The organism is Mycobacterium sp. NGS19, from assembly GCF_059813155.1.
In genome coordinates this window covers 56,028-112,939 of the sequence record NZ_JCALEB010000008.1, presented here as the reverse complement: position 1 = coordinate 112,939, position 56,912 = coordinate 56,028, and the positions used below count along the sequence as shown (strand labels likewise).

Here is a 56,912-nt window from a genome sequence, read left to right as displayed (position 1 = left end):
ATGTCGCCGCCACCGACCGCCGGGCCGCAAACGCCTGGGGGCGCTGAGCCCGAAGACCGCTGTGCGGGTCTCGATGGAGGGGAGCCGTCGGGACCCGCACAGGCATGGCTGCGGTCAGACGAGCGAGGCCAGCGCGGCAGCCTCGGTTCGGGCCGCCTCGACGGCCCGGTCGGAAAGTCCGCACACTCGCAGGCACGCCGCCCCGATCACACCGGCGTCGGACTGGTCGGGGTCGCGTGCCCGGCGAATTTGGATGACCACCTCGGTGAGCTGGATCAGCAGCTCGCCCAGCTGCGTCGCCGTGACGCCCGCGCGCACCGACGGGGTGGCCGCGAGCATTCCGAGCCGGGCATAGGCGTCCTGCAGCTGGCGTCGCTCGGCCCGGAAGCTGTCGTAGCGTTCGTGCTGAATCTCCGGCAGCAGGTAGAGGGTGCCGACGTTGTGGGGAATGCGGGTCAGCGTGCCGACGTCGACCGTGGCCAGCAGGTACAGCGCGGCCGCGGCGCTCGCCTGTTGCGGCACCAGCGCCTCGATCGCCTCCACCGCCTCCAGACTGGGCCTGACCGACGTGGTGAGCAGCTCGATCAGCAGCTCATCCTTGCCGGCGAAGTGGTAGTACAGCGACGCCTGCCGGATACCGACCCGTTCGGCGATCATGCGGGTGGAGGTCGCGGCGAAGCCGTGTTCGACGAACAGCGCGGCGGCAGCGTCGAGGATCTGCTGGCGCGGCGACGTGTCGGCGTCGGGCTCCTCCGGCGTGTGGCGGGGTCGTCCGAGCCGTGGCCGCGACACCATGTCGCTCATCTTCGCACGAACGTTCGGCGGGCCGGTCACGTCGCGGCGGCCGCGAGGTAGTTGCGCCAGCCACCGCAGTCGCTGATGTCGGGCGCACCGGCCACCGCGGCCGGTTCGACGAGAAAGCCGCTGACCTCGCCGCCGTCGGCCAGAGCCACTCTGCCGATCACCATCGGTGCCGGCACCGCGGCGACGAACATTCCGAACCCCGCGGCGGGCAGCCGCCACAGTTCCCCGGCCACGCTGACCCCGCCCCCGCCGACGCGCACCAGACCCGGCTTAGCGGGCACCGTGCGCAGCGCGTGCAGCCGGTACTGCGGGGCCGTCGCCGCCGGGCCGACCAGCGTGCCGCCGGCCTCGACCAGCTGACGGTTCAACGGTTGACCGCTCAGATGCGCACCCACGACGAACAGCTCGACCGCCGGATTGGCGAACCGCTGGGCCAGTTCGGCGAGCATCCGGTCGCTGAACGCGTCCCCGGTGAGCATCGCGCCGAACGGCAGACCGTCGACGAAGCCGGCGGGAATGGCCAGCGACGCGAAGTCGAGAAGGTTCGCGAAGTTGGTGAACCTGCCCATGCGGTCGTTGGCGCCGACGGGATCGGCGGCCACCTGAGCCAGCGTGGGATGCCACGTGGTGGTCGGGGTCAACAGTGCTGCGCAGCCGTCCAGGGCGGAGCGGGCCGCTGCGGCAAGGTACGCCAGCTTGGCGGTGTCGGCTGCCCAGTCGGCGGCGGTCTTGGTGCGGGCGGACAAGATGATCGCCGCCACGGTGGGGTCGAGCGTGGTGCCGACGAGGTCGGTGTGCTGCTCGATGTGTGCGCCGACCGCCGCGTAGCGCTCGGCGACGAATGCCCCGCGATACAGCAGCGCGGCGGCCTGCAGCAGCGCGGTGATGTCGGTCTCGACGATCTCGGCGCCGACTGCCGCGAACCGGTTCACCGCCGCGGTGAAGGCCTCTTGCCAGCCGTCGGCGAGCCCGTCCAGCTGGTGCGCCGCCGGAACCGCGATGCGCGGGCGTGCCGGCGCGGGCCGGATCGGGGATTCGGTGCGGCACAACGGGGAGCCGTCGGGACCGGTCATCGTCTCGGCCGCGGCGCGGGCCAGCGCCATATCGCGGGCGAAGACACTGACGCAGTCGAGCCGGTAGCAGGCCGGCACCACGCCGGTCACCGGAATGAGACCCCGTGTCGGCTTGACGCCGACGATGCCGTTGAGCGCGGCGGGCACCCGCCCCGACCCGGCGGTGTCGGTGCCGAGCGCGAAGTCCACCATGCCCAGCGCCACCGCGACCGCCGACCCCGACGACGAGCCGCCGGCGATGCGCGACGGGTCCCACGCGTTGCGCACCGCACCGTACGGGCTGCGGGTGCCCACCAGCCCGGTGGCGAACTGATCCAGGTTGGTCTTGCCGAGCACCACCGCCCCGGCCGCGCGCAGCCGGGCGACCGCCGTCGAATCGCGTTGTGGCACATAGCGAAACGACGGGGCGGCCGCCGTCGTCGGCAGCCCCGCGACGTCGATGTTGTCCTTCACCGCGAACACCCGCCCGGCCAGCGGCAGGCCCGGGTCGACGGCGCCGGCTTCCTCCAGTGCCTCGCCGCGGTCGCGCAGCGTAATCCACACCTCCGGGCGGTCCGCCGCGCGGATCCGCTCGAACGCCGCCGCGACGGCATCCCGGGGGTCCATCAGCGCACCGCGGCCAGCAGCTGGCCCGGCGCCACCTGTTCACCGGCCTTGACGTAGACCTCGACCAGCGTGCCGCTGGCCGGCGAGGTGACGTGGCTTTCCATCTTCATCGCCTCCAACGAGAACAGCAGGTCGCCCTCGGTCACCCGGCTGCCGACGTCGGCGCGCACCTGCCACACCGTCGCGGTGAACGGCGCGGTGACCGGGGCGGCACCGTCGGGAACCGAAACCTGTTGCGGCGCAGCGTCCGTCGGCTCGTCTCGGCGGTCGAACTCGCCGGACCGCCGCCAGCGCTGCTTTTCCGCCTCGAACGCGGCCGACTGCCGGGCCCGGAACTGCGCAATCGAGTCGGCGTTGTCGGCGAGGAACCGGGTGTAGTCGGCGAGGGCGAACACCGAATCGACGGTGTCGAATTCGGCGCGCCCGGCTGCAGTTTCGGCGCGCAGCTCCAGCAGTTCGTCGGCGCCGACGGGGTACCACTCGATGCGGTCGAAGAACCGCAGCGCCCACGGGTTGTCGCGGAACAGGCCGCCGGAGCGGAACCGGTTCCAGATCTGCACGGTGCGCCCCACGAACTGGTACCCGCCGGGTCCCTCCATACCGTAGATGCACAGGTACGCCCCGCCGATGCCGACCGAGTTCTCCGCGGTCCAGGTGCGCGCCGGGTTGTACTTCGTGGTGACCAGACGGTGGCGCGGATCCAGCGGCGTGGCCACCGGAGCGCCCAGGTACACGTCGCCCAGCCCCAACACCAGGTAGCTGGCGTCGAAGACGATGCGGTGCACGTCGTCGACCGACTCCAATCCGTTGATGCGCCTGATGAATTCGATGTTGTCCGGGCACCACGGTGCGTCGTCGCGCACGCCGGTCATGTACCGCTCGATCGCAAGCCGGGTCGCGGGGTCGTCCCAGCTCAGCGGTAGCCGCACTGTGCGGGACGGGACGACGAGCTCATGGGTGGGCGGCACCTCGTCCTCCAGCTCAGCGAGCAGCGCGGCGAGGGCGCGAGGCGACAAGAGGCTGGGATCGGTGTGGATCTGCAGCGACCGGATGCCGGGAGTGACGTCGACGATGCCGGCCGGGGCGTGCTCGGCCAGCGTCTCTTGCAGGGCGTGCACGCGCATCCGCAGCGACAGGTCGAGTTCCATCGGCCCGTACTCGACGAGCAGGTTCACGTCGCCGTCGCGCCGATACGTCACGGCGGGGCGGTCGTCGCTGGCGTCGAGACGGGCGATCACCCCGTCGTCGCCGTCGCCGCCACGGCTGCGTACCGTGGGTGAACCGCGTTGCGCGGCAAGCGAACTCGCATCGGACTCGCGGACGGCGACGAAGCGGACCGTGTCGCCGGGGCGCAGCTGGCCGAGTTTCCAGCGCTCCGCGCTTGCGACGACCGCCGGGCAGACAAAGCCGCCGAGCGACGGGCCGTCGGGGCCGAGGATGATCGGCGTGTCGCCGGTGAAGTCGATGGCGCCGACCGCGTACGCGGTGTCGTGAATGTTCGACGGGTGCAGGCCCGCATCGCCGCCGTCGCGGCGCGCCCACTCGGGTTTCGGCCCGATCAGGCGGATCCCGGTGCGCGCCGAGTTGTGGTGCACCACGTAGTCGGTGGTGAACAACACGTCGATGTCGGAGCGGGTGAAGAACTCCGGCGCGGCGTGCGGTCCTTCGAGAACCCCGATCTCCCAATGGTTCTGGATCGCCGGGCGCCGGTGCGCGGGGGTGGATCCGGCGATGCGGCCCAGCCCGCTGGCGTTCTCCGCCGAGTCGGCCGAGCGGGTGCGCAGCACGTCACCGGACACCAGCGCCCGGCCGGCATGCCCGCCGAACCCGCCGAGGGTGAACGTCGACGCGCTGCCCAGATACGACGGCACGTCGATGCCGCCGCGGATCGCCACGTACGTGCGCAGGCCCGGGCCCGCTGAGACGCCGAGCGCCAGCACGGCTCCGCCGGGAACGTCGAACGGCTCCCACATCGCGACCGGCTGGCCGTCGACACTCACCGGCACGGGTGCGCCGGCGACACACACCACCGACGGCGCCGAGAAACGCACGCGCAGACCGCCGGCGGTGACCTCGAGCCCGGCCGCGCCGGCGGAATTTCCGACGGCGAGGTTGGCCTCGGTGAACGAGACCGCGTCGAACGGGCCGCTCGGCGGCACGCCGACGTGCCAGTAGCCGAGCCGGCCGGGCAGGTCCTGAACCGTGGTCAGCGGGCCGGGATCGAGCACGTCGATGCGCGGGTCGGGATCACCGCTGCCCGCGAGGCTGCAGGTGCAGTGCGCCGCCGCGCGCAGCGCGGTGTCGTCGGTGAGCACGCGCAACAGCCCGAGGTTGGTCACGATGCCGTCCACGCGGCTGGCTGCCAGCGCCTCGCGCAGCAGGTCCAGCGCGTCGTCGCGGGTCGGCCCGGTGGCGACGAGCTTGGCCAGCATCGGATCGTAGAACGGCGAAACCTCAAGTCCCGCCTCGATGTAGCCGTCCACGCGCACACCCGGGATCGCGTCGGCGCCCTGCCCGGGAAAGACCGCCTGAGTGACCAGGCCCGACGACGGCAGTGAGTCCTTGGCCGGGTCCTCGGCGTAGACGCGCGCCTCGACCGCGAACCCGCTGGGAACCCAGGTGCGGGTGAACACGTCGTCGTCGACGCTGCCGTCGCGGGCCAGCGCCAGCATCAACTCCACCAGGTCAACTCCGAAGATCTCCTCGGTGACGGGATGCTCCACCTGCAGGCGGGTATTGACCTCCAGGAAGGCGGCTTCTTCGCGGATCGGGTCGTAGACGAACTCGACGGTGCCGGCGCTGCGGTAGCGCACCGACGCGAGCAGGTCGCGCGCCGAAGTGTGCAGCAGCTCCCGCACGTGGTCGGGCAGCGCCGGGGCAGGAGCCTCCTCGATCACCTTCTGGTTGCGCCGCTGCAAGGAGCAGTCCCGGTCGCCCAGCACGGCCACCCGTCCCGTTCCGTCACCGAACACCTGGACCTCGACGTGCCGGGCGGGCCGCACCAGGCGCTCGAGGAACACGCCCGCGGAGCCGAAGTTCGCCTCGGCCATCGCCGCGACCCGTGTGAACGCGGCCCGTACCTCGTCGGCGTCGGCGCAGGCCTGCAAGCCGATGCCGCCACCGCCACCGGTGGCCTTGACCATCACCGGGAAACCGATCGCCTCGGCGGCGGCCACCGCTTCGTCGGCGTCGCTGAGCAGTGAAGTTCCGGCCAGCAGCGGCACGTTGGCCGCGCTGGCGAGCGCGCGGGCGGTGTGCTTTTCGCCGAACGCGGCGATCTGGCGCGCCGTCGGCCCCGCGAACCGGATGCCCTGCGACTCCACGGCCTGGGCGAAAGCCGCGCTCTCCGAAAGGAATCCGTAACCGGGGTGGATGATCGTGGCGCCGCTGCCCAACGCGGCCTCGACGATCGCCTCACCGCGCAAGTACGAGTCGCGCGCCGGGGCCGGCCCCAGCCGCACCGCGTGGTCGGCTTCACGCACATGCGGCGCGGCGCGGTCGGCGTCGGAGTAGACAGCCACCGCCTGCATTCCCATGCGGTGCACTGTGCGGATGACGCGGCGGGCGATCTCACCGCGGTTGGCCACCAGGACGGTGCCGGAGTTCGTCGCACTCATGCCGATTCGACCACCAGCATCCGCAGCGGCGTCGGGTTGAAGTCGTTGCACGGGTTGTTCATCTGCGGGCAGTTCGAGACGATCACCAGCACGTCCATCTCGGCGCGCAGCGCGACCCGCTTGCCGGGCGCAGACATTCCGTCGACGATGCCCAGCGCACCGTCGGGCTCCACCGGAACGTTCATGAACCAGTTCAGGTTCGACACCAAATCCGCCAGCCCCAGACCGTGGCGGATCGCCTCGGAAAGGAAGTTCTCCCGGCAACCGTGATGGAACATCACGTGGTGGCCGTAGCGCAGGGTGTTCGACTCCTTGGAGCAGGCACCGCCGATCGTGTCCTGGCGGTCGATCTCGTTGCCGACCACGGTCATCAGGGCTGCGCCCTCGTTGCTGCGCAGCACCGTGCCGGTGCGGACGTAGGCGTTGCGCTGCCAGGCCAGTGTGTCGGGGACGCTGTAGCGCTCGGCGGTGTCTGCGGCGTTGTAGATCAGGCAGTCCGCCGACTGGTTGCCGCCGACGTCGACGATCGTGAGCACCTGCCCGGCGCGCACGACCGCCGACCACGGGCCGTTGGGAGGGACGCGGTCGTCGAGCACTATCCGTCCGGGGACCATGGGTTCGCCCCAGTCGAGCGCAGTGTCGTCGGCGCACGCCGCGCCGACGGGAACGGTCGAGTTGGTCACAGTCCTCGGGCCTCCGCATAGTCGATAGTGTTCAGATAGGCGCGGTTGAGTTCCGGTGTGGCACTGAATCTTTCGTCCTGCGGGCCGGTGGGCCGCCCCCGCCAGGCGTGCACCCGCAGCGGGCCTACCACGTAGTCCGGTCGCGGGTCGAGCGGGTGCGCGACGTTGGCGAGCAGCACCAGCAGAGGCAGCTCGGCGACCAGCTCGACGTGCGTGCCCGGCCCGGCAGAGCCGTGCCACACCAGCTCGCCGTCGGCGGCCACCCGCACGCCCTGGAAGAACGACACGCTCGGTGGTAGGTCGCGCCGGCCCAGCCCGTGTTTGGCTGCGGCCTTGACGAACAGCGCCCGGCCCGACGGGCAGGGGCCGTGGGCGCGGGCGTCGCCGTATTTGCGCAGGTTCCACGAGTCGGTGGAGGTGCCGCAGAACGCGTCGTGGCGACCCGAGGTGTCCGCGCTGATCGTCGCCAGCACTCGGCCGTCGCCGGAGAGCAGCGGGTGATCGGCGCCCAGGTAGGCCTGCCACGGGATCTTGGTGGTGTCGGCGACGTTGAGCCGCTCGACGGGCTCGAGCGCGTTGAACACCAGCAGGTGCGCGCAGGCGTCGCCGGTCGGGTCGTCCAGCCGCAGCCGGGTGCCGCGAGCCAGCACCTTGTGGGTGTATCCGCCCGGCGCAACGGTTTCGGCCCACACCAGATCTTCAGGCGTCACCCCCGGCGGGCAGTACGGGCTCGACGAGGCCGGCAGGTACGGCATCCACTGGCTGGTCTGGCCGGCCCGGGCGCGCGCGTCGGCCCGGGCGTTGCCGACGCTGTCGGTGCGGCGGGCCTGGTGTGCCGGAGGCTGGTGATGCGAGATCGTCATCGGTGTCCTCACGCGGTTTCCGGCACGTGGGCGGGCACGTGGGTGTGGGGGATGTGGGCCAGTTCGATGCGCCGGTGCAGGCGCCGCAGCACGAAATAGACGGCGCCGACGGCCAGCGACACGCCGAGGAAGAGCAGCGCGCTCCACTGCAGCCACCACGTGTCACCGGTCAGGTCGTAGATCTCCCGGCGCGGCCACATCAGGTTGACCACCATGCCGATCTGGTAGATCACGGCCGCGAATGTGACTGGCACACCCCACTTTCCGAGCGAGAACTGGGGCGCGCCGTCTTCGTCGACGCCGCTGGGGAACCGGTCGGTGTTGCGGTGCCTGATCCGCTGCACCAGCAGCGGCAGCGTGACACCCAGATACGCCAGGTACAGCATCGCGATGCACAGACTCGACAGCGCGGTGAAGATCGCGGCCTGCTTGATGTTGACCAGCAGTGCGATCGCGGCGCCGGCGCCCACCACGATCGTGGCCAGGATCGGTGTTCCGGTGCGGGGCGATACCCGGTTGAGGTAGCGGTGCAGCGGCAGCGCCCGCTCCCGGGCCATCGAGTAGATCATCCGGGTGCCCGAGGTCTGCACGGCCAGCGTGCACGCGAAGATCGCCACCGCGACACAGGACAGCAAGAGCCGGCCGGGGACCTCGCCGAGCCGGTCGGTGAGCACCCACGCCAGCCCGCCGGTGGCCAGCTTGCCGTCGGTGAGGCTGCTGGCCGACATCAGCGCCGCCAGGATCAGCAGCCCGCCGCCGATGCCCGAGATGACCAGAGCGCGAAGGATCGTGCGCGGAGTGGTCTTGCGGGGGCGGTGCGTCTCCTCTGCGAGCTCACCGGCCGAGTCGAAGCCGACCATCACGTACGCCGCCATCAGCGACGAGGCGAGGAACGCCGACAGGTAGCCGCCGCCGGACCAGCCCTCGTTGCTGAGAACGACGTCCGGGCCGCGCTCGGGCAGGAAGAACAGCAGCAGCACCAGCGCGATGACACCGGCGATCTCGATGACCACCCCCACGCTCGTCGACACCGCCATCCGCCGCACGCCAGAGACGTTCACCAGCGTGGCGATCACCAGCATGACCACGCCGAGCAGCACCGCGTTCTGCGCTCCGGTGGGCGACGTCAGCGCCGGGTCGGCCGCCGAGCCGCCGACGATCTGAAAGCCCGACCAGATGCTCGGCAGCACGGCCTGGGTGGCGATCGCGGCCGCCGCGACCGTGAGGATCTGGCCGATGATCATCGTCCAGCCGACGAACCAGCCCATCGTGGTGCCGGCGAGGCGACTCGACCACTGGAAGATGACGCCGGAGATCGGCCACCGCGCCGCCAGTTCGGCGAAACACAGGGCCACCAGCATTTGGCCCACCCACACCGCCGGCCAGGTCCAGAAGAACGCCGCGCCGCCGAGCCCGAAGCCGAGCCCGAACAGCTGGAACACAGTGGTCAGGATCGACACGAACGAGAAGCCGGCCGCAAACGAGGCGAACGATCCGACGCCGCGGCGCAGCTCCTGCTGGTAGCCCGTATGGACATGACCGCGGGCTGGGCTGCCATCCGGCCGGGACGGTGCGGTGAGTTCCGGTGCGCTCATCCGTGCTCCTGACGCGTGAGGAATACCTGTCGATTGACAGGTAAGAGCGTCGGACGTTTCTGTCGCGGTGGTGAGTCCTCGGCGTAAATTCCGTGTTTCGGCTCACCGGGAGCCGGGCGGCCCGCGCCGACGCGCGTTTTGACCAGCGATTACGCGCACAGGTAGGCTGCTCGGTTGGCGCGCGGTACGCCAACTGGGCCTCGGGTCAATGTCGGTCGCCGAGAGCATGCCCTGCCGCGACGCCGTGACCGGCGCCCGGGTCATCCGGGATCCACCCGAGTCGAGAGGTAAGCGCTGTGCCCACGTACACGCCGAAGGCCGGTGACACCACGCGCACGTGGTACGTCATCGACGCCACGGACGTCGTGCTCGGCCGCCTTGCCGCCGCAGCTGCCACATTGCTGCGCGGCAAGCACAAGCCGACGTTCACCCCCCACGTCGACGGCGGCGACTTCGTCATCGTCGTCAACGCCGACAAGGTCGCCATCAGCGGCAACAAGCTGCAGAACAAGTTCGCGTACCGCCACTCGGGATATCCCGGCGGCCTGCGGGCCCGTTCCGTCGGCGACCTGATGCAAAAGCACCCCGACCGCGTCGTCGAGAAGGCGATCGTCGGCATGCTGCCCAAGAACCGGCTGGGCCGCCAGATCAAGCGCAAGCTGCGCGTCTACGCCGGACCGGAGCATCCGCACACGGCCCAGCAGCCGGTTCCGTACGAGATCAAGCAGGTGAGCCAGTGACCCAGCCAGTTGACACGACCGTGGAGACCACCGAGGAGACGGCGGCGCGCGAGCCGGTTGTCATCGACCGCCCCATCCAAACCGTCGGCCGTCGGAAAGAGGCCGTGGTGCGCGTCCGGCTGGTGCCCGGCACCGGCAAGTTCAACCTGGACGGGCGCACCCTGGAGGACTACTTCCCCAACAAGGTGCACCAGCAGCTGATCAAGGCGCCGCTGGTGACCGTCGACCGGCTGGACAGCTTCGACATCTACGCCCACCTCGACGGCGGCGGCCCCTCCGGGCAGGCCGGGGCGCTGCGGCTGGCGATCGCCCGTGCGTTGATCCTGGTGCAGCCCGAAGACCGGCCTGCGCTGAAGAAGGCCGGGTTCCTTACTCGTGACCCGCGTGCGACCGAGCGCAAGAAGTACGGCCTCAAGAAGGCCCGCAAGGCGCCGCAGTACTCGAAGCGCTGATTTCCCAGCAGCTCTATCAGGCGCCGGACGTGTGACATCAATCACGCTCGGCGCCTGATTTTTTGGGGTAATTCCGCAATCGAGGTTTGGCTTCGCCGCCAAGTGTGGAAACCCCCTCTGCGGGAGCAGGGGGCGTTTCTTCGCGCCAGGCAGGCCGACCCTGCCACCGGTGCTACCAAGCACGACGGTGTCCGGATCGCTGCTTCCTGACGAAAAGGAGTTATCCATGCGAAACAACCTCAAGCGAGTTGGCGCGGGCGCGGTGCTCGCCGGATCGCTGGTGTGTACCGGCGGACTTGCGATCGCCACTGCGGCGCCCGGTGCCAACGTCATCAACGATCAGCTGGTCAACCTCGGTGTGGGCAACGACCAGAACTTCCTGCAGGACGTGAACGTCAACGTGGCGTCGCAGATCGCGGGACTGCTGTGCGGCACCGCCGAGAACGGTCCGAACGCGAACACGCCGACGGCGAACACGCCGAACTCGAACGGCGCGAACGTGACCGGCGTGGCCAACAACCAGTCCACGGTGAACGTCCGCGACATCACCGCACTGGCCAACCAGGTGGACGCGGGGCTGCTGCCCACGACCACCTGTGACAGTCCGCAGGGTGTCGTGACGATCGCGCAGAACAATGCGATGAGTTCGCCGAACGCCACCAACGCGCCGGCGGCGAACACGCCGAACGGCACCAACACGCCGGCGGGCAACCCGAACGGCAGCACTGAGCCGGCGGGCAATCCGAACGCCAACAACGCCCCGGCGGGCACGCCGAACGCGACCAACGCCGGCCCGAACACCGAGAACGTCTCGGAGCAGCCCAACGGGGCGCCGGCAGGCCAGCCGAACACGGCTCAGATGACGCCGACGTCGGGTGGCGTGACGCCGTCGAGCTAACCGGCAGAACCTCACCGCCCGCGCCCGCGAGGTGCGGGCGGTGAGTGCTGTCCGGGGTATCGCCGGGGTAGCGATCAGGCGGCAACATGGCTGACGACCTCATTGTTTGTGTCTTCCACGTCCGACTGTGAGAAGTTTGTGCGCATGGCTCGACTCTTCGGCACCGACGGTGTCCGCGGCGTGGCCAACCGTGAGCTGACCGCCGAGCTTGCCCTGGCCATCGGATCCGCGGCCGCGCGCCGGCTGGGCGCCGCCTCGCGCCACGGCCGCCGCGTCGCGGTGGTCGGCCGCGATCCGCGGGCCAGCGGCGAGATGCTCGAGGCCGCGGTGATCGCCGGTATCACCAGTGAGGGCGTCGATGCGCTGCGCGTCGGCGTGCTGCCCACCCCAGCGGTGGCTTATCTGACCAGCGCCTACGACGCCGAGTTCGGTGTGATGATCTCCGCGTCGCACAACCCCATGCCTGACAACGGCATCAAGATCTTCGGGCCGGGCGGCCACAAGCTCGACGACGCCACCGAGGACGACATCGAGCGCCTGGTCTCCACCAACCCTGCCGAGCGGCCGGTCGGCGCGGCCATCGGGCGGGTCGTCGACGCCGAAGACGCGCTCGAGCGGTACCTGCGCCACGTCGGCAAGGCCGTCACCACCCGGCTCGACGGGCTGACCGTGGTCGTCGACTGCGCTCACGGAGCTGCCTCGACGGCAGCGCCTCGCGCATACCAGGCCGCCGGCGCGCGCGTCCTCGCGATCAACGCCGCGCCGAACGGTCTGAACATCAACGACGGCTGTGGGTCCACCCACATCGATGCGCTGCGAGCCGCTGTCCTGCGCCATGGGGCCGACTTGGGGCTGGCCCACGACGGTGACGCCGACCGGTGCCTGGCCGTCGACGCGCACGGCGACGCGGTCGACGGGGACGCGATCATGGCGATCCTCGCGCTGGCGATGCGTGAGGCCGGTGAACTGACCTCCGACACGCTGGTGGCGACGGTGATGAGCAACATGGGATTGCACCTGGCGATGCGGGCGGCCGGAATCGAGGTCCGCACCACGGCCGTCGGCGACCGCTACGTCCTCGAGGAACTGCGCGCCGGCGGCTATGCGCTGGGCGGCGAGCAGTCCGGTCACATCGTGATGCCCGCGCTGGCGACCACCGGCGACGGGATCGTGACCGGTCTTCGGCTGATGTCGAGGATGGCGCAAACCGGCCGGCCGCTGCGCGAACTGGCGTCGGCCATGCACACGCTGCCGCAGGTGCTGATCAACGTCGAGGTCGCCGACAAGACCACAGTGGCGGCAGCGCCTTCCGTACAGGCGGCCGTCGCCGACGCAGAAGCCGAGCTCGGTGACACTGGACGAATCCTGTTGCGCCCCAGCGGAACCGAACAGCTCGTGCGCGTGATGGTGGAAGCTCCCGACGAAGACACCGCCAAACAGGTTGCGATTCGCGTGGCCACCTGCGTCAGCGAGCAGAACTAGCCGGAACCGCATCACCCTGCCGCGCGTCGTAGCCGGTATGGGATCAAACAGCGCGCGGGTCGACGCGGACGCGGTGCGTGACATCGCAGCGGAATTCGACGCGACGGCCGAGGATGTGCAGGCGGCGGTGCGAATGCATCTGTGGCGGTTGGGTTTCGGTGGTGCCACCGCGGGCCGAATGCATGCCGCGCGCGGTGACGCGCTGCGCGCGTCGCTCGACCCGGTGGCCGACGGGCTGACCGCGTGGGCGCGTGCGTCCTCGGAGATCGCGGCCGCACTGCGCGCGAGTGCCGACCGCTATGTGAGCGCCGACCAGCACAGCGCTGCCCGGTTCGACTAACCATGGGCGCCGAATTCGACGTCGCCGCCAGGCTGGCGGAAGCACGCCAAGCTGTCGACGACACCCAGACGTACGTGTGGGCATGCCACCTCGTGGACTATCAGAACCCCGACCTGACTTTGCATCCGGCGCAGATCCGCGACTGGTTCTCCAGTGAGGACGGCATGGATTTGCGGGTGCTCGACGCGGACCGGTCGGCTTTGCAGGAGGTGGCGACAACCGCCGAGGGCGCGCTGCGGCGGCAACGCGAACAGCTGAGCCGGCTCGCCGGGGCATGGCAGGGAGCCGGTGCTGCGTCCGCCGAGGACTTCGTGCGTGGGCATTGCGACGCGGCCGACAGCGTGGCAGCCATGACGCGCACGGCGGCGGATGCCCTTGGTGGCCTTCGGGACACGCTGTGGAAGCTGGTGGATTCCAAGGTGGCTGCGGTGGGTGCGATCGACGAGCGCCGCGGCGGCGACCGGCCGGCCTGGCTGGCCGCCGCGCAGACCGTGATCACCGGTGTCGGTGACCGCGCGGCGGCCAGTGAACTGCTCGACCGGCAGGTGAAACCCTTCGTGGACAACGACATTCGCGTCGACTGGCTGACAGCGGTGCGAACGGCGATGGCATCCGTCGACAGCAGTTACGACGCCGCGATCTCCGGGTTGACGTCGGCGGCGCCCGTGCGGTTCGACGTGCCGGGCGATTTGGGGCCGCAGCCGGCGCCGCCGCCGGCGGCGGATCCAGAAACCGACGACATGCACGCCCACGATGCCGCTCCCACCACCCAATCGGCGCAGGCCCCGCCCGCCGCGCCGGGACCACCGCCGCCAGCGTCGTACGCGGCGCCGTCGTATCCGGCCTCCGCGCCGTCGTATCCGCCGTCAGCCGTGATGCCCGCGAGCATGCCGGCGAGCATGCCGGCCTCGATGCCGGGCGCCATGCCGGCGGAGACTCCCGCGGCGCCGACCCCGACAGCGTCGCCGGCGACGGCACCATTGGCCGCGCCCGGCCTCGACGGGCTCGGCCAACGCTTCGCCGACGTTCTCGGCGGGCTCCTGCCATCGGCGGACGATGCGGGTCTGCCGGATCTGCCGGCGCTCGACGACGCGCCCGAGGCTGACGACCAGGGGTCCGACGACACCGAGGACCAAAAGCCGAACGACACACCACCGTCTCAGGAGGGCGTGGACAACGAAAACCCTTGCAGCGCAGAGGAAGACGATGAGCAAGGGAATCCGGAGCCGACAGCGGACAGCGCGGAGGAAACAGCGCCGGGTGAGCAGCCGGCGGAAGAAACGCCGCCGGGGGAGTCACCGCCTGCGTCGCCGGAGCCGCCGCCTGCTTCGCCGGAGCCGGGGCCGGAACCGCCGGAACCGCCGGCGCCTGAACCGCCAGCTCCCGAACCGCCGCAACCGCCGGCTCCGGCGCCTGCACCGCCCGGCACTGCCACACCGTGTGAGATTGCCGCCGACGAACTGCCGCAGGCCGGGCAGTGACCGACGTCAACGGCCGACTGGCCGACATCCTCGCCGAATACACCGACACGATCAGCCACCTCGAGCGGCCAGCAGAAACGCCGAGAACCGACACGCGCGACGGCCGGATCCTCAAACCCGCCGACCGGCAGCGGCGCTGCAGAGCGCCGACCTTCGGTGCTAGGGCTTGAGCAGCGCGACGACCTTGTCCTCGATCTCCACCGGATCGGCGTCGGGGTCGACAGGCTGGGTCTTCGGCAGCACCACGTCGGGGTCCGCGAACTCGCGGTACGTCTTGTCTCCCGCCAGCACGTGCAGCAGATATCCGGTCAGCAGCGCGCGCACCACCTTCTGCGTGCTGCGGTCGGCAGCCGGCAGCCCCACCACGCGCGCCAGCCGCCGTCCTTCGATCAGCCCGCCCGGCTTGGCCTTCTTGACGATCCGCAGCACAGCGCCGTCCCACGCCCGGGCCAGCTCCGCCGCGTTGGACCGCAGGGTCTGCGGATCCCCGGGCGCGGTAAGCACCAGCCCCGGGATCGTCAAACTCGTGGCCGCTTGCTCGGCGGCCGGCCGGGTGACCGTCGGAAACAGCGCGGCCACCGCCTTGGGTGTGAAACGCGATCCCTGCGAGCGGCCGGCGGCGGCCAGCACCGCTGCCGACCCGCCGAAACCATGTCCGACCAGCCCGAGCTTGTTGGGATGCACGCTGATCTTGCCGGCGCCGAGGCGCACCCCCGCGACGATGTCCAGCGCTGTGCGCAGGTCGTAGGCGAAGTTCAGTGCCGACGGTGCCATCCCCCGCTCGGTGGCGGGGGCCGCAGCGACGATTCCCCAGGACGCAAGGTGCTCCAGCGTGCCGTGGTAGCGGTCGGCGGATGTGAGCCAGTCGTGCCCGAACACCACCGCAGGCAAATTGAAGCCCGACTCAGGCGTGTAGACGATCCCCGGTAGCCCGGCAAACGCCAGGTCACCGCGCAGAACCCGATGGGGGCCGCGGCGGGTCAGCGCGCTGAAGAGTTTGCGGGTCCGGGCCATGGGTGAACGGTAGCGGACCCCGCCGGACCCCACGGTTCCACTACCCTGGTCACCTATGTGCGGGATCGTCGGCTACGTCGGGCAGCGTCCTGCCTGCGAGGTCGTCGTGCAGGCACTGCACCGCATGGAGTACCGCGGCTACGACTCGGCCGGCATCGCGATCCTCGACGGCAACGGCGGCATGGCCGTGCACCGGCGCGCGGGTCGGCTCGCCAACCTGGGCGAGGCGCTGGACTGCACCGACCCGGTCGCATTGCGAGGTCACGCCGGCCTGGGCCACACCCGCTGGGCCACGCACGGCCGGCCCACCGACCGCAACGCCCACCCGCACGTCGACGCCACCGGCAAAATCGCGGTCGTCCACAACGGGATCATCGAGAACTTCGCGACGCTGCGCCGTGAGTTGGAAGGCGCCGGCGTCGAATTCGCCAGCGACACCGACACTGAGGTCGCGGTGCACCTGGTGTCACGGCAGTACCACTTCGGCGACACCGCAGGCGATTTTGTCGCGTCGGTGCTGGCCGTGCTGCGCCGCCTCGAAGGCCATTTCACGCTGGTGTTCGCCAACGCCGACGAACCCGGCACCATCGTCGCCGCGCGCCGGTCCACGCCGTTGGTGCTCGGCATCGGTGACGGCGAGATGTTCATCGGCTCCGACGTCGCCGCGTTCATCGAATACACCCGCCACGCCGTCGAATTGGGCCAGGACCAGGCGGTGGTGATCACTGCCGACGGGTACCGCGTCACGGACTTCGCGGGCGAGGACGTGGGCGGCTACCGCGAGTTCCACATCGACTGGGACCTGTCGGCTGCCGAGAAGGGCGGCTATGAGTTCTTCATGCTCAAGGAGATCGCCGAGCAACCCGCCGCAGTGGCCGACACCCTTCTCGGGCACTTCGTCGACGGGCACATCGTGCTCGACGAGCAGCGGTTGAGCGACCAGGAACTGCGCGAGGTCGACAAGGTGTTCGTCGTCGCGTGCGGCACCGCCTACCACTCCGGGCTGCTGGCCAAGTACGCGATCGAACACTGGACGCGCCTGCCGGTGGAAGTGGAGCTGGCCAGCGAATTCCGCTATCGCGACCCGGTGCTGGACCGCAGCACGCTGGTCGTCGCGATCTCGCAATCCGGCGAGACCGCCGACACGTTGGAGGCGGTGCGGCACGCCAAAGAGCAGAAGGCCAAGGTGCTGGCGGTCTGCAACACCAACGGCAGCCAGATCCCGCGCGAATGCGATGCGGTGCTCTACACCCGCGCCGGACCGGAGATCGGGGTGGCGTCCACCAAGACGTTCCTCGCGCAGATCGCGGCGAACTACCTGGTCGGCTTGGCGCTGGCCCAGGCGCGCGGCACCAAATACGCCGATGAAGTCGCACGCGAGTACCACGAACTCGAGGCGATGCCCGAGCTGGTGTCGCGGGTGCTCGCCGGCGTCGAACCGTTCGCCGACGTCGCACGCCGGTTCGCGTCGTCGCCGACGGTGCTGTTCCTCGGCCGCCACGTCGGCTACCCGGTGGCGCTGGAAGGAGCGCTCAAGCTCAAGGAGCTGGCATACATGCACGCCGAGGGCTTCGCGGCCGGCGAGCTGAAGCACGGGCCGATCGCGCTGATCGAGGACGGTCTGCCGGTGATCGTCGTGATGCCGTCGCCGAAGGGCTCGGCGCAACTGCACGCCAAGCTGCTGAGCAACATCCGCGAGATTCAGGCGCGCGGTGCGATCACGATCGTGATCGCCGAGGAGGGCGACGACACCGTGCGGCCCTACGCTGACCATCTGTTCGAAATCCCAGCTGTCTCAACGCTTTACCAGCCACTGCTGTCCACCATTCCGCTGCAGGTTTTCGCGGCGTCAGTGGCGCAGGCCCGCGGCTACGACGTCGACAAGCCGCGAAACCTGGCCAAGTCCGTCACCGTCGAATAGCCGGCATCCGATCGCGCCGACTGTGCGGTTCTGTACGCGACACGCCGAGGTGACCGTACGAAACTGCACACTCGGGCGTCCGGCGTGAGCTGATCGACTAGAACGGGAGCTGATGCGGCACTACTACACCGTCGAGGCGATCCGCGCCGCCGAGGCCCCGTTGCTGGCCAGCCTGCCCGAGGGTGCGCTGATGCGCCGCGCCGCCTATCCGCTGTCGGTGGCGGTCGCTCGGGAGCTGCGGGCCCGTACCGGCGGCGTCGCGGGCCGAAAGATCTGCGCGGTCGTCGGCTCAGGAGACAACGGCGGCGACGCGCTGTGGGCGTCGACGTTTCTGCGCCGCCGAGGAGTCAGCGCCGCGGCGGTGCTGCTCAACCCCGACAAGGCGCACAGGAAGGGTTTAGCGGCCTTCCTGCGCGCCGGCGGTCGCATCGCCGAAACCGTCCCAGCCGCAACCGATCTCGTGATCGACGGGGTGGTCGGCATCTCCGGCTCCGGGCCGCTGCGGCCGGCGGCCGCCGAGGTGTTCGCCGCGGTCGACGACGCCGGCATCCCCGTGGTGGCCGTCGACATCCCCAGTGGCGTCGACGTCCACACCGGCGCAACAACCGGCCCGCACGTCCACGCGGCGCTGACCGTCACGTTCGGCGGACTCAAACCTGGGCACGCTCTGGGCGATTGCGGGCGTGTCGAACTCGTCGACATCGGACTGGATCTGCCGCCGACGGACGTGCTCGGCTTCGAGGCTGACGACGCGCGGACACGCTGGCCGGTGCCGCACCGCAATGACGACAAGTACACCCAGGGTGTCACCGGAATTCTTGCGGGGTCCGCCACGTATCCCGGTGCTGCCGTGCTGTGCACGGGCGCTGCCGTCGCTGCCACCTCAGGCATGGTCCGGTATGCGGGAAGTGCTGCGGCACAAGTGCTTTCGCACTGGCCGGAGGTGATCGCCACAGCCACCGCCGAAGCTGCCGGCCGGGTGCAGGCGTGGGTGGTCGGGCCGGGCATCGGCACCGGTGACGCCGGCGCCGGTGCGCTGTGGTTCGCGCTGAACACGGAGCTGCCCGTGATCGTCGACGCCGATGCGCTGACGATCCTGGCCGACCACCCCGAGGCCGTCACGAATCGTAAGGCGCCGACTGTCCTCACTCCTCACGCCGGCGAATTCGCCCGCCTCGCAGGCGAACCCCCCGGCGACGACCGTGTCGGCGCCACCCGCCGGCTCGCGGAGCGGTTCGGCGCCACCGTGCTGCTGAAGGGCTACGTCACCGTGATCGCCGAGCCGGGCGGCCCGGTCTACCTCAACTCGGCGGGCGCGGCATGGGCGGCCACCGCAGGCTCCGGCGACGTGTTGTCGGGGATGATCGGTGCGCTGCTGGCCCACGGGCTGCCCGCCGCCGAGGCCGCCGCCACGGCCGCGTTCGTCCACGCCCGCGCCGCGAACCTCTCGGCCGCCGACCCGGGTCCGGCGCCGGCGCCCACGTCGGCGTCGCGCATCCTGGCCCACATCCGCTCAGCCGTCGCCGCTTTGTAACGAAAGGTTCTGCCGTGCCGCGTGTTTCGCATCCCTCGCCGTCGATTGCCCCGGCTTACACCGGCCGGCTGGCATGCACGCCGATCCCGTCGCTGCGCTTGCCGGACGACCCGATGGACCCCGAAGCGGCGTACCGGTTCATCCACGACGAGCTGATGCTCGACGGCAGTTCGCGGCTGAACCTGGCGACGTTCGTCACGACGTGGATGGACCCGCAGGCCGAGAAGCTGATGGCCGAGACGTTCGACAAGAACATGATCGACAAGGACGAATATCCGGCGACCGCGGCGATCGAGCAGCGCTGCGTGTGTATGGTCGCCGACCTGTTCCATGCCGAGAACCTGCGCGACGACGACCCGTTCAGCGCGGTCGGCGTGTCGACGATCGGCTCGAGCGAGGCGGTGATGCTCGGCGGCCTGGCGCTGAAATGGCGGTGGAAACAACGCGCGGGAGATGGCTGGCGCACGCGCACCCCCAACCTGGTGATGGGCTCCAACGTGCAGGTGGTCTGGGAGAAGTTCTGCCGCTACTTCGAGGTCGAGCCGCGGTACCTACCGATGGCCGTGGGCCGCTACACCATCACCCCCGAGCAGGTGCTCGAGGCCGTCGACGAGGACACCATCGGCGTGGTCGCGATCCTGGGGACCACCTACACCGGCGAATTGGAGCCGATCGCCGAGATCTGCGCGGCGCTGGACGAGCTGGCAAAGGGCGGCGGTCACGATGTACCGGTGCACGTCGACGCGGCCAGCGGCGGCTTCGTCGTCCCGTTCCTGCACCCCGATCTCGAGTGGGATTTCCGGCTGCCCCGGGTGGTCTCGATCAACGTCAGCGGCCACAAGTACGGGCTGACCTACCCGGGGATCGGGTTCGTGGTGTGGCGCAACGCCGACTGCCTACCCGACGACCTGGTGTTCCGGGTCAACTACCTCGGTGGCGACATGCCGACCTTCACGCTGAACTTCTCCCGGCCGGGCAACCAGGTGGTCGGCCAGTATTACAACTTCCTGCGGCTGGGTCGCGGCGGCTACGGGCAGGTCATGGGTGCTCTGCAGACGACGGCGCGGTGGTTTGCCGACAGACTGGAGGCAACCAAGCACTTCGAGGTGATCTCCGACGGCTCGGCGACTCCGGTGGTGGCGTTCCGGCTGTCGGGCGACTTCGGGTACACCGAGTTCGACGTCTCCGCCGGGCTTCGCGCATACGGCTGGCAGGTACCCGCCTACACCATGCCGGAAGGCGCCGAGACCGTGTCCGTGCTGCGCGTCGTGGTCCGCGAAGGATTCTCGGCCGATCTGGCGCGTTCGCTGTACGAAGACCTGGCGAAGGTGATCGGCCACATGGACGAGCTGAAACCCGGCGGCGCGTTCGACGACCAGCAGCACTTCGCGCACTGAGCCTGAGCCCGCGCTCGCGGCGTCGACGTGCGCTCCCCGGATTCTGGGACAATCGGTGCCAGCATGCACACGATCCCGCCCAGCACGACGTCGACGCCAGCGCCCGAGGCCGTCGTCGACCTCGACGCGATCGCCAACAACGTGCGCGTCCTGTGTGAACACGCCGGCTCCGCTCAGGTCATGGCCGTGGTGAAAGCCGACGGCTACGGCCACGGCGCCACCCCCGTGGCCCGGGCGGCACTGGCCGCAGGTGCCGCCGAGCTGGGGGTTGCCACGATCGACGAGGCGCTGGCCCTGCGCGCCGACGGGATCACCGCGCCGATCCTGGCCTGGCTGCATGCCCCGGGCACCGATTTCGCCCCGGCGCTGGCCGCCGACGTCCAGATCGCGGTCTCATCGGTGCGGCAGCTTCGTGAGCTGCTCGACGCCGTCGAACGCACTGGGATCACGGCGGTGCTGACGGTCAAGATCGACACTGGGCTGAACCGCAACGGGGTGAGCGCCGCGGAGTATCCGGCGATGCTCGACGCGCTGCTGCGCGCGCAGGCCGACGAGTCGGTGCGGGTGCGAGGGCTGATGTCGCATCTGGTCCACGCCGACGACCCCGAACACCCCACCAATGACCTTCAAGCGCAACGTTTCTCGGACATGCTGGCGCAAGCGCGGTCGGCCGGCGTGCGCTACGAGATCGCGCACCTGTCGAACTCGCCGGCCGCGATGTCGCGACCCGACCTGGCCTACGACATGATCCGGCCGGGCATCGCGGTGTACGGGCTCAGTCCACTACCCGAGCGCGGGCAGATGGGTTTGGTTGCGGCGATGACGCTCAAATGCCCTGTCGCACTGGTGAAGCCGGTGCGCGCTGGAGAGGGTGTGTCGTACGGGCACACGTGGATCGCCGAGCGGGACACCACGCTGGCGCTGATTCCGATCGGCTACGCCGACGGCGTGTACCGCAGGCTCAGCGGCAGGTTCGACGTGCTGATCAACGGCCGGCGCCGACGCAGCGTCGGCCGAGTCTGCATGGACCAGTTCGTCGTCGATCTCGGTCCGGAGGAAACCAGCGTGCGGGAAGGTGACGTCGCGATCCTGTTCGGGCCGGGCACGTCGGGAGAGCCGACCGCTCAAGAGTGGGCTGACCTGCTGGACACCATCCACTACGAGGTGGTGACCAGCCCGCGTGGCCGCGTCGTCCGCGTCTACCGTGAGGGTGAAACCGTTGGCTGACAACGCTTCCGAGGGCCGCACCAAGCGCAGCCTCGACGAGCGGCTCGCGAAGACGGCTGCGAAGAACGCCGAGAAACTCGCCCGCTTGGCGAGCGGAGAACAGCCGCAGCGCAGACGCTTCAAGGATGCCCGGTGGCTGGCGGGTGTCACCGGACTGGCTGCCGTGGGCGCCGTCGCAGGGGTGTCGGCTGCCCGCTCGATGGGCAAGCACCTTCCGGTCGACGATCCGCACGCCGCTGAGGATTTCACGCTGCTCGACGCGGACCGCGGCAGCGTCGTCACCACGCTCGACGGGGTGCCGTTGGCGGTTCGAGAGGTGGGCCCGCCCGATGCACCGCTGACGGTGGTCTTCGCCCACGGCTTCTGTATGTGTATGGGCGCCTTTCACTTCCAGCGAGCCCGTCTCGAACAGGAGTGGGGCGATCAGGTTCGCATGGTGTTCTACGACCAGCGCGGGCACGGCCAGTCGGGGCGGGCGCCGGTGGAAACCTACTCCGTCGAGCAGTTGGGCCGGGACCTGGAGACCGTACTGAGCGTGACGGTTCCGAGTGGGCCCGTCGTGCTGGTCGGCCACTCCATGGGCGGAATGACGGTGCTGTCGCACGCGCGGCAGTTCCCGCAGCACTACGGCACCCGGGTGGTCGGCGTCGCGCTGATCTCCTCGGCGGCCGAGGGGGTGTCGCGGTCACCGCTGGGCGAGATCCTCAAGAACCCCGCGCTGGAAGCCGTGCGGTTCGCTGCCCGCTATTCGCCCAAACTCGTTCTGCGGGCCCGCGGCTCGGCGCGGGCACTGATCCGGCCCATCCTGCGTGCAGCCTCCTACGGCGACGAGCAGGTCAGCCCTACCGTGGTGGCGTTCTCCGAGAAGATGATCCACGACACCCCGATCGACACCATGGTCGAGTTCCTGCACGCGCTGGAAGTGCACGACGAAGCAGCCGCCCTGCGCGTGGTCGCGAAGGTCCCTACGCTGGTCGCGTGCGGCGACCGTGATCTGTTGACACCAGTGGGTAATTCGCGCGAGATAGCGGCGGCCTTGCCGAAGTGTGAGCTGGTGGTGGTGCCCGGTGCCGGCCACCTGGTGCAGCTGGAGCAGCCGGACATCATCGACGACGCGCTGGTGCGGCTGGTGGAGCGGGCCACGCCCTCCAAGTTGGTGAGGCTGGCCCGGAAGGTGCGCGAAAAGGTGCGCCGCAGTGGCTGATTCGGAGCGGCTGCCTACGGCAGAGGATACGTTCAAGCTGGGCGCTCGGCTGGGGGCTGAGTTGCACGCCGGCGACGTGGTGGTGCTCTCCGGGCCATTGGGGGCCGGAAAGACAATGCTGGCCAAGGGAATCGCGCACGCAATGGACGTCGACGGTGCGGTGATTTCGCCGACGTTCGTGCTGGCGCGGGTGCATCCGGCCCGGCGTGCGGGAGCGCCGGCGATGGTGCACGTGGACATGTACCGGCTGCTCGAAGACGCCACTGATTTGCTCGCCGAACTGGACTCACTCGATCTCGACACCGACCTCGCCGACGCGGTGGTCGTCGTCGAATGGGGTGAAGGGCTCGCCGAACGACTCACCGACCGCCACCTCGACGTCCGCCTTCACTACGACGACGACTCCGACGTACGGACCGCGACTTGGCAGTGGAGTCAGCCATGATCGCGCTGGCGATAGACACCGCGACCCCCGCGGTGACGGCCGGAGTGGTGCGGGACGGAAGTCTGCTGGCAGAGCGGGTGACCGTCGACGCGCGCGCGCACGCCGAGACGTTGACGCCCAATATCGTTGCGGTGCTTGCTGATTCAGCACTGTCTATGGCCGACCTCGACGCGGTGGTCGTCGGCTGCGGCCCGGGCCCGTTCACCGGCCTGCGGGTGGGCATGGCGACCGCTGCCGCGCTCGGACACGCGCTGGACATCCCGGTCTACGGCGTCTGCAGCCTCGACGCTGTGGGGGTCTGCACCACGGGCGACGTTCTGGTGGTCACCGATGCGCGTCGGCGCGAGGTGTACTGGGCGCGCTACCGCGACGGCGTTCGCACCCAAGGTCCCGCCGTCAGCGCGCCGTCCGACGTGCCATACCAGGGCGCTGCCGCGGTGGCGGGCTCGCCGGACCCCGCGGAGCTGTTCCCGCTGCCGCGGCTCGACGCGACGTATCCGACGCCGGTCGGGCTGGTGCGCGCGGTCGCCGACTTGACCGCGCAACCCCAACCTTTGGTGCCGTTGTACCTTCGGCGGCCCGACGCGAAGACTCTGGCTGAACGCGAAGCGGCGGTGCCGCGATGACGGTGACGATCGACGAACTGACCCCCGCGGACGCGGCCCGCTGCGCAGAGTTGGAGGCCCAGCTGTTCGAGGGCGATGACCCTTGGCCCGCAACAGCTTTCATCGCTGAGCTCAAGGGCCGGCACAACCGCTACGTCGCCGCGCGGTCTGCCGACAAACTGGTCGGCTACGCCGGTATTGCACGACTGGGCCTGCTTCCGCCGTACGAGTACGAGATCCACACCATCGGGGTCGATCCGGCGTTCCAGGGGCAGGGCATCGGTCGGCAGTTGCTCGACGCGCTGCTCGAGTACGCCCACGGCGGTGCCGTCTACCTCGAGGTGCGCACCGACAACACCCGCGCCATCGAGCTCTACCGCAGTGCCGGGTTCGTCGAAGTCGGACTGCGCAAACGCTATTACCGGGTCAGCGGCGCGGACGCGTACACCATGAAACGGGATCGTCACCCGACTTCAGTAGGGAGACAACCGAGATGACGACTGTTCTTGCCATCGAGACCTCCTGCGACGAGACCGGCGTCGGCATCGCCGAGGTCGGCCCCCACGGCGATGTCAGGCTGCTCGCCGACGAGGTGGCCTCCAGCGTCGACGAACACGCCCGCTTCGGCGGCGTGGTGCCCGAGGTGGCCTCACGCGCGCATCTGGAAGCGCTCGGGCCGACGATGCGCCGCGCACTCGCATCGGCCGGAATCGACAGGCCCGACGCCGTCGCCGCCACGATCGGCCCGGGACTGGCCGGCGCGCTTCTGGTCGGTGTCGCGGCGGCGAAGGCCTACGCCGCGGCGTGGGACGTGCCCTTCTACGCGGTCAACCACCTCGGCGGGCACCTCGCCGCCGACGTCTACGAGCACGGTCCGCTGCCGGAATGCGTGGGTCTGCTGGTGTCAGGCGGGCATACGAATCTGCTGCATCTGCGGTCGCTGGGGGAGCCGGTGATCGAGTTGGGGGCGACCGTCGACGACGCGGCGGGCGAGGCTTACGACAAGGTGGCCCGCCTGTTAGGGCTGGGTTATCCGGGTGGCCGGGTGCTCGACGAGCTGGCCCGCACCGGGAACCGGGAGGCGGTGGTGTTTCCGCGCGGCATGACGGGGCCGCGCGACGACCCCTACTCGTTCAGTTTCTCGGGCCTCAAGACCGCGGTGGCGCGGTATCTGCACCGCAATCCCGGCTACGTGGCCGCCGACGTGGCCGCCGGTTTCCAGGAGGCGGTGGCCGACGTGCTGACCGCGAAGGCGGTGCGTGCTGCGACCGACCTCGGCGTCGGCACGTTGCTGATCGCCGGTGGGGTGGCGGCAAATTCGCGACTGCGTGAGCTCGCCGAGTTGCGTTGTGCGGCAGCCGGACTGGTGCTTCGCGTGCCGCGACCGCGGCTCTGCACGGACAACGGTGCGATGATCGCTTCGCTGGCGGCGCATCTGATCGCCGCCGGGGCGCGCCCGTCGGCGCTGACCGCAGCCGCCGATCCGGGGCTGCCGGTGGTCACGTCGCAAGTGTTCTAGGACGTGCTTGAGTGCTAGCACTCTCATGTATAGAGTGCTAGGTGGCAGGCGCGCTGCTCTTTGGGTCGGCACCCGCGACGACGGCGCAACGGCGGTGGCGCATGCCGAAACCTGTAATGCCGAATGCCCGGAACAAGCCGGGCCGCACCCAGATAAGTGGAGGGCTCACATCGTGGCGAAGGTGAACATCAAGCCACTCGAGGACAAGATCCTCGTCCAGGCCAACGAGGCCGAGACCACGACCGCATCCGGTCTGGTCATTCCGGACACCGCGAAGGAGAAGCCGCAGGAAGGCACCGTCGTCGCCGTTGGTCCCGGCCGCTGGGATGAGGACGGCGAGAAGAGGATTCCGCTGGACGTCTCCGAGGGTGACACCGTGATCTACAGCAAGTACGGCGGCACCGAGATCAAGTACAACGGCGAGGAGTACCTGATCCTGTCGGCCCGCGACGTGCTGGCCGTCGTCAACAAGTAATCACCCGTGTCCGCCCCGGCGATCCACCGCACACCGCGGCGGATTACCGGGGCGGTGCGCGCTAGACAGGAACTCAGATGAGCAAACAGATTGAGTACAGCGAAACCGCGCGCCGGGCAATGGAATCCGGGGTCGACAAGCTCGCCGACGCCGTCCGGGTGACGCTCGGGCCCCGCGGCCGCCACGTGGTGCTCGCCAAGGCGTTCGGCGGCCCGACGGTCACCAACGACGGCGTGACCATCGCCCGCGAGATCGACCTGGAAGACCCGTTCGAAAACCTCGGCGCGCAGCTGGTCAAGTCAGTGGCCACCAAGACCAACGACGTCGCCGGCGACGGCACCACGACGGCGACCGTGCTGGCGCAGGCACTCGTGAAAGGCGGATTGCGACTGGTCGCGGCGGGCGCGAACCCGATCGCGCTGGGCGCCGGCATCGGCAAGGCGGCCGACGCGATCTCCGAGGCGCTGCTCGCGGCGGCCATTCCGGTGACCGAGAAGAACGCGATCGCGCAGGTGGCCACGGTCTCGTCGCGCGACGAGGAGATCGGCGAGATGGTCGCCGAGGCGATGACCACGGTCGGCCACGACGGCGTCGTCACCGTCGAAGAATCGTCGACGATGAGCACCGAGTTGGAGATCACCGACGGTGTGCAGTTCGACAAGGGTTTCCTGTCGGCCTACTTCATCACCGACTTCGACGCGATGGAAGCGGTGCTGGAAGACGCCTACGTGCTGTTGCACCGCGAGAAGATCAGCTCGCTGCCCGACCTGCTGCCGCTGCTGGAGAAGGTCGCGCAGGCCGGCAAGCCGCTGCTGATCATCGCCGAGGACGTCGAGGGTGAGGCGCTGTCGACGCTGGTGGTCAATGCGATCCGTAAGACGCTCAAGGCCGTCGCGGTCAAGGCGCCGTTCTTCGGCGACCGCCGCAAGGCGTTCCTCGAAGACCTCGCGATCGTGACCGGCGGCCAGGTGGTCAACCCCGACGTCGGCCTGCTGCTGCGTGAGGTCGGCCTGGAGGTGCTGGGGACCGCGCGGCGGATCGTCGTCACGAAGGACACCACGACGATCGTCGACGGGGGCGGCAGTCAAGAGGCCATCGAGGCGCGGGCCAAGCAGCTCAAGTCCGAGATCGAGACCACTGACTCCGACTGGGACCGCGAGAAGCTCCAAGAGCGGTTGGCCAAGCTGTCCGGCGGCGTGGCGGTGATCAAGGTCGGCGCCGCGACGGAGACCGCGCTCAAAGAGCGCAAGGAGAGCGTCGAGGACGCGGTCGCGGCGGCCAAGGCGGCCGTCGAGGAGGGCATCGTCGCCGGTGGCGGTTCTGCACTGGTGCAGTCGCGGGGCGCCCTCGACGAGCTGAGGTCCAGCCTGTCGGGTGACCAGGCGCTGGGTGTCGACGTGTTCGCCGACGCGCTGTCTGCGCCGCTGTACTGGATCGCGACGAACGCCGGCCTGGACGGCTCCGTAGTGGTGAACAAGGTTGCGGAGCTGCCGAAGGGCCAAGGCTTCAACGCCGCGACGCTGTCCTATGGCGACTTGGTCGCTGAAGGCGTCGTCGATCCGGTCAAGGTGACGCGCTCGGCGGTGCTCAACGCGGCATCGGTGGCACGCATGGTGCTGACGACCGAGACGGCGGTTGTCGAGAAGCCGGCCGAGGAGGCCGACGACCACGGCCACGGTCATCACCACCACTAGCGACTGACAGGAGCGCCCCCGGTCGTCTAGGCCGGGGGTGTTTCTCGTTTGGGCTGGGTTGATCCCGTGTCTCGTTAGGCAATAAGGGATTGCTGGGAGCGCTCCTTAGCTTGTCGGATGCTGTGGGTATGCTTTGCCCCGCCTGAAGATAGGGCAGCAAACCAAAAGGGGGGACTCTATGACGCAGCCAACCGCGGGTTGGTATCCCGATCCATCTGATCCGAGCCGCCAGCGGTACTTCGACGGCAAAGCGTGGACAGAGAACTACGCCCCGTTCGCTGCGCCGCCACATGGCAGCGGCCAACCCGCAAAGCGGGGCATGTCCACAGGACTGAAGATCGGCATAGGCGTAGGAGCGGCAGTCTTGGCGTTGATCGTCCTCGGCTCCATCGGCAACGGCGAGAAAACTTCGTCTTCTTCCACGAGTGCCACCACGACTAGGGCTGTGAACATCGCGCCCACGCCAGCTGAAACCCCAACCACCGCTAAGCCCGACTTCACTCCTGGTCAAAACAACGCAATTGCGAAGGCCAAGAGCTACCTGGGGTACACCGCGTTCTCCAAGCAAGGGCTGATCAAGCAACTAGAGTTCGACCATTTCAGCACGCAAGACGCTACGTTCGCCGTCGAACATCTCGAGGCAGATGGAAGCGTGAACTGGAATGAGCAGGCAGTCAAGAAGGCCAAGAGTTACCTCGGCTACACCTCGTTCTCCAAGCAAGGTCTGATTGACCAACTGCAGTTCGACGGTTTCACTCCTAGCGAGGCTCAGTACGGTGCCGACACGGCATACGGAGCCTGAAGTCGAGGCAATTGGGCTTGCTCGCTCTCTAACGCAGCCGCTGCTAGCGGGACAGCCGGTCCGCAGCCGCCGTCGCAAGTGCGAATGCGAACCGCTTCGTGCGCCGGGCGGCATCGTTTAGCAATCGCCGTGGCCGCGACGAAGCGACAGCGCGGACGGTGAATCGATCTCCCACTCTCACCGTGCCCGTGCGCTCGACACTGCAGTACACACCGAGGCACCGCTGAGCCCTCGCGGCTACCGCCCGGGTGACTTGCCGATTGACGTCGAGACCCGGTTGCGCGCGACTGGGAACGACGCAGCGCACCGTTGGCATCGAGACGTTCAAGATGACGTCGCCGAACACGAGGTGCGCCCCGACCCACTGCGTTTCGGGGAGATCGTCGTCCGAATCCTCTACCGCCACAAGCACATTAGGCCGGAAACGACGAACGTCGAGTTCGCCGCCGACCTCCGCGCCGATGGTTGCCAAGCTGGTCGTGGACAGCACATGGACCGGCGCCAGGTCGACGAACGTTCCCGGCGGCGTGGAGTAACGGCCGAGGGTGAGAAGGTCGGCCATCGGGATCATCGACAGGTCCGGGAGCTTGTCCCCGTCGGCAACGCCGAAGTCCGACCGCAGCGACGTAGCGGACAGGCCGTCCGTCCGGTGGTCGCGGTGCAGTCGATGCAAGCTCGTGTCGTCTGCCGGGGGCAGTGCCGTCAATCGCACCTCGCGGCCAGCCAACTCCGACAGCTTCGCGTGCACCTCGGAGTCGCTGCTGGACAGCACCGTACCGTCGGGGAAAGTGATGTCGACGTCGGGCACGTTGCCTGGGCCGGCGTCGGTCGGAACGTTGTGGGGATAGCGGGCCGTGGCGGTCAACAGCGCGGGCAGGCGGCGCGCCGACGCAGTGATGTCGCGTTGCAGGTCTCGCACAGCCCAGAGCCGATCGCCTCGCACTCCGCGAGGGCCGATCTCGGCTTGCGCGACCTGTTCACCGCCCAGAGACTTGACCGGATAACGCCAGAGTTGGGCCACCTCGCCGACCGTCATCCCCATACATTAGGCACTAAGCACTGGGATTTCGGCGCGCTGACGGTCGCTGAGGATACTTTTGCGCGCCCAGTCGCGTCACGGCCCGGGGGTGTTTCGTATCAACTGGATGACTGCGCCATCACGTAATCGACGTGTGTGGTCTGCCCGCGAACCATTTGCCGCAACCGCGAGTTACCGTTCACCCAGGACAAGGGGGTGGCTGGTGATCTCATCGACCGGCACAAGCCCAAGTGGGGCTGTCGAGTGCGCAGTTCCATGATGGTGAGCATGAGCAAGTGGGGCGTCCTAAGGGCCGTCGCGGGTGCCGCGCTGATCGTCGTATCCGTCGCGGGCTGCAACCCTCGGCTGATGCAGTCGTCGCGGCCGATGGCGCCCGGTGAAGCGTCGCGCGTCAAGGTCAACCTGGCCTACCAGCCGGGCGGCACGGCGGCGCTCAGCTGGGATCGGCAAAGCCGCAAAGTCACCGCCAGGCTTCAGATCGCCGGATTCGTGCCGAAGGCCTTGTACGCGGCCGAGATCCACAAAGGCACCTGCGCCGCGATCGGCGATGTGACAGTCCCGTTTCCGGCCGTGAGCGCCGACAGCGGCGGAACCCTCAGCACCACCGTCGTCGGTGAGAAGCCTGCCCCGGCAGGGCTGCTTCCCGGCACGACGTTCACTGTGCGCCCGGTGGCAGGTGCGGAGCCCGCCGGTCCCGCCGACGTGAGCGCCGCGCCGTTCGCCTGCGCAGACATCAACGCCGCCGTCGTGACGGCCGATCTCAACGTGGCGCCCGTGGGCCAACGGCCCGAGGGCTGGGCGAACCTGACGTACAACGCGGGCAACAAGACGTTGATCGTGGCCACGGCCCTGAGCGGCGTGGCGCCGGGCAGCGTCCACGCTCAGAGCATCGGGCAGGGCACGTGTGCGGCCCAGGGCGCGGTGAAGTACCCACTGACCGATTTGGTCGCCTCACCCAACGGCACCGCCTACCAGACCACGGTCGTGCAAGACGTCGACCAGCCGCCGCCTTCCTCAGGCGGGTGGTATCTCAAAGTGCAAGTCGGGTCGTCGGCTCAGATGCCGTCGACCAGCCCGCCGACGCCCTTGGTCGCACCGATTGCTTGCGGAGACATCGGCAAGTCGGTGTCGACGTCGTAGCTGGAGTGGCAACAGTGGTCGTCACGTGACGGTCCAGCTCCGCGTGGCTTGCTCGTCCGTCGGACTCCCAGCGCTGCAAGGCAATTCGGGACACGCCTGAGGGTTGATCAGTGGCTGATTCGGCGCACGGGTTGAGCTCACGCAGCGCTTTTAGGTTGCTATGTATGTCACGTTCCAGCGTGGCGTAAGTAGCCTCGGAACCGGTTGCCGGTACCGGACAACCGGACGGCTGCGCGTTGTCGTCCTGCGGCGGTATGCGTTCGGAGGATGAGATGGCTTGGGTGATCCTCGTGCTGTCCGGTGTGATGGAAGCGGTCTGGGCGGTCGCCCTGGACAAGTCGGAAGGATTCAGTCGCCTTGTGCCGTCCGTGGTATTCGTCGCGGCGTTGGTGTTGTCGATGGTCGGCCTCGCGACCGCGCTGCGCCAACTGCCACTGGGCACGAGTTACGCGATCTGGGTGGGGATCGGCGCATTACTCACCGTCGCCTACTCGATGCTGACGGGCGAAGAGCCGGCCTCGGTGATCAAGGTCGTTCTCATTCTCGCAATCATCGGCTGCGTCGTCGGCCTCAAAGTCGTCAGTCACTGATTAGCGCGATGATCTGTCCCGCAATTGAATTGTTGCGGCGCTTGGCAATTCACGACCGACCGCACCCGCGCTGAGGCGGCATGCTCCCGGTCACGAGTAGGCCAGTACCCGTGAGAGGCGGTCCTCGATAATCACCGCACCGCCGGTCGCATCGGCCCGACCGTCGGCGAGGGCGAACAAATTCGACGACGGCCCGGCCTCCGCTGTGTTCGTGCATGACGACGCTGCGCAATTCGGTGGACCGCGGTATCGGGCAGAACCGCAGGCGGGACCCCTAACCTCCGAGCACGTTGACCAGGCGGTCGAGCGTGACCAGACCAGCCCGGCGGACGGCGTCCACTCGCTGCCGAGAGCTCCGTTAGCGTGTCAGCGGAGGTGCATCATGCGAGTTGCTGTCGCCGGAGCAACCGGCAACATCGGTGCCCGGACTGCCGCGGTTCTCGAGCGGCAGGGGCACGAGGTCGTCCGGATCAGTCGCGCCCTTGGGGTCGACCTGATGACCGGTGAAGGGCTGGACTCGGCGCTCGAACGGGTCGATGCCGTGGTCGATGCCATCAGCGCCCCGCCGATGAGCATCGAGGAAACCCGCAATTACTTCGGCACGACCACGCGGAATCTTCTCGGCGCCGAAGAGCGGACAGGTGTGCGGCACCACGTCCTGCTGTCGATCGTCGGGATTCACCGAATCGAGGGCGGCAGTGCGCACTACGCGGGCAAGCGCGAGCAAGAGCGGTTGGTCGAAGAAGGGCCTGTGCCGTGGACCATCGTGCCGGCGACGCAGTTTCACGACTTTGCGGCGATGGTGTGTAGCTGGACCGAACACGACGGAGTGGCGACGATCGCTCCGCTTCTGGTGCAGCCGATCGCGCCCGACGACATCGCCGAGGTGTTGGCCGAGGTCGCCGTCGGCAGACCGCAGGGGCGCCACGTCGACGTCGCCGGTCCAGAGACCCAAGACCTCGTCGACATGGCGCGACGCACCAACGACGTTCGAGGCCGCGCGGTCAAGCTGGTACCCACCTGGGCCGGTCCGTTCGACGAGTCGATGGCCGGCAGTGTCCTGCTGCCGGGTGAGAACGCTCGCATCGCCCCGACGACATTCGACCAGTGGCTGGCAGCCGGCGCGCGCTAGCGGATCGTCAGGCGCTGCGGCGGATCCCGCGTTTCAGCAACAGTTCCCGCTCGGTTTCCGAAAGTCCGCCCCAAATGCCGTAGGGCTCTCCGACCGACAGCGCGTGCGCCCGGCACTGCGCGATCACGGGGCAGCGGCGGCACATCTCTTTCGCTCGCATTTCGCGTTGCGCCCGCGCGCGGCCACGTTCGCCGTCCGGGTGGAAGAACATCGACGAGTCAACGCCCCGGCACAGGCCGTGCATCTGCCAGTCCCAGATGTCTGCGTTGGGTCCGGGTAGCTGTTGCGGCTGCGGCATGGAAAACCCCTCTCGCCGAGTCCAATTCGCGAAGCTTCACTGGACGCTCGGGTGCGAAACGATCGAGACATGTCGCCGATGACCACTCGTGCTGACAAGGTAGGGGTGCTTACAAAAGCGCGTCAATAGCTACGTAGTGTGCGCAACTGCATAACAGCAGGCCCAGAATTTACATCACGTTCATCATTGCGACCCAACAACAACCATCGCCGTGCTATCCACGACAACGCAGGAAGTGCCCGTCGACAGATTTGTGCTGTTGGGCTCACGGCTGTGTCGCGGCGGCATTCCACTCGGCGGGCAGGCAGTTGACACGGTGTTAACACTTCGACCACAAACTGTTAACCACGCATGAGCGATCCCGTGCTGACCGCGGCGGCATTCGGCGACCACCCGAGTCGCTGGCCGCTGCCCGCTGCCACCACGCCCCACGACCGCTGGCTGCGTGCCGTCGCCTCCGGCGGCCAGGGCCACTACGGCAGCGCAACGGCTGACCTGGCGGCCCTGCGTCGTGACGTCTCGAGCGGTCCGCTGGCCTCGCTGGTGCACAGCACCCAGGCGTCGTTCATCCGCCAGCTCGGCGGGCACCGGGAGGCCCGGGCTTGGGATGGCCGGGCGCTGGCACTTGCCGGCAGCGATCCACAAGCGCGCGTCGACGCCCTGCTCGGGCTGGCCGCCGACGCATTGGGCGTCGGCCGGTTCGCCGCCTCGGCAGCGCTGCTCGACCGGGCCGCGGACGCGCTCAACGGACCGTCGCTGCCGGCCCGGTCGCCGTTGCGCTGGCAGTGGGTGGCCGCCGAGTTGGCGATGGCCCGCGGACACGGTGCGCAGGCCGTCGAGCACGCCCAGCACGCTGTCGAGTTGGCGTCCGCTCTACCGTCGGTGCGCCACCGCGTGAAGACCCAGATCGTGCATGCCGCCGCGCTCTGCAGCGCCGGCCGGATACCGCACGCGCGCACCGTCGCCGTCGAGGCCCTCACCGCGACAGGCGAACTCAAGCTCGTGCCGCTGCGGTGGGCGGTGGCAAGTTTGCTCGCGGATATCGGCGGCGATACCGTCCCACGGGCCGACATGGTCGCGATCCGCGACGACTGCGCTGCCTTCGTGCGCCGCGCCGGTGGGGTTTGGCGTCGCTGAAGCGGTCGAACGTTGTTGGATCGTTATTGTCGTTAAGTCGCCGAGAAGCGCTCGGCTCGTAACGTTGGGGACGCCGTCGTCGATGACAAATTCGGGAGATCGCCTCGAAGCTGTCGTTGCTGACGCGGTGGCAGGTAATCGTGGCGCACTCCGGGAAGTGCTGGAGATCGTTCGGCCGATCGTCGTGCGGTATTGCCGCGCAAGGTTGGGTGCGGCGGAGCGGAGCGGTCTGTCAGCAGACGATGTGGCTCAGGAGGTGTGCTTGGCCGCCATCACGGCGTTGCCTCGCTACAGGGACCAGGGGAGGCCCTTCTTGGCGTTCGTGTACGGCATCGCGGCTCACAAGGTGGCAGACGCCCACCGGGCTGTCGCGCGCAACCGTGCCGAACCCACCGACGTCATCCCCGAACGCCCCACCTTCGAGGCCGGTCCTGAGCAGATGGCCCTGGACGCCGAAGCGTCGGCCCGGATGAACGCGCTGTTGGCCGTCCTGCCCGAGAAGCAACGCGAGATCTTGATTCTGCGGGTGGTCGTCGGGCTGTCAGCTGAGGAGACCGCTGAAGCCGTCGGCAGCTCGCCGGGTGCCGTGCGGGTCGCGCAGCATCGGGCGTTGACACGGCTGCGCGAAGAGATGATCGGGGCGGGCTATGCCTGACTTCAATCGGCCCGCCGAGCCCGATTTCGAGGCCGTCGTGCGCACCGATCGCTTTGTCGACGCGCTGTCGTCCGGTGCGCGGATGTCGCCGGTCGATCCGCTGTCGGCGATGCTCGGCGCGTGGCGCGACGAGGTGCGCAGCCGGCCCGACGCGCATGTCGTGACACTTGACCAGGCCGTCGCGGCACTGGCCGGTACCCGAAAAGCGCCGCGCCGCAACCGCTTTGGGCTCGCCGTGGTAGGAGCAGCGGCGGCCGCGGTGCTGGGCGTCGGCGGCTTCGGCGCCGTGGTGTACGACGCCAAGCCCGGCGATTCGCTCTACGGCCTGCACACCATGCTGTTCGGCGAGTCGACCAAGACCCGCGACGACGCGGTGGTGCTGGCGGCGAAAACCGAGTTGGCACAGGTGCAGCAGCTGGTGCAGCAGGGCAAGTGGGACGAGGCGCAGGCGAAGCTGTCCACGCTGTCCTCCACCGTGCAGGGCGTCGACGACGTCGCGAGCAAGCAGCAGCTGGTCGAGCAATACAACGCGTTGACTGTCAAGGTGATTCAGCGTGATCCCGAGGCCGCACTGCCGCCGCCGGGACAACCGTTGCCGCCGCTGCCCTCATCGCCGCTGACCCTTCTGCCGGTGCCCGCGGTGGAGGTGCCCACGACGTCGTCGCTGCCGCCGACCACACCGGGCGAGTCCACGCCGCAGCCGACGCCGACGACTACAGTTCCGACGAGTCCGTCGCCGACGAGTTCGCAGGCGACGCCGACGTCCAGGCCGACGCCGACGTCCAGGCCGACGCCGACGTCCAGGCCGACGGGTCCGTCGTCCACCGCGACGTTGCCGGCACAGACGCCCACCGGTCCGCTGCCGACGCCGAGCGCACCGCTGCCCACGCCCACGGGTCCGGTGCCGACGTCGCAGCTGCCGCAGGTCGGCAACCCGCAACCCACCGCGACAGCGTCGGCGACCACGGCTCCGTCGCCCACCGCGAAGGCGACTCCGACGACAGCGGCACCGACGACCAACTCGACGTCAGCACGGTCGCTGCCCACGCCGTCCGAGGCGTCAGCGACCCCACAGTCCCAAGCGACGCCGACGACCTCTCCGCAAAGGTCGGAGGGTCCGATCGTCCGCTAGCGGCGGGTCAGCGGTAATTGTCGGAATCAGAAGTTGCCTCGTTCAGCGAGGCGTCCGCATACCCGCGGCAGTAATCCCAGGTGACGTACGCGTCGGGCTCCGGATCGTAAGCCGGCTCATGCGGCCGCACGGTGCCGTCGACAAGCAGCTGCAACAGGTTGGCGCGCAGCATGTCCCAGTCGTGGTAGTGATCCTGTTGGCATTCGTCGCACGACACCACCAGGCCGCGAATTCCCTTGTGCGCCAACAACGCCTCGTACACCGCGAGGTCGGCCAGGTCGGCTTCGACCGCGGTGCGCTCCTGGGGATCCAGCGGCTGACCGGGCTCGATGGCGTCCAGCGCGGCCGACGGGTCCAGCGGATCGTCGGCGAAGGGATCGGGCGGCAAACCCGGGGGAAGATGGTCGCGCACGTCTCTACATTACGGGGACTGTCCGATATTCCGCCAGCCGCGCCGCCCGCAGCGGTCGGGTCCGTACGGATAGGATGGGCGCCTAGCCCCCGGCGCCGATGGAGGCCTTTCCATGTCGATCACAGACGGCCGTACCACGGTGAGTTCGGCTGCTTCGCTTCAGGACGACACGCCGGTGTACACCGGCGGTGACGACCCGAACAAGATCGCCATGCTGGGGCTGACCTTCGACGACGTGCTGCTGCTGCCGGCCGCCTCCGACGTCGTCCCGGCTGCCGCCGACACCTCCAGTCAGCTCACCAAGAAGATCCGGCTCAAGGTGCCGCTGGTGAGCTCCGCGATGGACACCGTCACCGAAGCGCGCATGGCGATTGCGATGGCCCGCGCCGGCGGCATGGGTGTGCTGCATCGCAATCTCGCGGTCGCCGAACAGGCCGGTCAGGTGGAAATGGTCAAGCGGTCCGAGGCGGGCATGGTCACCGATCCGGTGACGTGCTCGCCGGACAATACGCTGGCCGAGGTCGACGCGATGTGCGCGCGGTTCCGGATCTCAGGCCTGCCCGTCGTCGACAACGACGGCGCGCTCGTCGGGATCATCACCAACCGCGACATGCGCTTCGAGGTGGACCAGAACAAGCGCGTGGCAGAGGTCATGACCCGCGCGCCGCTGATCACCGCCCGCGAAGGCGTCTCCGCCGACGCAGCGCTAGGCCTGTTGCGGCGCAACAAGATCGAAAAGCTTCCGATTGTCGACGGCCAGGGCCGGCTGACGGGGCTCATCACGGTCAAGGACTTCGTCAAGACCGAACAGCATCCGCTGGCCACCAAGGACAGCGACGGTCGGCTGCTGGTCGGCGCGGCCGTCGGCACCGGCGACGACGGCTGGGTGCGCGCGATGACGCTCGTCGACGCCGGCGTCGACGTGCTCGTGGTCGACACCGCCCACGCGCACAACCGCCTGGTGCTGGAAATGGTCGGCAAGCTCAAGGCCGAGGCCGGCGACAAGGTGGAGGTCATCGGCGGCAACGTCGCCACCCGCAGCGGGGCCGCCGCGCTGGTCGAGGCAGGCGCCGACGCGGTGAAGGTGGGGGTGGGACCCGGCTCGATCTGCACCACTCGCGTGGTCGCCGGCGTCGGGGCGCCGCAGATCACGGCGATCCTCGAAGCGGCCGCGGCCTGCGCGCCCGTCGGGGTACCCGTGATCGCCGACGGCGGCCTGCAGTACTCGGGTGACATCGCCAAGGCGCTGGCTGCCGGCGCATCCACCGCGATGCTGGGCTCGCTGCTGGCCGGCACCGCTGAAGCGCCCGGTGACCTCATCTTCGTCAACGGCAAGCAGTTCAAGAGCTACCGCGGCATGGGGTCGATCGCCGCGATGCGCGGGCGCGACGACAACAAGTCGTTCTCCAAGGACCGCTACTTCCAAGACGACGTGCTCTCCGAGGACAAGCTGGTGCCCGAGGGTATCGAGGGCCGGGTGCCGTTCCGCGGCCCGCTGGCCACGGTCATCCACCAGCTGACCGGCGGCTTGCGTGCGGCCATGGGCTACACCGGCTCGGCCACCATCGAGGACCTGCAGCACGCGCAGTTCGTGCGGATCACCGCGGCCGGCTTGAAGGAAAGCCATCCGCACGACATCACGATGACCGTCGAAGCGCCGAATTACTACAGCCGCTGAGGCACACTTTTCGATGAGCAACGCGCCGAGAGTGACGTTTTGCAGGCTGCTTCTCGCACGTTCTCTGCAATACGTCACTCTCGCCGAGACCCGGGACTAACGCATGCGAGACATGGTCGAGATCGGCATGGGCCGCACCGCCCGCCGCACCTACGAGCTCGACGACATCAACATCGTGCCGTCGCGGCGCACCCGCTCCAGCAAGGACGTCTCCACCGCCTGGCAACTGGATGCGTACCGGTTCGAGATCCCGGTGCTGTCGCATCCCACCGACGCGCTGGCCTCCCCGGAGTTCGCGATCGAGCTGGGCCGGCTCGGCGGATTGGGAATCCTCAACGGCGAAGGGCTCATTGGCCGGCACGCCGACGTCGAGGCCAAGATCGCGCAAGTCGTCGAGGCCGCAGAAAAGGAGCCGGAGCCTGGCGCCGCGATCCGGCTGCTGCAGCAGCTGCACGCCGCGCCGCTGGATCCGGATCTGCTGGGCGCGGCGGTCGCGCGGGTGCGCGACGCGGGCGTCACCACCGCAGTGCGGGTCAGCCCGCAGAACGCGCGCTCGCTGACCCCGGTGCTGCTGCAGGCCGGCATCGACCTGCTCGTCATCCAGGGCACGATCGTGTCCGCGGAGCGGGTCGCCCGCGACGGCGAGCCGCTGAACCTCAAGACGTTCATCGCCGAACTCGACGTGCCGGTGGTCGCCGGCGGCGTGCTCGACCACCGCACCGCGCTGCACCTGATGCGCACCGGCGCGGCGGGCGTCATCGTCGGCTACGGCTCGACCAGCGGAGTCACCACCAGCGACGAGGTGCTGGGCATCAGCGTGCCGATGGCCACCGCGATCGCCGACGCCGCCGCGGCCCGTCGCGAATACCTCGACGAAACCGGCGGCCGCTACGTACACGTGCTGGCCGACGGCGACATCCACACATCCGGGGATCTGGCGAAGGCGATCGCCTGCGGCGCCGACGCGGTGGTTCTCGGCACCCCGCTGGCGGTGGCAGCCGAGGCGTTGGGCGAGGGCTGGTTCTGGCCGGCGGCGGCCGCGCATCCGTCGCTGCCTCGAGGCGCGCTGCTGCAGGTCGCGGTGGGGGAGCGGCCGTCACTGGCGCAGGTGCTGGGCGGCCCCTCCGACGACCCGTTCGGGTCGCTGAATTTGGTCGGCGGGCTGCGCCGGTCGATGGCCAAGGCCGGCTACTGCGACCTCAAGGAGTTCCAGAAGGTGGGCCTGACCGTCGGCCGCTGACCCCTGCGCGAGCAGACGCGCAATCGCGTTAACCGAGGCCGGTCCGTGCGAGTTGGTGTCTGCTCGCGCAGATCAACCGCCAACCCGCTCTGGTTTGTTACCCATGGGTACGGCAATACTGGCTCTATGCAGCCTGACTTCGACGTTCTCATCATCGGCTCCGGTTTCGGCGGCAGCGTCACCGCCTTGCGATTGACGGAGAAGGGGTATCGCGTCGGCGTGCTCGAAGCCGGCCGGCGCTTCGCCGACCACGAGTTCGCCAAGACGTCCTGGCATCTTCGGCAATTCCTCTGGGCGCCGAAGCTGGGCATGTACGGCATCCAGCGCATCCACTTGCTGCGCAACGTGATGATCTTGGGTGGTGCCGGCGTCGGCGGCGGCTCGCTGAACTACGCCAACACGCTGTACGTGCCGCCGGAGCCGTTCTTCGCCGACCGCCAGTGGTCGCACATCACCGACTGGCGAGCCGAGCTGATGCCGCACTACGAGCAGGCGCAGCGAATGCTCGGCGTGGTCACCAACCCGACGTTCACCGACGCCGACCGCATCATGAAGGAGGTCGCCGACGAGATGGGCGTCGGCGATACGTTCACCCCGACGCCGGTGGGGGTGTTCTTCGGTCCCGACGGCAAAAAGGCACCCGGCAAGACCGTGGCCGATCCATACTTCGGTGGCGCCGGGCCAGACCGCACCGGTTGCATCGAATGCGGCTCGTGCATGACGGGCTGCCGCTACGGCGCCAAGAACACGTTGGTGAAGAACTACCTTGGCCTCGCGGAATCTGCTGGGGCGCAGGTGTTTCCGATGCGCACGGTCACCGGGTTCGAAGAACAGCCCGACGGCTCGTGGCGCGTCGACACCGTCGTCACCGGCCGGTGGGTGCGCCGTCAGCGAAAGTCGTTCACCGCGCGCCACCTCGTGCTGGCCGCAGGCACCTACGGCACCCAGCGACTGCTGTTCAAGATGCGCGACAAGGGCAAGCTGCCCAGGATTTCCGACCGGTTGGGCGTGCTCACCCGCACCAACTCCGAATCCATCGTGGGGGCCGGCCGCTACAAGGTCACCCCGGACCTGAACCTCACCCACGGCGTGGCGATCACCTCGTCGATCCACCCGACCCCCGACACCCACATCGAGCCGGTGCGTTACGGCAAGGGCTCCAACGCGATGGGTCTGCTGCAGACGCTGATGACGGACGGCGACGGGCCGGAGGGCACCGACGTGCCGCGCTGGAAGCAGTTCTTCCAGCAGGTCGCCGCAAACCCCCGCGGCACGATTCGGCTGCTCAACGCCCGGCGCTGGAGCGAGCGGACCATGATCATGCTGGTCATGCAGCACCTGGACAACTCGATCACGACGTTCACCAAGCGCACCAAGCTCGGCATCCGCCGCGTCACCAGCAAGCAGGGCCACGGCCAGCCCAACCCGACGTGGATCCCGGTCGGCAACGCCGTCACCCGGCGCGTCGCGGAGAAGATCGACGGCGTGGCCGGGGGCACCTGGGGAGAGTTGTTCAACATCCCGCTGACCGCCCACTACCTGGGTGGCGCCGCGATCGGCGACAGCCCGGAGACCGGCGTCATCGACCCGTACCACCGGGTGTACGGATATCCGACGCTGTCGGTGGTCGACGGCGCTGCGATCTCGGCGAATCTCGGTGTGAATCCGTCACTTTCGATCACCGCGCAGGCCGAGCGGGCGGCGTCGCTGTGGCCGAACAAGGGGGAAACCGACCTGCGGCCCGCGCAAGGTGAGCCGTATCGGCGCCTCGACCCGGTGCCGCCGAAACACCCGGTGGTTCCTGCGGACGCGCCGGCGGCGCTGCGGCGCTTGCCGATCGAGCCGGTCAGCTCGGCGGGCTGAGATCAGCCGCGGCGCCGACTCGGCTCCCGGCCCACCGGTTGCGGCGGAGGCGGCAGCAGCGCCTGGCGTTCCTTGATCGCGACGGTCGACGGGGAATCGGTGCTCAGCTTCAGCTCGTCGCCCGCGTGGCGGATGGTCAGTTCACCGTGGGGTCCGTCGCGCAACGCGTAGGTGACGTCGTCGTGGGTGACGCTGACCGTCAGCCGAAATCCCCTCCACCGCAATCGGAATCGCAGACCCGAGATGCCTTCGGGAAGGTGAGGGTCGAGCGATAGGACGCCCTCGTCGTCGCGCAGGCCGCCGAATCCGGCGACCAGCGCGGTCCACGCTCCCGCCAGCGAAGCCATGTGCAGGCCGTCGCGGGTGTTGGAGTGCAGATCGCGCAAGTCCACCATCGCGGCTTCATACGTGTAGTCGTGCGCGAGCTGCAGATGCCCTACTTCTGCGCACATCACCGCCTGCGTGCACGCCGACAGCGACGAGTCACGCACCGTGCGCCGCTCGTAGTAGTCGACGTTGCGGGCCTTCTGCTCAGGCGTGAACGCGTGGCTTTGCCAATGCATCGCCAGGATCAGGTCGGCCTGCTTGCACACCTGCGCGGGATACAGCCGCACGTACGGCGCGTGCATCAGCAGCGGGTAGGTGGTCTTGTCGGTGAAGTTCCACTCGGCCAGGGTGGTGAAGCCCTCGCACTGCTGATGCACGCCCAGCTCCTCGTCGTACGGGATGTGCGCGGCGTTTGCGGCGTCGCGCCAGGCCGCCATCTCTTCGGTGCTGACGCCCATCGCGCGGGCGGCGTCGGGGTGGCGCGCGCACGCCTCGGCCGCCGTGCGCAGGTTGTGGGCAGCCATCAGATTGGTGAACACGTTGTCGCGCACGATCGCGGTGTACTCGTCGGGACCGGTGACGCCGTCCAGATGCCACACGCCGTTGCGGTCGTGATGCCCGAGCGAGCGCCACAGCCGAGCGGTTTCGACGAGCACCGCCAGACCGCACTCCTTTTCCAGTGAGTCGTCGCCGGTGACGATGCGATACCGCTCGAAAGCCATTGCGACATCGGCCGTTACATGCCATGCCGCGGTGCCGGCGGGCCAGTAGGCTGAGCATTCCTGCCCGCGGATGGTGCGCCACGGGAAGCTGGCACCTTCGAGGTCCAGCTCGGCGGCGCGCTCCTGGGCCAAGTGCAGCGTCGAGGCGCGCCACCGCAGCGCGTCTGCGGCCGCGGACGGAGCGGTGTAGGTGAGCACCGGCAACACGAATCCCTCGGTGTCCCAGAACGCGTGGCCGTCATAACCGGTGCCGGTCAGTCCCTTGCCGGGAATTGCACGACGCTCGGCGCGCGCGCTGGCCTGCAGGACGTGGAAGAGCCCGAACCGCACCGCCTGTTGGCAGTCGGCATCGCCTTGGACCTCGACGTCGGCGGCGTCCCAGAACTCGTCGAGGTAGGTCCGCTGGCCGTCGAGCAATCCTTGCCACCCGCTGTAGCGGGCGCCGGCCAGCGCGGCAGCGGCCTGGTCGCGCAGTGCAGGCCGCGAGCGCAGGCTCGACCAGCCGTAGCCCAGATACTTGACGATCCGCAACTTCTGGCCCGGACGCAGCCCGCAGATCACGGTGGTTCGGGCCCAGTCTTCGGCGGCTTCGGTGTGCGACTCGACGCGCCCCGGCACTTCGATCTCGTGGTCCATGCCGGCCGCCATGACGAGCTCACTCATCCTGGTGCGGTGCAACAGGATTGCCCCGTTGTCGGTGGTCTCGTGCTGCACCGCCTCGAGCGGGTTCTTCAGGACCGCGGCCACCCGCGGATCGCGTGAGGTGCGTGGTTGGTCCTCGTTGGCGACGAGCTCGGATTGCACTGTGACGCGGACGAAGTCGTCGAGCGCCTCGACCACGTACTCGATGGCCGCCACACTGCGTTGGGCCAGCGACACCAACCTGGTGGACCGCAGCTTGATCTTCTTGCCGGCCGGTGACTCCCAGCGCGTGTTGCGGGTCAGCGTGCCGGCGCGCATGTCGAGAACCCGTTCGTGCGAGAGCAATTGGCCGTAGCGCACGTCGAACGGCTCGTCGTCCACCAGCAGCCGGATGATCTTGCCGTTGGTGACGTCGATGACGGTCTGGCCCGCTTCCGGATAGCCGAAACCCGCTTCGGCATAAGGCAGCGGGCGGCATTCGTAGAACGAGTTGAGGTACGTGCCGGGCAGCCCGTACGGTTCTCCTTCGTCGAGGTTGCCGCGTAATCCGATGTGTCCGTTCGACAATGCGAACAACGACTCCGACTGCGCCAGCCGCTCGAGATCGAGCCGCGTCTCGCGGACGTGCCACGGTTCGACCGGGAAGGCTTCGTGAGGAATCATGGGGACCCTAGAGCAGTTCGGCCAGATCGGTGACGACGACGTCGGCGCCGTTGCGCCGCAACGCTTCTGCTTGTCCGACGCGGTCGACGCCGACGACCAGGCCGAAGTTGCCGGCCCGTCCGGCAGCCACTCCCGAAAGCGCATCTTCGAACACGGCCGCTTCCGCCGGCGCCACGCCGAGTAGCTGGGCTGCTCGCAGGAACGAGTCAGGGGCGGGCTTGCCCGGAATGTGCTCCTCGCGCAACGTCACTCCGTCCACTCGCTGGTGCACGAATCTGTCCAGCCCCGTGACCTCGAGCACCTCGCGGGTGTTGGCGCTCGACGACACGACGGCGACCGACAGGCCGGCGGCATGCACCGCCTGCAGGTAGCGGCGCGATCCGTCGAACACCGTGACGCCGTCCTCGGCCAGAGTCTGCTGGAACATGGCGTTCTTGCGGTCGCCCAGCTCGATCACGGCGTCGTCGTCGAGATCGATGCCGCGGCTTTGAAGAAACGACCGCACGCCGTCCTCACGCTTCTTGCCGTCGACGTAGGTCTGGTAGTCGGCCGCCGCGTCGAACGGCACGAACGGCTCGCCCGTGCGGTCGGCCCGTTGGCGCAGGAATTCGTCGAACATCGCCTTCCACGCCTTGCGGTGCACGCTCGCGGTGTCCGTCAGCACACCGTCGAGGTCGAACAGACACGCCCGGATCGTGTCAGGCAGACCCAGCACACCGCCTCCTTCGTCCGCCAAGCATTCTCCGCTACCGGTACCCGCCCGAGCGGTTCTTTCACTCCCGCGCGCAGTGATTCGAACGTATGATCGATCGGGTGGGTGATCTTCGCGGGATCAGCTACAGCGGTCAACCGGTGCCCGAGGCGTTTCGTCCGGTGGAGCCGCCTGTTGCGGTGATGATCGACCTGGCCGCGCTGTTTCCCCGGGAGCCGCACCGTCGCGGCGGCTATCACCCGGCCGGGTTGCAGATGCACAAAGTCGTCGAGGGCCGATTGTGCTGCTGGGGGCTGTGCGAGCAGGGCCACTGGTGGGGGCTGGTGACATATCCGGTCAGCTACGGCGCCAACAGCCGTCCGGTGACGCATTGGGTGCCGGCCTGGATGCTGCGCCGCAAGGACTGAGGTCGCGGGCCGCCCATAGACTGGCCCGCGTGACAAAACCCCACGCACCCGGTCGACCCGTCTTGGTGGTCGACTTCGGGGCGCAGTACGCGCAGCTGATCGCCCGTCGCGTGCGTGAGGCAAGGGTCTACTCCGAGGTCATTCCACACACCGCGAGCGTCGAGGAGCTGAAGGCCAAAGAGCCGCAGGCGATCGTGCTGTCGGGCGGGCCGGCCAGCGTGTACGCCGACGGGGCGCCGCAGCTTGATCCCGCGCTGTTCGACCTCGGAGTGCCGGTGTTCGGGATCTGCTACGGATTTCAGGCGATGGCGCAGGCGCTGGGCGGCACCGTGGCCCGCACCGGCACCAGCGAGTACGGCCGCACGGAGCTGAAAGTCGTTGGGGGAGAACTACATTCGGGGTTGCCGGAGACGCAGCCGGTGTGGATGAGCCACGGCGATGCCGTCACCTCGCCGCCGCAGGGCTTCGACGTGGTGGCCAGCAGCGCCGGTGCGCCGGTGGCGGCGTTCGAGAACCGGGCTCGCGGGCTGGCCGGCGTGCAGTATCACCCCGAGGTCATGCACACCCCGCACGGCCAGCAGGTGCTGAGCCGGTTTCTGCACGAGTTCGCCGGCATCGACTCGGTGTGGACGCCGGCCAACATCGCCGAAACCCTGGTGGAGCAGGTGCGTGCGCAGATCGGCGAGGGGCGCGCCATCTGCGGGCTGTCCGGCGGGGTGGACTCCGCGGTGGCGGCCGCGTTGGTGCAGCGGGCGATCGGCGACCGGCTGACGTGCGTGTTCGTCGACCACGGCTTGTTGCGTGCAGGCGAGCGCGCCCAAGTGGAGCGCGATTTCGTGGCGGCGACGGGTGCGCGGCTGGTCACCGTCGACGCCGCGGAGCGCTTTCTCGAGGCGCTGACCGGAGTGCACGACCCCGAGGGCAAACGCAAGATCATCGGGCGGGAATTCATCCGCGCGTTCGACGGCGCGGTGGCTGACTTGGTGGCAGAGGGCGGTTCTGAGGTCAAGTTCCTGGTGCAGGGCACGCTGTACCCCGACGTCGTGGAGTCCGGCGGGGGAAGCGGCACCGCGAACATCAAGAGCCACCACAACGTCGGCGGGCTGCCGGCCGACCTGAAGTTCACGCTCGTCGAACCGCTGCGGCTGTTGTTCAAGGACGAGGTCCGCGCGGTCGGCCGGGAATTGGGGCTGCCTGAGGAAATCGTTGCGCGCCAACCATTTCCGGGTCCGGGTCTGGGCATCCGGATCGTCGGTGAAGTCACCGCGGCGCGGCTGGAGACGCTGCGGCGGGCCGACGCGATTGCCCGCGAGGAGCTGACCGCGGCCGGCCTGGACAACCTGATCTGGCAATGCCCGGTGGTATTGCTGGCCGAGGTGCGGTCGGTCGGCGTGCAGGGCGACGGACGCACGTACGGACATCCGATCGTGCTGCGGCCGGTGTCGAGCGAAGACGCGATGACCGCCGACTGGACGCGGGTGCCCTACGAGGTTCTGGAGCGCATTTCGACCCGGATCACCAACGAGGTGCCAGAGGTGAATCGGGTGGTGCTGGACGTCACCAGCAAGCCGCCGGGCACCATCGAATGGGAGTAGCGCAGCCGGCAATCGACAGTGTCAGTACTCCAGCCCCGCCCACGTTCCGTAGGGCACGAAGGGGTTGGTGCCGTACGGAACGAACGGGTTTGCGCCGCCGATGATGTGGTCACGCGGATAGACGGTTTCGGATCCGCCCGGGGGCAGCGCAACAGTACCGTCCGGACAAGCGCATGTGGTTGCCTGGGCGGCGCCATAGCTCGGCAGGAAGACGACGGCGCCGATTGCCCACGCCGTCGCCACCATGACGGTACCCACACGTTTGCCGATCATGTCATTCCTTTCGGTGCTGGATCAGGGATTTTTTCCGGCATGCCGGAAATGTCGGCGGCCGAATTCAGGATATATCGGTATGCGCTGAATTAAACGCGTCGGAGCCGAAAAGAGCTGGTGAGGCGGGTTTCTTCGCGATCCGGTTGGTGTTCTTACACGGCGCGATAACTGATCAGGTGGCGGATCTGTTGCCATGCTCGCAATTGTTGTGCCGAGCCACCGTGAAGTCACCTATTTCATGCTGAATTCATAATTGTTGCCCTTTGCGGAAGCATCAGGCAGCGTCGTGCGGGCAGTGCCGCGACCGGTCGCTTCGACACGTCCCGCCCTTGACGGTCCTCAGCCCTGAGGTGTTTACTCACTGTATCGAACATCAGTTCGAAACCAAGGAGTGACGGATGGTGCGGGAGGTGCTGCTGTGACAGCAGCGGCAAGCCTGGATCAGCGAGCGTTTGACCGCGCTGAACAGGTAGAACGCCTGCGCCGGCAGATCGCGGCGGTGTCCGGGAAGGTGGCCCGCGGTCACGCGGCACCGCCTCGGCCCGAGCGGGTGATGCCGGACGCAAAAAGTTTGCTGGCGATCCCTGGAGTGGGGGCTTTGCCGCGCGGTTCGGTGGTGGTGGCGTCAGGCGCGCGATCGCTGACGCTGCAAGTGGTCGCGGCGGTAACGGCGGCGGGCGGTCATGCCGCCGTGGTCGGGCAGCCCGATGTCGGCCTGCTGGCCGCCGTGGAGATGGGTGCGGACCTGAGCCGGCTGGCGTTGGTGCCCGATCCGGGCACCGATCCCGTCGAGGTGGCCGCGGTGCTGCTGGATGGAATGGATCTGGTGGTGCTCGGTCTCGGCGACCGGTCGGTGCCGCTGTCTCGGGCCCGAGCCGTGACGGCGCGGGCCCGCAACAAGGGCTGCACGCTTCTGGTCACCGGCGGCGACTGGCAGGGGGCAAAGGCGCGGCTGGAGGCACGGGTCAGCGGTTACGAGGTAGGCGGTCGCATCCGCAAGGTGCGGCTGGAGATCACCGCCGGCCGAGCGGCCTGGGGCCAGTCGGGCTGACGCGGTGTCATGTCCCGCGTGTTGGCAATCTGGTGCATGGACTGGCCCGCGGTCGCCGCCGCCAAGGCCGCCGGCCTGCCCGCCACCGCCCCGGTGGCGGTGACGCTGGCCAACCGCGTGGTCGCGTGCTCGGCGGCGGCTCGCGCGGCCGGCGTGCGTCGCGGGCTGCGCCGTCGCGAATCGCAGGCCCGCTGCCCGGATCTGCACGTGGTCACCGCCGATCCGGGTCGTGACGCGCGGTTCTTCGAACCGGTGACGGCCGCCGTCGACGACGTAGTGCCCCGCGCGGAGGTGCTGCGGCCCGGTCTGCTGGTGCTGCCCGTCCGCGGCGCGGCCCGTTACTTCGGCTCGGAATCCGCCGCCGCCGAGCGGCTGGTCGACACCGTGTCAGCGGCGGGTGCCGAGTGCCAGACCGGCATCGCCGACCAGCTGCCCACCGCGGTGTTCGCCGCCCGCGCCGGACGCATCGTCGAGCCCGGTGCTGACGCCGCATTCTTGGCCGGCCTGTCGATCCGCGAGCTGGCCACCGAACCGAGCCTATCCGGCGACGGCCGTGCCGACTTGGCAGACTTGTTGCGGCGGTTGGGTATTCGTACCATCGGCCAGTTCGCGACACTCTCGCGCACCGACGTGGCATCCCGGTTCGGCGCCGACGCGGTGGTGGCGCACCGGTTCGCTCGCGGCGAGCCGGAGCGCGGCCCGTCGGGACGCGAGCCGCCGGCCGAGCTCGACGCGGTGATGACCTGCGATCCGCCGATCGACCGCGTGGACGCCGCGGCGTTCGCCGGTCGATCGCTGGCCAGTCAGTTGCATCAGACGTTGATGTCCGCCGGCGTCGGTTGCACCCGGCTGGCCATCCACGCCGTTACCGCTAACGGCGAAGAGCTGCAACGTGTTTGGCGATGTGCGGAGCCGCTGACCGAGGACGCCACCGCAGACCGGGTGCGCTGGCAGCTGGACGGCTGGCTCAACAGCCGTACGGGTGACCGGCCCACGGCACCGGTGACGACACTGCGGCTGCAGCCCGTTGAGGTGGTCTCGGCCGAGGCGCTGCAGCTGCCGCTGTGGGGCGGTATCGGGGAAGAAGACCGGCTGCGAGCGCGACGGGCGCTGGTGCGGGTGCAGGGCCTGCTCGGACCGGAGGCGGTCCAGGTTCCGGTGCTGTCGGGTGGGCGCGGCCCGGCCGAGCGGATCACCCTGGTGCCGCTTGGCGACGAACTCGTCCCCCGAGCCGACCCGCGACAGCCGTGGCCTGGTCAACTACCGGAGCCGTCCCCGGCCGTGCTGCGCGACGATCCCGTCGAACTCCTTGACGCCCAAGGCAATCCAGTGCGAGTCACCAGTCGGGGGTTGTTCTCCGCCGACCCGGCGCGGCTGGTCGCACACGGCCGTGACGGGCCGCTGCGCTGGTGGGCCGGACCGTGGCCGGTCGACGAACGCTGGTGGGATCCCAGCGTCACAGCCGCCAGGACGGCCCGGGCCCAGGTGCTCGTCGACGGCGATCCCGGCGACGCGTTCTTGCTGTGCTACCGGCAGCGGCGCTGGTATTTGGAAGGGGTCTACGAGTAGAGCCGGCGTGCGAATGCCCCCACCCGCGAGATGAACCGGTCGAAGAACGCGCCGGGATCCACGTCGACACCCACCCGCGCATTCGGCTGCCGCCCCCAGCGCCCTGACCAGTCCGCGATCGTCATCCCTCGCGTCAGCGTGCCGGTCAGCTCCACATCGACTGTCGCCGTGCGCGTGAGCGCCACCGAGGGATCCAGCGCGACCGCGGCGGCCAGCGGATCGTGCAGATGCGCCAAATACCCTTCGCCCTGCTCGTAGTGGAACTCGAAGTAGAACCGCATGGCGTCCTCGAGCACCCGGATCAGTGGATTGGATGCCACCGACCGGGTACCGCGCGCGTCCAGCACGCTCATCGCCACCGTGGCCGAGTCGGCCGCTTCGGCCAGCCGCGTGAAGATCGCCGGAGTCATGACGATGTTCTCAGTGAGATTGAGCCCCAAGACAATCGGTAACTCCGGCGCCCCGCAGTAGGCAGCGAACACCTCGGCGGCCGCCTCCGGGTCGACGCTGACATTCCACTCCGCCACCACGTCGGTGTTGCCGCGATACTCGAACGAGCCACCCATGATCACCAGCCGGCGCAGCAGCCGCGGCAACTCCGGATCGGCCCGAAACGCCAACGCCAGGTTCGTCATCGGGCCGGTCACCAATCCGATCAACTCGCCGGGATGGGCGCGGGCGGCGCGCACCCACGCCTCGGCCGCGTCGTAGTCGGTGACCGGACGCCGACTCGTAGGCAGTTCTGCGTAGCCCAGGCCGAGCGGTCCGTGCGTGTCCTCCGCGGTGCGCAGCGGACAGCTCAGCGGCTGCTCAGTGCCCTTCGACACCGGAATGTCATCGGCCTTGCACAACTCCAGCAGACCGAGGTTGTTCTCGCAGACCTGGTGTACCGCAACGTTTCCCCCCGTCGAAGCGATGCCCACCAGCCGCGCCTCGGCGCTGGCGAGCAGGTACACCAGTGCCATCGCGTCGTCGACGCCGGTGTCGACGTCGGCGAAGATCGGCGCGGTCACCAGTGCACGCCGGGCACCAGACGCACTGCCCGCTTGACCGGCCGCGGCACCCGCAACCGGCGCACTGCCCGCGAGGGCGGCTTCGGATGGCGCGGCGGAGGCGGTGGATCGCGCTGCGGCTCGGCCACTCCGCGGGCTGCCGGCGAGTCGGGATATGCCAGATAGATCTGGTGCAGCACTCGCCGTGCGAGCTTGGGGGTGAAATAGTTGCCGGCCTCGGCGATCGTGCCGAACGGGTGGTCGATGCGTGGCGGCTTGTCCACCAACGCACGCACCACCATCGCCGCCGCCCGCTCAGGGCTGATCGGTTTCTGCGGATTCAGGCGCTGCGACGGTGCGATCATCGGCGTGCGCACCAGCGGCATGTGGATGTTGGTGAACGTGATGTGGTCGGAAAGCGTTTCGGACGCCACCACGTCGGAGAACGCATCCAGCGCGGCCTTGCTCGGGTTGTACGCGCTGTAGTTGGGGTTGCGTGCCTGCGCGCCCGCGCTGGACACATTGACCACGTGGCCGAAGCGCCGCTCGCGCCAGTGCGGAAGCAACGCCAGCACCATGCGGACAGCGCCGAAGTAGTTCACGGCCATGACCCGCTCGTAGTCGTGCAGGCGGTCCGTGGAGTTGACCACCGAGCGGCGTATCGACCGGCCGGCGCTGTTGACCAGATAGTCGACATGGCCGAACCGGCCGAGAATGTCCTTGACCGTGTGCTCCACCGACGACGAGTCGGTGACATCGCACGTGAAAGCATAAGCATGACCGTCGGATTCGCGGATCTCGGCCACGAGGTCGTCGAGCGCCGCCGCGTTGCGGCCCAGCGCGAACACCGTCGCACCCCGCTTCGCGACCGCAATTGCCGACGCCCGCCCGATGCCGCTGGACGCACCGGTGATGATGACGTGCCTGCCGACCAGGGGGCCGTCCGGGTGGTCGCGACGGGCCCGCTCGGGATCCAGATGCTCCGCCCAGTACCGCCACAGCACCGGCGCATAGGATGCGAACTCTGGCACCTCGATGCCGCTGCCGCGCAACGCTTCCCGAGTCGCATCGGAGGTGAACGTGGTGGGCAGGTCGGCGACGTCGAGCAGTTCTGCGGGTACACCCAGCTGCGTGACAGCGACATTGCGGACCGCCTTGGCTCGCCCGCGCAGCTTCATCACCGGCGCGGCCAGCGTGCCCGGCACACTGCCCACCAGTGGCGGCAACCCGGCAGCCCTCGCCACGCCGCGGTAAATACCTTGCAGTCCAATGGGTTCCGGCGATGTCAAGTGGAACGTCTGTCCGTCGCGATCTGCCAGGTGCATGAGATACACCAGCGCATCCACCACGTAGTCGACCGGCACGATGTTGGTGCGGCCGGTGTCCGGCAGCACGATCGGCGTGAACGACGGCAGCTTCGCGAGTTTGGCAAGCAGCCCGAACAGGTAGTACGGCCCGTCGATCTTGTCCATCTCACCGGTGCGGGAATCGCCGACCACCGCGCCGGGCCGGTAGATGCGGAAGCGCAGGCCGCGCTCGTCGCGGACGAGTTGTTCAGCCTCGAACTTGGTCCGGTGGTACGGCGACGGCAGCGTCTGGTCGACGTCGAAGTCGGCCTCGGTGTACTCGCCGCGGAAATCTCCCGCCACCGCGATCGACGACACGTGGTGCAACGTCGCGCCGAGCCGCTTGGCGAATGCGATCACCGAGCGGGTGCCCTCGACGTTGGCGGCGCGCTGCGCGGCCTCGGGCACGGTGATGTTGTAGATCGCGCCGCAGTGCACCACGTGCTCGACGTCGCTCAGGGTCGCCAGGGTCTCTTCGGTGAGCCCCAGACCCGGCGCGACGAGATCGCCCACCACGGGTTTCGCCCGCTCGCCCCAGTCCGCCGCGAGCCGTTCGAACCGCGACAGCGACGTGCGGCGCACGAGCACGCCCACCTCGTCGTCGGGTCGCGTCTCCAGCAGTTTCGACACCACACGGCGGCCTATGAACCCGGTACCGCCGGTAACGACATAGCGCATGGGAGCCATGGTCGTCTCCCGCGTCGGCAGGGTCAATGGTGTGTGACGGGCTCGGTCAAGCGCTTAGGCTCGCAGCCATGCCGCTCGACCCCAACGCCGTGGGCGCCAAGACGGATCCGACAGTCTTCGAATGGACCGACCGCGACACCCTGCTCTATGCGCTGGGCGTCGGCGCGGGCGTCGACGACTTGGCGTTCACCACGGAGAACAGTCACGGCATCGAGCAGCAGGTGCTGCCCACCTACGCGGTGATCGCGTGCCTACCGTTCGCCGCCGCAGCCAAGATCGGCACGTTCAACTTCGCGATGCTGCTGCATGGCTCGCAGCAGATCAGGCTGTTCGCGCCGCTGCCGCCGGCCGGAAAACTGAGCGTGGTTTCCGAGGTCGCCGACATGCAGGACAAGGGCGAGGGCAAGAACGCGATCGTCATGCTCAAGGCGACGGGCACCGACCCGGACACCAACACGGCTCTCGCCGAGACGCTGACCACCGCGGTGATCCGCGGCGCGGGCGGCTTCGGCGGGCAGCCCGGCCAGCGGCCGGTCGCGCCGCCGATTCCTGACCGGGAGCCGGACGCGAGGATCGCGCTGCCGACGCGTGAAGATCAGGCGTTGATCTACCGGCTCTCCGGCGACCGCAACCCGCTGCACAGCGACCCTTGGTTCGCCCGGGAAATGGCCGGGTTCCCGAAGCCGATCCTGCACGGGCTGTGCACGTACGGCTTCGCGGGCCGCGCGCTGGTCGCCGAGCTCGGAGGTGGCGACGCCCACAAGGTCACCGCCGTCGGTGCGCGCTTCACGAAGCCGGTGTTTCCCGGTGAGACGCTGACGACGTCGATCTGGCGGACCGACCCGGGACGCGCGGTGTTCCGCACCGAGGCCTCGAATCCCGACGGGTCAGACGCCCGGGTCGTCCTCGAGGACGGCACCGCCGAGTACGGCGGCTGAGCTCAGCGCCGGCCCAGGTATCCCTCTTGCACCACCGTGCAGACAAGCTGTCCGGCCCTGTTGTAGATCGCGCCGTTGGACAGCCCGCGTGCGCCGATGCCGCTGGGCGAATGTTGTTCGTAGAGCAGCCAATCCGAGAAGTCGGGCGTGCGGTGAAACCACATCGCGTGGTCCAGTGAGGCGATGCTGCCTGCCACCGGCGGACGTCGCGTCAGATACAGCACCGGATCGAGGATCGACCAGTCACTGATGTAGGCGAGCAGACCGTATGCGGTCAGGGGGTCGGCGGGCACGTCGCCCGGGGCACGAAACCACAGTCGGGCTTGCGGGCCCGGCGCGGCGGGGAGGTCCGCGGCCAGCAACGGCGGCGGGTCGACGTAGCGCATCTCCACCGGCCTCGGCTGCACCCAGAATCCGTCGAGCACGTCCGCGTAATCAGCGAGCTGAATCTCCAACGGCTGCAACGCTTCTGGCGGTGGCACGGCGGGCATCGGCTGCTGGTAGTCGATGCCGTCGACGGGCTCGCTGAACGACGTCAGCGCTTCGAGGATGACCCGGTCGTCGCCCTGGGTGACCGCAATCGCGCGAGCCGAGAATGTGCCGCCGTCACGAAGCCGGGTGACGGTGTACTGCAACGGTTTTCGCGGGTCACCTGGGCGCAGGAAATACAGATGCACGCTGTGCGGAACACGGTCGGGCGCGGTGCGCCCGGCCGCCATCAGCGCCTGCGCCGCCACCTGGCCCCCGAAGACTCGCGTGTTGCGGGTGTCGGCGGGCTGTGGGCCGATGAACGCGTCGTGACCGGCCGGTTGCAGGTCGAGCAGCGCCAGGATGTCGGTCAGCGTCTCGGCCACGGCAACGATCATCGCCGATCGCCGTCGGTGACGTTCGGTTAGCCCTGCCCGTAGCGCTGCGCGATCGTCGGGGAGTCCAGCCAGCCGGAGTACGTGGGTCTCTTCGGCCAGCCTTCGGGCCCTTGAAAGCGCCCATTTTCATCGCGATCTGCGGTGATTTCGGTGCGTTTTCCGGCGCTCAGCGCACGAAAACGCACCGTAATCGCCCGTGTGTGCTTGTGGTCGAACATCAGTTCGATACCATGGCTCGGTGGGATGGTTCACCGGGCCGAGCTGGGGCGAGATCGAGCGGGTGCTCAACAGCAAGCCCCGCCGCGCCGGCGCGCCGTTGGAGGATCCCCTTGACCTCGGTGGACCGGCCGCCTCTCGTAAACGCGGCGCCTACCTTCGGCCCGACGTCCAGCCGGCGTCATCTCAGGTGCCCTACGCCGAGTTGCATGCTCACTCCGCCTACAGCTTTCTCGACGGCGCCAGCACTCCCGAAGAGCTGGTCGAAGAAGCCGCCCGGCTGGACCTGCGCGCCATCGCGCTGACCGACCACGACGGCCTCTACGGTGTAGTGCGCTTCGCCGAAGCCGCCAAGGAACTGGGCATGCGCACGGTGTTCGGTGCGGAACTTTCGCTGTCGAACACCCCGCGCACCGAGCACCCGGACCCGCCCGGACCACACCTTCTGGTGCTGGCCCGCGGACCCGAAGGGTACCGGCGGCTGTCACGCCAACTGTCCAAAGCGCATCTGGCCGGCGGCGAGAAAGGCAAACCGCGGTATGACTTAGACGCGCTCACCGAGGCCGCGGGCGGGCACTGGCACATCCTCACCGGATGCCGCAAAGGCCATGTGCGCCAGGCACTTAGGGCCCATGGACCGGAGGCGGCCGAAAAGGCGCTGGCCGATCTGGTGGACCGGTTCGGGCAGAGGCGAGTCAGTATCGAGTTGACGACGCACGGTCAGCCGCTTGACGACGAACACAACGCGGCGCTGGCGGCGCTGGCACCCAAGTTCGGGCTTGGATGTCGCCGGCCAGGCGGCTCCGGGGTGGGCGTCGTCGCCACCACCGGCGCACACTTCGCCGAACCGTCCCGCGCGCGGCTGGCCATGGCGATGGGCGCGATCCGGGCTCGGCGCTCACTCGACGAGGCTGCCGGATACCTTGCGCCGCTAGGAGGTTCGCATCTGCGTTCCGGTACGGAGATGGCCCGGCTGTTTCCCGTAGAGGTGGTGACGGCCGCCGCCGACCTGGGCGAGCAGTGTGCGTTCGCGCTGGAGCTCATCGCACCGCAACTGCCGCCGTTCGACGTACCCGACGGGCACACCGAGGACAGCTGGCTGCGGCATCTGACCATGGCAGGAGCACGTGAGCGGTATGGACCGCCGGAGCGGGCATCGCGGGCCTACGCGCAGATCGAACATGAGCTCGAGGTGATCAAGGCGCTGAAGTTCCCGGGGTATTTCCTTGTGGTGCATGACATCACACGGTTCTGCCGCCAGAATGGCATCCTGTGTCAGGGCCGGGGATCGGCGGCCAACTCCGCGGTCTGCTATGCGCTCGGGGTCACCGCCGTCGACCCGGTGGCCAACGAGTTGCTGTTCGAGCGGTTCCTGTCACCCGAACGCGACGGGCCGCCCGACATCGACATCGACATCGAGTCGGACCTGCGTGAGAAGGCGATCCAGTACGTCTACGACCGCTACGGCCGTGACTACGCCGCGCAGGTGGCCAACGTCATCACCTACCGCGGCCGCAGTGCGGTACGGGATATGGCTCGCGCGCTTGGGTTTTCGCAAGGGCAGCAGGATGCGTGGAGCAAGCAGATCAGCCGGTGGAACGGGGTTCGCCCAGAAAATGGGGCACAGTCCCCCGATGTGGCAGACATTCCTGAGCCGGTGATCGACCTTGCGCTGCAGATCTCCAACCTGCCCCGGCACATGGGCATCCACTCGGGCGGCATGGTGATCTGCGACCGGCCCATCGCCGACGTGTGCCCGGTGGAATGGGCCCGCATGGAGAACCGCAGTGTACTGCAATGGGACAAAGACGACTGTGCGGCAATCGGTTTGGTGAAATTCGACATGCTCGGCCTCGGCATGCTCTCGGCGCTTCACTACGCGATCGATCTGGTGCGCGAGCACAAGGGTATCGACGTGGACCTGGCCAAGCTCGATCTATCCGAACCCGCCGTTTACGAGATGCTGCAGAAGGCCGACTCGGTCGGTGTGTTCCAGGTGGAGTCGCGCGCGCAGATGGCCACGCTGCCGCGCCTGCGGCCCCGGATGTTCTACGACCTCGTGGTCGAGGTGGCGCTGATCCGGCCCGGCCCGATCCAGGGCGGCTCGGTGCACCCGTACATCAAACGCCGCAACGGCGAAGAGCCCGTCACCTACGACCACCCGTCGATGGAGCCGGCGCTGCGAAAGACGTTGGGAGTGCCGCTGTTCCAGGAACAGCTGATGCAGCTGGCGGTCGACTGCGCCGGGTTCACCGCTGCCGAGGCCGACCAGCTGCGACGTGCGATGGGCTCCAAACGCTCCACCCAAAAGATGCAGCGGCTCAAGGGCCGGTTCTACGACGGCATGCGCCAGCGCCACGGCATCACCGGCGAGGTCGCCGACCGGATTTACGAAAAACTGGAGGCGTTCGCCAACTTCGGCTTCCCGGAAAGCCATTCGCTGAGCTTCGCATCGCTGGTGTTCTACTCGTCGTGGTTCAAGCTGCACCACCCGGCGGCGTTCTGCGCGGCGCTGCTGCGCGCGCAGCCGATGGGCTTCTACTCCCCGCAGTCACTGGTCGCCGACGCCCGTCGGCACGGGGTCGTCGTCCACTCACCCGACGTCAACGCCAGCCTCGCGCACGCCACGCTGGAAAACCGCGGCACCGAGGTGCGGCTGGGGCTGGGGGCGGTCCGCCATATCGGTGACGAGCTGGCGCAGGCGATCGTCGACGAGCGAAAAGCCAACGGGCCGTTCGCTTCTCTTCTCGACCTGACGTCGCGCGTGCAGCTGAGTGTGCCGCAGACCGAGGCGCTGGCCACGGCCGGCGCGCTGGGCTGTTTCGGGGTCAGCCGCCGAGAAGCGCTGTGGGCGGCCGGAGCGGCGGCCACCCAACGGCCCGATCGGCTACCGGGCGTCGGGTCGTCGTCGCACATCCCGTCGCTGCCGGGCATGACGGAACTGGAGCTGTCGGCGGCCGACGTGTGGGCCACCGGGATATCCCCGGACAGCTATCCGACGCAGTTCCTGCGTGAGCATCTCGACGCGCTCGGGGTCATTCCCGCCGACCAGTTGTTGAATGTGCCCGACGGCACCCGGGTGCTGATCGCCGGGGCTGTGACGCATCGTCAGCGGCCCG

The 56,912-nt window shown here is 68.8% G+C and carries 51 protein-coding genes and 2 pseudogenes (2 of these 53 cut by a window edge); 35 read left to right on the top strand and 18 right to left on the bottom strand.

Annotation, left to right across the window (positions count from 1 at the left end; genetic code table 11):
- Positions 1-47: the 3' end of a WXG100 family type VII secretion target gene (locus AC5Y4N_RS20650; RefSeq protein WP_499911343.1), read on the top strand. It extends 250 nt beyond the left edge of the window; only the last 47 of its 297 coding nucleotides appear in the window; the start codon falls outside the window, past its left edge; it ends in the stop codon at positions 45-47.
- 67 nt (positions 48-114) lie between these two features.
- On the opposite strand, the gene AC5Y4N_RS20645 is transcribed toward AC5Y4N_RS20650, so the two are convergent.
- The 6 genes from AC5Y4N_RS20645 to AC5Y4N_RS20620 form a co-directional block, all read right to left on the bottom strand.
- Entirely contained in the window at positions 115-804 is a 690-nt protein-coding gene (locus tag AC5Y4N_RS20645) for a TetR/AcrR family transcriptional regulator (protein WP_499911346.1), read from the bottom strand.
- A gap of 26 nt (positions 805-830) precedes the next feature.
- The gene (locus tag AC5Y4N_RS20640; RefSeq protein WP_499911349.1) at positions 831-2,483 is read right to left on the bottom strand and encodes an allophanate hydrolase; all 1,653 of its coding nucleotides are present in this window, start codon (positions 2,481-2,483) and stop codon (positions 831-833) included.
- Positions 2,483-6,100 carry an urea carboxylase gene (gene uca, locus AC5Y4N_RS20635; RefSeq protein ID WP_499911352.1) on the bottom strand — a complete coding sequence of 1,206 codons (3,618 nt, stop codon included), beginning with the start codon at positions 6,098-6,100 and terminating at the stop codon, positions 2,483-2,485. The genes AC5Y4N_RS20640 and uca overlap by 1 nt, the downstream gene beginning before the upstream one ends.
- Positions 6,097-6,714 carry an urea amidolyase associated protein UAAP2 gene (locus AC5Y4N_RS20630; RefSeq protein ID WP_499911535.1) on the bottom strand — a complete coding sequence of 206 codons (618 nt, stop codon included), beginning with the start codon at positions 6,712-6,714 and terminating at the stop codon, positions 6,097-6,099. The genes uca and AC5Y4N_RS20630 overlap by 4 nt, the downstream gene beginning before the upstream one ends.
- A gap of 65 nt (positions 6,715-6,779) precedes the next feature.
- Positions 6,780-7,646, bottom strand: a complete 867-nt coding sequence (locus AC5Y4N_RS20625; RefSeq protein WP_499911354.1) for an urea amidolyase associated protein UAAP1 — start codon at positions 7,644-7,646, stop codon at positions 6,780-6,782.
- A gap of 8 nt (positions 7,647-7,654) precedes the next feature.
- Positions 7,655-9,241 (bottom strand): APC family permease, encoded by a 1,587-nt coding sequence (locus tag AC5Y4N_RS20620; RefSeq protein WP_499911356.1) that lies wholly within the window; start codon positions 9,239-9,241, stop codon positions 7,655-7,657.
- Positions 9,242-9,537: 296 nt separating this feature from the next.
- Here AC5Y4N_RS20620 and rplM point away from each other — a divergent pair, with 296 nt between their 5' ends.
- From rplM to AC5Y4N_RS20585, 7 genes are all read left to right on the top strand, one after another.
- Positions 9,538-9,981, top strand: a complete 444-nt coding sequence (gene rplM, locus AC5Y4N_RS20615) for a 50S ribosomal protein L13 (RefSeq protein WP_499911358.1) — start codon at positions 9,538-9,540, stop codon at positions 9,979-9,981.
- 20 nt (positions 9,982-10,001) lie between these two features.
- The gene (rpsI, locus tag AC5Y4N_RS20610) at positions 10,002-10,433 is read left to right on the top strand and encodes a 30S ribosomal protein S9 (protein WP_499911536.1); all 432 of its coding nucleotides are present in this window, start codon (positions 10,002-10,004) and stop codon (positions 10,431-10,433) included.
- 226 nt (positions 10,434-10,659) lie between these two features.
- Positions 10,660-11,331 carry a hypothetical protein gene (locus tag AC5Y4N_RS20605; protein ID WP_499911360.1) on the top strand — a complete coding sequence of 224 codons (672 nt, stop codon included), beginning with the start codon at positions 10,660-10,662 and terminating at the stop codon, positions 11,329-11,331.
- Positions 11,332-11,475: 144 nt separating this feature from the next.
- Positions 11,476-12,813, top strand: a complete 1,338-nt coding sequence (gene glmM, locus AC5Y4N_RS20600) for a phosphoglucosamine mutase (RefSeq protein WP_499911365.1) — start codon at positions 11,476-11,478, stop codon at positions 12,811-12,813.
- A gap of 37 nt (positions 12,814-12,850) precedes the next feature.
- The gene (locus tag AC5Y4N_RS20595) at positions 12,851-13,153 is read left to right on the top strand and encodes a type VII secretion target (RefSeq protein WP_499911367.1); all 303 of its coding nucleotides are present in this window, start codon (positions 12,851-12,853) and stop codon (positions 13,151-13,153) included.
- A 2-nt stretch (positions 13,154-13,155) separates the two neighbouring features.
- On the top strand, positions 13,156-14,634 hold the full coding sequence (locus AC5Y4N_RS20590) for a hypothetical protein (RefSeq protein ID WP_499911369.1): 1,479 nt from the start codon (positions 13,156-13,158) through the stop codon (positions 14,632-14,634).
- Entirely contained in the window at positions 14,631-14,804 is a 174-nt protein-coding gene (locus AC5Y4N_RS20585) for a hypothetical protein (protein ID WP_499911372.1), read from the top strand. Before AC5Y4N_RS20590 ends, AC5Y4N_RS20585 begins: the two co-directional genes overlap by 4 nt.
- On the opposite strand, the gene AC5Y4N_RS20580 is transcribed toward AC5Y4N_RS20585, so the two are convergent.
- Positions 14,794-15,648: a dienelactone hydrolase family protein gene (locus AC5Y4N_RS20580; RefSeq protein WP_499911374.1), complete on the bottom strand. Its 855-nt coding sequence runs from the start codon at positions 15,646-15,648 to the stop codon at positions 14,794-14,796. The genes AC5Y4N_RS20585 and AC5Y4N_RS20580 overlap by 11 nt on opposite strands.
- A 55-nt stretch (positions 15,649-15,703) precedes the next feature.
- Here AC5Y4N_RS20580 and glmS point away from each other — a divergent pair, with 55 nt between their 5' ends.
- From glmS to AC5Y4N_RS20520, 12 genes are all read left to right on the top strand, one after another.
- Positions 15,704-17,569 carry a glutamine--fructose-6-phosphate transaminase (isomerizing) gene (glmS, locus tag AC5Y4N_RS20575; RefSeq protein WP_499911376.1) on the top strand — a complete coding sequence of 622 codons (1,866 nt, stop codon included), beginning with the start codon at positions 15,704-15,706 and terminating at the stop codon, positions 17,567-17,569.
- Between the two features lie 112 nt (positions 17,570-17,681).
- Entirely contained in the window at positions 17,682-19,103 is a 1,422-nt protein-coding gene (locus tag AC5Y4N_RS20570; protein ID WP_499911377.1) for an NAD(P)H-hydrate dehydratase, read from the top strand.
- Between the two features lie 14 nt (positions 19,104-19,117).
- Positions 19,118-20,500, top strand: a complete 1,383-nt coding sequence (gad, locus tag AC5Y4N_RS20565; RefSeq protein ID WP_499911378.1) for a glutamate decarboxylase — start codon at positions 19,118-19,120, stop codon at positions 20,498-20,500.
- A gap of 63 nt (positions 20,501-20,563) precedes the next feature.
- Positions 20,564-21,727 carry an alanine racemase gene (gene alr, locus AC5Y4N_RS20560; RefSeq protein ID WP_499911379.1) on the top strand — a complete coding sequence of 388 codons (1,164 nt, stop codon included), beginning with the start codon at positions 20,564-20,566 and terminating at the stop codon, positions 21,725-21,727.
- Positions 21,720-22,931, top strand: coding sequence for an alpha/beta fold hydrolase (locus AC5Y4N_RS20555; protein ID WP_499911381.1), 1,212 nt, complete (start codon positions 21,720-21,722; stop codon positions 22,929-22,931). Before alr ends, AC5Y4N_RS20555 begins: the two co-directional genes overlap by 8 nt.
- Positions 22,924-23,376, top strand: coding sequence for a tRNA (adenosine(37)-N6)-threonylcarbamoyltransferase complex ATPase subunit type 1 TsaE (gene tsaE / locus AC5Y4N_RS20550; RefSeq protein ID WP_499911383.1), 453 nt, complete (start codon positions 22,924-22,926; stop codon positions 23,374-23,376). The genes AC5Y4N_RS20555 and tsaE overlap by 8 nt, the downstream gene beginning before the upstream one ends.
- Positions 23,373-24,002, top strand: coding sequence for a tRNA (adenosine(37)-N6)-threonylcarbamoyltransferase complex dimerization subunit type 1 TsaB (tsaB, locus tag AC5Y4N_RS20545; RefSeq protein WP_499911386.1), 630 nt, complete (start codon positions 23,373-23,375; stop codon positions 24,000-24,002). Before tsaE ends, tsaB begins: the two co-directional genes overlap by 4 nt.
- Positions 23,999-24,478: a ribosomal protein S18-alanine N-acetyltransferase gene (gene rimI, locus AC5Y4N_RS20540; RefSeq protein WP_499911388.1), complete on the top strand. Its 480-nt coding sequence runs from the start codon at positions 23,999-24,001 to the stop codon at positions 24,476-24,478. The genes tsaB and rimI overlap by 4 nt, the downstream gene beginning before the upstream one ends.
- Positions 24,475-25,500, top strand: a complete 1,026-nt coding sequence (gene tsaD / locus AC5Y4N_RS20535; RefSeq protein ID WP_499911390.1) for a tRNA (adenosine(37)-N6)-threonylcarbamoyltransferase complex transferase subunit TsaD — start codon at positions 24,475-24,477, stop codon at positions 25,498-25,500. The genes rimI and tsaD overlap by 4 nt, the downstream gene beginning before the upstream one ends.
- A gap of 172 nt (positions 25,501-25,672) precedes the next feature.
- Complete coding sequence (gene groES, locus AC5Y4N_RS20530; protein WP_156687331.1) at positions 25,673-25,975, top strand: co-chaperone GroES; 303 nt, start codon at positions 25,673-25,675, stop codon at positions 25,973-25,975.
- 77 nt (positions 25,976-26,052) lie between these two features.
- On the top strand, positions 26,053-27,669 hold the full coding sequence (gene groL / locus AC5Y4N_RS20525; protein ID WP_499911393.1) for a chaperonin GroEL: 1,617 nt from the start codon (positions 26,053-26,055) through the stop codon (positions 27,667-27,669).
- A gap of 178 nt (positions 27,670-27,847) precedes the next feature.
- The gene (locus AC5Y4N_RS20520) at positions 27,848-28,471 is read left to right on the top strand and encodes an Ltp family lipoprotein (RefSeq protein WP_499911395.1); all 624 of its coding nucleotides are present in this window, start codon (positions 27,848-27,850) and stop codon (positions 28,469-28,471) included.
- 43 nt (positions 28,472-28,514) lie between these two features.
- Here AC5Y4N_RS20520 and AC5Y4N_RS20515 read toward each other — a convergent pair whose 3' ends face one another.
- Positions 28,515-29,507, bottom strand: coding sequence for an MOSC domain-containing protein (locus AC5Y4N_RS20515; protein ID WP_499911397.1), 993 nt, complete (start codon positions 29,505-29,507; stop codon positions 28,515-28,517).
- Positions 29,508-29,777: 270 nt separating this feature from the next.
- Between AC5Y4N_RS20515 and AC5Y4N_RS20510 the strand changes: the two genes are divergently transcribed.
- Together AC5Y4N_RS20510 and AC5Y4N_RS20505 are read left to right on the top strand one after the other, a co-directional pair.
- Positions 29,778-30,650 carry a hypothetical protein gene (locus AC5Y4N_RS20510; RefSeq protein WP_499911399.1) on the top strand — a complete coding sequence of 291 codons (873 nt, stop codon included), beginning with the start codon at positions 29,778-29,780 and terminating at the stop codon, positions 30,648-30,650.
- Between the two features lie 272 nt (positions 30,651-30,922).
- Positions 30,923-31,240 carry a DMT family transporter gene (locus tag AC5Y4N_RS20505; RefSeq protein ID WP_499911402.1) on the top strand — a complete coding sequence of 106 codons (318 nt, stop codon included), beginning with the start codon at positions 30,923-30,925 and terminating at the stop codon, positions 31,238-31,240.
- A gap of 29 nt (positions 31,241-31,269) precedes the next feature.
- On the opposite strand, the pseudogene AC5Y4N_RS20500 reads toward AC5Y4N_RS20505, so the two are convergent.
- Positions 31,270-31,505 (bottom strand): annotated as a pseudogene (locus AC5Y4N_RS20500) (hypothetical protein); the annotation flags it as partial.
- Between the two features lie 117 nt (positions 31,506-31,622).
- On the opposite strand from AC5Y4N_RS20500, the gene AC5Y4N_RS20495 reads away from it, so the two are divergent.
- Positions 31,623-32,372: an SDR family oxidoreductase gene (locus tag AC5Y4N_RS20495; RefSeq protein ID WP_499911404.1), complete on the top strand. Its 750-nt coding sequence runs from the start codon at positions 31,623-31,625 to the stop codon at positions 32,370-32,372.
- 7 nt (positions 32,373-32,379) lie between these two features.
- Here AC5Y4N_RS20495 and AC5Y4N_RS20490 read toward each other — a convergent pair whose 3' ends face one another.
- Positions 32,380-32,670, bottom strand: a complete 291-nt coding sequence (locus tag AC5Y4N_RS20490; RefSeq protein ID WP_499911406.1) for a WhiB family transcriptional regulator — start codon at positions 32,668-32,670, stop codon at positions 32,380-32,382.
- A gap of 351 nt (positions 32,671-33,021) precedes the next feature.
- Between AC5Y4N_RS20490 and AC5Y4N_RS20485 the strand changes: the two genes are divergently transcribed.
- The 3 genes from AC5Y4N_RS20485 to AC5Y4N_RS20475 all read left to right on the top strand — a co-directional run bounded on the left by AC5Y4N_RS20485 (position 33,022) and on the right by AC5Y4N_RS20475 (position 35,594).
- Positions 33,022-33,807, top strand: coding sequence for a hypothetical protein (locus AC5Y4N_RS20485; protein WP_499911408.1), 786 nt, complete (start codon positions 33,022-33,024; stop codon positions 33,805-33,807).
- Positions 33,808-33,889: 82 nt separating this feature from the next.
- Positions 33,890-34,462 (top strand): sigma-70 family RNA polymerase sigma factor, encoded by a 573-nt coding sequence (locus AC5Y4N_RS20480; protein WP_499911410.1) that lies wholly within the window; start codon positions 33,890-33,892, stop codon positions 34,460-34,462.
- Positions 34,455-35,594 carry an anti-sigma-D factor RsdA gene (locus AC5Y4N_RS20475; protein ID WP_499911412.1) on the top strand — a complete coding sequence of 380 codons (1,140 nt, stop codon included), beginning with the start codon at positions 34,455-34,457 and terminating at the stop codon, positions 35,592-35,594. Before AC5Y4N_RS20480 ends, AC5Y4N_RS20475 begins: the two co-directional genes overlap by 8 nt.
- 7 nt (positions 35,595-35,601) lie before the next feature.
- Here AC5Y4N_RS20475 and AC5Y4N_RS20470 read toward each other — a convergent pair whose 3' ends face one another.
- Positions 35,602-36,006 (bottom strand): DUF5319 domain-containing protein, encoded by a 405-nt coding sequence (locus AC5Y4N_RS20470; RefSeq protein WP_499911414.1) that lies wholly within the window; start codon positions 36,004-36,006, stop codon positions 35,602-35,604.
- A gap of 112 nt (positions 36,007-36,118) precedes the next feature.
- Between AC5Y4N_RS20470 and guaB the strand changes: the two genes are divergently transcribed.
- From guaB to AC5Y4N_RS20455, 3 genes are all read left to right on the top strand, one after another.
- The gene (guaB, locus tag AC5Y4N_RS20465) at positions 36,119-37,684 is read left to right on the top strand and encodes an IMP dehydrogenase (RefSeq protein WP_499911416.1); all 1,566 of its coding nucleotides are present in this window, start codon (positions 36,119-36,121) and stop codon (positions 37,682-37,684) included.
- Positions 37,685-37,796: 112 nt separating this feature from the next.
- Positions 37,797-38,924 (top strand): GuaB3 family IMP dehydrogenase-related protein, encoded by a 1,128-nt coding sequence (locus AC5Y4N_RS20460; protein WP_499911538.1) that lies wholly within the window; start codon positions 37,797-37,799, stop codon positions 38,922-38,924.
- A 126-nt stretch (positions 38,925-39,050) separates the two neighbouring features.
- Positions 39,051-40,787: an FAD-dependent oxidoreductase gene (locus AC5Y4N_RS20455; protein ID WP_499911418.1), complete on the top strand. Its 1,737-nt coding sequence runs from the start codon at positions 39,051-39,053 to the stop codon at positions 40,785-40,787.
- 2 nt (positions 40,788-40,789) lie between these two features.
- On the opposite strand, the gene AC5Y4N_RS20450 is transcribed toward AC5Y4N_RS20455, so the two are convergent.
- Both AC5Y4N_RS20450 and AC5Y4N_RS20445 read right to left on the bottom strand, forming a co-directional pair.
- Positions 40,790-43,141: a glycoside hydrolase family 65 protein gene (locus AC5Y4N_RS20450; RefSeq protein WP_499911420.1), complete on the bottom strand. Its 2,352-nt coding sequence runs from the start codon at positions 43,139-43,141 to the stop codon at positions 40,790-40,792.
- Between the two features lie 7 nt (positions 43,142-43,148).
- Positions 43,149-43,877, bottom strand: a complete 729-nt coding sequence (locus AC5Y4N_RS20445) for a beta-phosphoglucomutase family hydrolase (protein ID WP_499911422.1) — start codon at positions 43,875-43,877, stop codon at positions 43,149-43,151.
- Positions 43,878-43,942: 65 nt separating this feature from the next.
- Here AC5Y4N_RS20445 and AC5Y4N_RS20440 point away from each other — a divergent pair, with 65 nt between their 5' ends.
- A complete protein-coding gene (locus tag AC5Y4N_RS20440) occupies positions 43,943-44,260 on the top strand; it encodes a hypothetical protein (RefSeq protein WP_499911424.1) in 318 nt (105 codons plus the stop codon).
- 29 nt (positions 44,261-44,289) lie between these two features.
- Complete coding sequence (gene guaA, locus AC5Y4N_RS20435; protein WP_499911426.1) at positions 44,290-45,855, top strand: glutamine-hydrolyzing GMP synthase; 1,566 nt, start codon at positions 44,290-44,292, stop codon at positions 45,853-45,855.
- A gap of 21 nt (positions 45,856-45,876) precedes the next feature.
- Here guaA and AC5Y4N_RS20430 read toward each other — a convergent pair whose 3' ends face one another.
- Positions 45,877-46,128: a hypothetical protein gene (locus tag AC5Y4N_RS20430; protein WP_499911428.1), complete on the bottom strand. Its 252-nt coding sequence runs from the start codon at positions 46,126-46,128 to the stop codon at positions 45,877-45,879.
- A gap of 418 nt (positions 46,129-46,546) precedes the next feature.
- Here AC5Y4N_RS20430 and imuA' point away from each other — a divergent pair, with 418 nt between their 5' ends.
- Both imuA' and AC5Y4N_RS20420 read left to right on the top strand, forming a co-directional pair.
- A complete protein-coding gene (gene imuA', locus AC5Y4N_RS20425; protein ID WP_499911430.1) occupies positions 46,547-47,179 on the top strand; it encodes a DnaE2-dependent mutagenesis accessory factor ImuA' in 633 nt (210 codons plus the stop codon).
- Between the two features lie 9 nt (positions 47,180-47,188).
- Positions 47,189-48,748 (top strand): DNA polymerase Y family protein, encoded by a 1,560-nt coding sequence (locus tag AC5Y4N_RS20420; protein WP_499911432.1) that lies wholly within the window; start codon positions 47,189-47,191, stop codon positions 48,746-48,748.
- Here the strand turns inward: AC5Y4N_RS20420 and AC5Y4N_RS20415 are convergent.
- Positions 48,739-49,761 (bottom strand): nucleoside hydrolase, encoded by a 1,023-nt coding sequence (locus AC5Y4N_RS20415; protein ID WP_499911434.1) that lies wholly within the window; start codon positions 49,759-49,761, stop codon positions 48,739-48,741. The two genes, AC5Y4N_RS20420 and AC5Y4N_RS20415, sit on opposite strands and share 10 nt — an antisense overlap.
- The gene (locus AC5Y4N_RS20410) at positions 49,758-51,764 is read right to left on the bottom strand and encodes an SDR family oxidoreductase (RefSeq protein WP_499911541.1); all 2,007 of its coding nucleotides are present in this window, start codon (positions 51,762-51,764) and stop codon (positions 49,758-49,760) included. Before AC5Y4N_RS20410 ends, AC5Y4N_RS20415 begins: the two co-directional genes overlap by 4 nt.
- Positions 51,765-51,841: 77 nt before the next feature.
- On the opposite strand from AC5Y4N_RS20410, the gene AC5Y4N_RS20405 reads away from it, so the two are divergent.
- Complete coding sequence (locus AC5Y4N_RS20405) at positions 51,842-52,711, top strand: MaoC family dehydratase (protein ID WP_499911436.1); 870 nt, start codon at positions 51,842-51,844, stop codon at positions 52,709-52,711.
- Between the two features lie 2 nt (positions 52,712-52,713).
- Here the strand turns inward: AC5Y4N_RS20405 and AC5Y4N_RS20400 are convergent, their stop codons facing one another.
- Together AC5Y4N_RS20400 and AC5Y4N_RS20395 are read right to left on the bottom strand one after the other, a co-directional pair.
- A complete protein-coding gene (locus AC5Y4N_RS20400; RefSeq protein ID WP_499911438.1) occupies positions 52,714-53,565 on the bottom strand; it encodes an acyl-CoA thioesterase in 852 nt (283 codons plus the stop codon).
- A 38-nt stretch (positions 53,566-53,603) separates the two neighbouring features.
- Positions 53,604-53,684: pseudogene (locus AC5Y4N_RS20395) on the bottom strand (DUF899 domain-containing protein); the annotation flags it as partial.
- Positions 53,685-53,815: 131 nt separating this feature from the next.
- Here AC5Y4N_RS20395 and AC5Y4N_RS20390 point away from each other — a divergent pair.
- A protein-coding gene (locus tag AC5Y4N_RS20390; protein ID WP_499911440.1) for an error-prone DNA polymerase crosses the window boundary here: on the top strand, positions 53,816-56,912 show its 5' portion. Its footprint extends 227 nt past the window's final position; 3,097 of the gene's 3,324 nt are visible here — the first part of the coding sequence; the start codon lies at positions 53,816-53,818; its stop codon lies beyond the right edge, outside the window.

Coding starts and splice junctions, on each gene's coding strand:
- AC5Y4N_RS20595 (WP_499911367.1), top strand. CDS start 12,851: ATGGGATCAAACAGCGCGCGGGTCGACGCGGACGCGGTGCGTGACATC.
- AC5Y4N_RS20505 (WP_499911402.1), top strand. CDS start 30,923: ATGGCTTGGGTGATCCTCGTGCTGTCCGGTGTGATGGAAGCGGTCTGG.
- AC5Y4N_RS20605 (WP_499911360.1), top strand. CDS start 10,660: ATGCGAAACAACCTCAAGCGAGTTGGCGCGGGCGCGGTGCTCGCCGGA.
- tsaB (WP_499911386.1), top strand. CDS start 23,373: ATGATCGCGCTGGCGATAGACACCGCGACCCCCGCGGTGACGGCCGGA.
- AC5Y4N_RS20430 (WP_499911428.1), bottom strand. CDS start 46,128: ATGATCGGCAAACGTGTGGGTACCGTCATGGTGGCGACGGCGTGGGCA.
- AC5Y4N_RS20420 (WP_499911432.1), top strand. CDS start 47,189: ATGTCCCGCGTGTTGGCAATCTGGTGCATGGACTGGCCCGCGGTCGCC.
- groL (WP_499911393.1), top strand. CDS start 26,053: ATGAGCAAACAGATTGAGTACAGCGAAACCGCGCGCCGGGCAATGGAA.
- AC5Y4N_RS20520 (WP_499911395.1), top strand. CDS start 27,848: ATGACGCAGCCAACCGCGGGTTGGTATCCCGATCCATCTGATCCGAGC.
- AC5Y4N_RS20620 (WP_499911356.1), bottom strand. CDS start 9,241: ATGAGCGCACCGGAACTCACCGCACCGTCCCGGCCGGATGGCAGCCCA.
- AC5Y4N_RS20440 (WP_499911424.1), top strand. CDS start 43,943: ATGATCGATCGGGTGGGTGATCTTCGCGGGATCAGCTACAGCGGTCAA.
- AC5Y4N_RS20495 (WP_499911404.1), top strand. CDS start 31,623: ATGCGAGTTGCTGTCGCCGGAGCAACCGGCAACATCGGTGCCCGGACT.
- AC5Y4N_RS20475 (WP_499911412.1), top strand. CDS start 34,455: ATGCCTGACTTCAATCGGCCCGCCGAGCCCGATTTCGAGGCCGTCGTG.
- uca (WP_499911352.1), bottom strand. CDS start 6,100: ATGAGTGCGACGAACTCCGGCACCGTCCTGGTGGCCAACCGCGGTGAG.
- AC5Y4N_RS20570 (WP_499911377.1), top strand. CDS start 17,682: ATGCGGCACTACTACACCGTCGAGGCGATCCGCGCCGCCGAGGCCCCG.
- AC5Y4N_RS20460 (WP_499911538.1), top strand. CDS start 37,797: ATGGTCGAGATCGGCATGGGCCGCACCGCCCGCCGCACCTACGAGCTC.
- alr (WP_499911379.1), top strand. CDS start 20,564: ATGCACACGATCCCGCCCAGCACGACGTCGACGCCAGCGCCCGAGGCC.
- AC5Y4N_RS20405 (WP_499911436.1), top strand. CDS start 51,842: ATGCCGCTCGACCCCAACGCCGTGGGCGCCAAGACGGATCCGACAGTC.
- AC5Y4N_RS20630 (WP_499911535.1), bottom strand. CDS start 6,714: ATGGTCCCCGGACGGATAGTGCTCGACGACCGCGTCCCTCCCAACGGC.
- AC5Y4N_RS20510 (WP_499911399.1), top strand. CDS start 29,778: ATGAGCAAGTGGGGCGTCCTAAGGGCCGTCGCGGGTGCCGCGCTGATC.
- AC5Y4N_RS20580 (WP_499911374.1), bottom strand. CDS start 15,648: ATGGCCCGGACCCGCAAACTCTTCAGCGCGCTGACCCGCCGCGGCCCC.
- AC5Y4N_RS20410 (WP_499911541.1), bottom strand. CDS start 51,764: ATGCGCTATGTCGTTACCGGCGGTACCGGGTTCATAGGCCGCCGTGTG.
- glmM (WP_499911365.1), top strand. CDS start 11,476: ATGGCTCGACTCTTCGGCACCGACGGTGTCCGCGGCGTGGCCAACCGT.
- AC5Y4N_RS20515 (WP_499911397.1), bottom strand. CDS start 29,507: ATGACGGTCGGCGAGGTGGCCCAACTCTGGCGTTATCCGGTCAAGTCT.
- AC5Y4N_RS20640 (WP_499911349.1), bottom strand. CDS start 2,483: ATGGACCCCCGGGATGCCGTCGCGGCGGCGTTCGAGCGGATCCGCGCG.
- rimI (WP_499911388.1), top strand. CDS start 23,999: ATGACGGTGACGATCGACGAACTGACCCCCGCGGACGCGGCCCGCTGC.
- AC5Y4N_RS20485 (WP_499911408.1), top strand. CDS start 33,022: ATGAGCGATCCCGTGCTGACCGCGGCGGCATTCGGCGACCACCCGAGT.
- tsaD (WP_499911390.1), top strand. CDS start 24,475: ATGACGACTGTTCTTGCCATCGAGACCTCCTGCGACGAGACCGGCGTC.
- AC5Y4N_RS20455 (WP_499911418.1), top strand. CDS start 39,051: ATGCAGCCTGACTTCGACGTTCTCATCATCGGCTCCGGTTTCGGCGGC.
- AC5Y4N_RS20480 (WP_499911410.1), top strand. CDS start 33,890: ATGACAAATTCGGGAGATCGCCTCGAAGCTGTCGTTGCTGACGCGGTG.
- AC5Y4N_RS20590 (WP_499911369.1), top strand. CDS start 13,156: ATGGGCGCCGAATTCGACGTCGCCGCCAGGCTGGCGGAAGCACGCCAA.
- glmS (WP_499911376.1), top strand. CDS start 15,704: ATGTGCGGGATCGTCGGCTACGTCGGGCAGCGTCCTGCCTGCGAGGTC.
- AC5Y4N_RS20625 (WP_499911354.1), bottom strand. CDS start 7,646: ATGACGATCTCGCATCACCAGCCTCCGGCACACCAGGCCCGCCGCACC.
- AC5Y4N_RS20490 (WP_499911406.1), bottom strand. CDS start 32,670: ATGCCGCAGCCGCAACAGCTACCCGGACCCAACGCAGACATCTGGGAC.
- AC5Y4N_RS20450 (WP_499911420.1), bottom strand. CDS start 43,141: ATGATTCCTCACGAAGCCTTCCCGGTCGAACCGTGGCACGTCCGCGAG.
- AC5Y4N_RS20645 (WP_499911346.1), bottom strand. CDS start 804: ATGAGCGACATGGTGTCGCGGCCACGGCTCGGACGACCCCGCCACACG.
- guaB (WP_499911416.1), top strand. CDS start 36,119: ATGTCGATCACAGACGGCCGTACCACGGTGAGTTCGGCTGCTTCGCTT.